Genomic DNA, 57,671 nt, shown 5'->3' with positions numbered 1-57,671 from the left:
AATATTATAGTAATTCTTATTTTTATTTAACCTACATAAACAATATAGATATCATAGAAACCAAAGAAATTACTACATATAATATCATTCCTACATTAACCCAAATAGTTTTAAATGCAGTTCCCTTTTCTAATTTAATTTCACCATCTAATAATGATATATTTTTTCTATTTTTTATTAATAATACTAATCCTACTATTACTATTGCTAATAATGCTAATCCTACACATCCAACAGCTACTATATTGCTACCGTCACCAATAACAGCTGGTAAAATAACGCCTCCCATTATATTTACAACTATATGTAGTATTATTGAATATTTTATAGTTCCTGTTTTTAATGCAACATAAGCAAAAATCATACCTAATGCTACTGCATAGAAAAATTGTGAGAAGTTTGCATGAAATAATCCAAATAATATTGCAGTTGTTATTATTGCAACTTTATCACCATATCTTCTTAGCTTATTTAACATTACACCTCTAAACATCATTTCTTCAATTATAGGAGATAATATTCCTGCAAAAATTAATGACCATATCCAATTGCTTCCTTCAAGCATATTTACTAATGGATTTGTAACTTCACTACCTTTAATTACTGCTATTAACATCATAAGAATATTAGTCAAAAAATTAACTATATATACTATACTATAAGACATAAAACATATTTTTATAACTTCAAAAACTCCAAGTGTTTTACTTTCTCTTTTTTCTTCTTCCGGTAAATTTTTAATCATAAGATAAAATACCGGAAATCCTATTAAATAAAAACTAATTGCAATTCCTGCGTAATTTATCCATGGAGCTGATAATAACTCTTGATTAACTACTCCAATAATTCCAAAAAATACAACTTGAATAATATTTACTAATATCATTGAAACAAAAATAGCAAGTCCAATTCTATTAAATACCTTTTTATTATCTACTTTTACCTTTAATTCCATATACCTCTCTCCTCTAATTTATTTTTAGAATTATGCACTTAATATTTTACCATTAAATAACATTACTGAGAACTCACCTTCTAATAATTTGTAAAATCATACAAAAAAAAAAAGAACCACATTCTTAATATTAAAAATGTGATTCTTAAGATCTGCAAGATTAATTTATTAGTCTAATTTCTTAGTATCAATCCAAGACATCATTTCTCTTAATTCTTTACCAACCTTTTCAATTGGATGTTCAGCTTCCATTCTTCTCATTGCATTAAATTGTGGTCTACCAACTTGGTTTTCCATTAGCCAATTTCTAGCGAAAGTACCATCTTGAATTTCAGTTAATACCTTCTTCATTTCTTTTTTAGTTTCATCAGTAACAATTCTATTACCAATCATATAATCTCCATATTCAGCAGTATCAGAAATAGAATATCTCATAGCAGCCATTCCACCTTGATACATTAAATCAACAATAAGTTTCATTTCATGTAAGCATTCAAAGTAAGCATTTTCTGGAGCATATCCTGCTTCAACTAAAGTTTCAAATCCAGCTTTTATTAATGCTGTACATCCTCCACAAAGAACTGCTTGTTCTCCAAATAAATCTGTTTCAGTTTCATCTTTAAATGTAGTTTCTAAAACTCCAGCTCTTGCTCCACCAATACCATTTGCATAAGCTAATGCTAATTCTTTTGCTTGTCCTGTTGCATCTTGATAAACAGCTATTAAGCAAGGAACTCCTGAACCTTCAGTATAAGTTCTTCTTACCATATGTCCTGGTCCCTTTGGAGCAACCATAAATACATCAACATCTGCTGGTGGTACTATTTGTCCATAATGAATGTTAAATCCATGAGCAAATACTAAAGCATTTCCAGCTTCTAAGTATTGTGCAACCTCTTCTTTGTATAATTTAGCTTGTTTTTCATCTGGTACAAGCATCATTACAACATCAGCGCTCTTTACAGCATTAGCAACTGTTGCTACTTCTAACCCTGCTGCTTTAACTCTATCCCAAGATTTACTTCCTTCATATAATCCTACTACTACATCTACTCCACTTTCATGAAGATTTAATGCATGTGCATGTCCTTGGCTACCGTACCCAATTACTGCAACTTTTTTACCTTTTAATAAATCTAAATTTGTGTCCTTTTCATAAAACATTTTTGCCATTTTTAATACCCCCGCTTTATTTATTATTTTTTATTTATTAAAATTTGCTACCATTATTACTATGATAGAAATTCAGATTAACATTCTATGTCTTCCTCATTTATTATTTGATGAATTGGTGCACCTGGTGCAACCATAGGAAATACTTTTTTATCACTATCTATCCTATAATCAATAATTACAGGCTTATTTATAGCTAATGCTTCTTTTAATACATTTTCTAGCTCTTCTCTTTTTTCAACTCTAAATCCAACACCACCAAAAGCTTCTGCAAGCTTAACAAAATCAGTTGCTCTATCTAGAGTGGTTTGAGAATATCTTGCTTCATAGAAAAGACTTTGCCATTGTCTAACCATTCCTAAAGCATTATTGTTCATTACAATAACTTTAATTGGAATATTATATTTAACTGCAGTAGCAAACTCATTGCAATTCATACCAAAGCTTCCATCTCCGGCAATATTAAATACAGTCTTATCTGGATTAGCAACCTTAGCTCCTATAGCAGCCCCTAATCCAAATCCCATTGTTCCAAGACCACCTGAAGATATTAATGTTCTAGGAGTTTTAAAGTTAAAATATTGAGCTGTCCACATTTGATGTTGTCCAACTTCTGTTGCTATAATAAAGTCTCCACTATCCATATCACTAAGCTTTTCAAATAAAAATCTTGGTGTTAACTCTTCTCCATTATCTTTATTATTCTTAGTTATAGATAAAAGTTTCAACTCATCTACAGTATTTAACCACTCTTTATTTTCTTTATTTTTTAATAAAGGCATTAATCTTTGTAATGCAACTTTTATATCACCTATAATGAATGAATCAACTTTTACATTTTTATTTACTTCAGCTGGATCCACATCTATTTGTATAACCTTAGCATTATTAATAAACTCTTTATCACTTATTACTCTATCACTAAATCTTGCTCCTAATGCAATTATCAAATCACATTTTGTTGCTAAAATATTAGATGCATTACTTCCATGCATTCCTATCATACCTGTATTTAATCTATGGTCAGAAGGTATTGCTCCTCTACACATTAGAGTTGTTGCTACTGGTGCATTTAATATTTCAGCGAAATTAATTAACTCTTCTGTAGCATCAGCATTAATAACTCCACCACCGGCATAAATAAGAGGTCTCGAAGATTCATTTATATATTTTGCAACCTCAGCTAAAACTTCTTCTGTTATATGCTTACTTTTAGGCTCAACTTTTATTGGTTCTAAATCCTTATACTCAGTTTTAGCTGCCGTTATATCTTTAGGTATATCTATTAAAACTGGTCCTGGCCTTCCTTCTCTAGCAATATAAAATGCCTTTCTAATTGTTTCTTGTAAATTATTTATATCTTTAACTATAAAATTATGTTTTGTTATAGGCATTGTTATACCAGTTATATCAACCTCTTGGAAACTATCTTTACCAAGTAAGTCTTTTGAAACATTTCCTGTTATAGCAACCAAAGGAACTGAATCCATATAAGCTGTTGCTATTCCAGTAACAAGATTAGTTGCACCTGGTCCTGATGTTGCTATACAAACACCAACCTTACCAGTAGACCTTGCATATCCATCTGCCGCATGAGCTGCACTTTGCTCATGGCAGGATAAATAATGTTTTATTTTATCTTTATATTTGTATAAATAATCATAAATATTTAATACTGCTCCTCCAGGGTATCCAAAAATAGTATCAACACCCTCGCTTAATAAACATTTAACAAGAATTTCAGCCCCTGTTAATAACACTAAAACCCCCCCTTTATTCAGTGACAAGTGGCAAGTTATAAGTGATAAGTTTATAGGATTTTCTATTTCTTATAATTTTCTTTATCATTAATATTGCCCTTGTCTATCTTGAACTTTATATTTGCTTTTTTGTCGTTTTTACAATTGAATTTAATATTTTAGATATCTCTCTACATTTATTTAGCATTTCGTTTCCTAAATCTTTCTCTATAAATTCTGTTTCCACTAACAATAGAATCCAATATTCTGTTTCATCAGCTTCCTTTAATGCTATATACATTTTAGATAAAAAATCTCTTTTACTTTGTCCTCTTAATCCTTCTTTAACATTTGCTCCTATACTAGTTGCTGATCTTAATAGTTGATTTAATAAAACACAATTTTTATTACTAGTTGATAATCTTTTATATAGATTAACTATATCAATGGCAAAATCGAAAGATTTATTTGCAATAATACTATTTGTCAAAATACACCTCCAAAATATAATAATATTTAAACTATTACCACATTTTATAAGTATATTCACTTCAACAATACTACTTCACTAACTTTCCACTTGTCACTTGAAACTTGTCACTACTTATACACTGCTCCTGTACTTGCTGAACTTACTAACTTAGCATATCTTGATAAATAGCCTTCTTTAACCTTTGGTTCAACTGGCTTTAAATTTTCTCTACGCTTAGCTAATTCTTCATCACTTACAACTAAATCTAAGTTTCCATTTAATATATCTATAGAAATAATATCCCCATCTTGTACTAAAGCTATATTTCCACCTTCAGCAGCTTCTGGTGATACATGTCCTATTGCTGCTCCTTTTGTTGCCCCACTAAATCTTCCATCAGTTATAAGAGCTACTGACTTATCTAATCCCATTCCACAAATAGCTGAAGTTGGTGATAACATTTCTCTCATTCCTGGTCCACCTTTCGGACCTTCATATCTAATTACTACAACATCACCTTCAACTATTTTCTTTCCTAATATAGCTTCTATAGCTTCCTCTTCAGAATCAAAAACCTTAGCTGGACCCTGATGCTTCAACATTTCTTTAAGTACTGCAGATCTTTTAACTACAGCACCATCTAGAGCTAAATTTCCTTTTAAAATTGCAATTCCACCAGTTTCACTATATGGGTTTTCAATATGTTTTATTACTGAATAATCTAAAACCTTAGCATTTTCTATATTCTCTCCAACAGTTTTTCCTGTGGCTGTAATACAATTTAAATTTAATAAATTCTTTTTATTTAACTCACTCATTACAGCTCTTATTCCACCTGCTGCATATAAATCCTCAATATGTGTATCAGAAGCAGGTGCTAATTTACAAAGATTAGGTACCTTAGCCGACATTTCATTTATAATATCTAAATTTATAGGTGATTTTGCCTCATTTGAAATAGCAGTTAAATGTAAAACACTATTTGTTGAACATCCTAGCGCCATATCTACTGTTAATGCATTTTTTATTGACTCTTCAGTAATTATATCTCTTGGTTTTATATCTTTTTCTAAAAGATTCATTACTGCCATACCAGCATACTTAGCAAGCCTAATTCTTTCTGAATAAACTGCTGGTATTGTTCCATTTCCAGGTAAAGCAATTCCTAAAACTTCACATAAACAATTCATAGAGTTTGCTGTAAACATTCCTGAACATGATCCACATGTAGGACAAGCTTTTTCTTCTAAATCAGCTAAGTCTGACTCTAGCATTAAACCACTTTCTACTGACCCAACAGCTTCAAACATTGTAGATAATGAAACCTCTTTATCTTTGAATTTACCAGCTAACATTGGACCACCACTTACAACTACTGATGGTATATTTAATCTTAAAGCTGCCATAACCATTCCTGGAACTATCTTATCGCAGTTTGGTATAAATACTAATGCATCAAATGCATGTGCCTTTGCCATACATTCAATAGAATCTGCTATAAGTTCCCTTGTAGCTAAAGAATATTTCATTCCTTCGTGTCCCATTGCAATACCATCGCATACCCCTATAGTTGGAAATACTAATGGCGTTCCTCCAGACATCAATATACCCTTTTTTACACCCTCAACAATTTTATCTAAGTTTATATGTCCTGGAATTATATCATTTTGGGATGTAACAACACCTATTAAAGGCTTATTTATTTCTTCATCAGTTAATCCTGATGCCTTAAATAACGATCTATGCGGAGCCTTTGTGACTCCTTTCTTTACTACATCACTTCTCATTTAAATCCCTCCGTAATTAGTTTTAAGTGACAAGTTTCAAGTAGCAAGTTTTCAGAGTAAATTTAGTTAATACAAAATTATATATTTTTGAAACTCCCCAGGAGTTTCCTCCTTAACTTGTCACTTATCACTTGCAACTTGTCACTCACCAACTCTTGCCACTTACTAAATTCTCTCTACAACAAGCGTTCCCATTTCCTTAGTACCAACAAGAATAGTACCTTCACTACTAATATCCCCAGTTCTATAACCTTCTTCTAAAACTTTAACTACTGCATTTTCTATATCATTTGCTTCATTTTCTAAATTAAAGCTATATCTTAACATCATAGCCGTAGAAAGAATTGTTGCCAGTGGATTTGCTATTCCTTTCCCTGCAATATCAGGTGCAGAACCATGTATTGGTTCATACATTCCTAAATTACCTTTACCTAAAGATGCTGAAGGTAACATTCCTATTGATCCAGTAATCATTGATGCTTCATCAGATAATATATCTCCAAACATATTTGAAGTAACAATAACATCAAATTGTCTAGGATCTTTAACTAATTGCATAGAAGCATTATCAATATATAAATGATTAACTTCTACTTCTGGATATTCTTTAGACATTTTTTCTACTACACTTCTCCATAATCTAGAACTTTCTAATATATTAGCCTTATCAACACTTGTTAATTTCTTATTTCTCTTCATTGCTGTATCAAAGCCTATTTTTACTATTCTTTCTATTTCTTCTATATTATATCTTTCAGTATCATATGCTGAAACAACTCCATCAACAACATCTCTGCCTCTCTCGCCGAAGTAAATTCCTCCAGTAAGTTCTCTTACAACACAAATATCAATTCCATCCCCAATAATTGTATCTTTTAATGGTGATGCTTCTTTTAATGCTTTATATAAAAGTGCAGGTCTTAAATTACAATATAAATTTAATCCACCTCTTAATCCTAATAAGGCTTGCTCTGGTCTTACTTTTGCATTAGGATCATCCCATTTAGGTCCTCCAACAGCACCTAAAAGTACTGCATCACTTTTTTTACAAACCTCTAAAGTCTTATCTGGTAATGGTGTTCCTAAACTATCTATTGCACATCCACCTGCTTGTAAAAATTCAAACTCAAAATTATGATTATATTTTTCTTCAATCTTACTTAATACTTTTATTGATTCATCTATAACCTCTGGCCCTATTCCATCCCCTGGTATAACCGCTATATTAAAATTCATAATTTATCCCCCTTAATTACCCTATAAACTAAGTACAACCTTTATTTTTTAATCTATAAAATGTACTCAATTTACTTTTTATACTTATTGCCTCATATTTTTAATTTAATAATCTATTATTTTTCTTTAGAATTTTTTATATATCCTATAAGACCATTACTATTTATTATTTTTTGCATAAATTCTGGGAATGCTTCCCCTTGATACTGCTCATTTTTAGTTAGATTTTTAATAACTCCAGTATCAAAATTTACCTCTAACTTATCTCCTGCTTCAATACTTTTAACTGCTTGGTCACATTCAAGAATTGGTAAACCAATATTAATAGCGTTTCTATAGAAAATTCTCGCAAAAGTTGATGCTATAACACAACTAACTCCACTTTCTTTAATGGCTATAGGTGCATGCTCTCTTGACGAACCACACCCAAAATTTTTATTTGCAACTATAATATCTCCTTCTTGAACTTCCTTTGCAAAATTTAAATCTATATCTTCCATACAATGTGCTGCTAATTCCTTTGGATCTGATGTATTTAAATATCTTGCTGGTATAATTACATCTGTATCTACGTTATCTCCATATTTAAAAACTCTTCCTGTTGCTTTCATATTTATTTACCCCCTTAAAGTGTTTCCGGATTTGTTATTTTTCCTGTTATTGCTGAAGCTGCTGCAACTGCTGGACTTGCTAAATAAACTTCTGATTCAACATGTCCCATTCTTCCTACAAAGTTTCTATTAGTAGTTGAAATTGCTCTTTCACCCTTAGCTAATATACCCATATGTCCACCTAAGCATGGTCCACAAGTTGGTGTTGAAACAACTGCTCCTGCCTCTATTAAATCCTTTATTATTCCTTCTTCTAATGCTTGTAAATAAATTTTTTGAGTTCCAGGGAACACTATACATCTAACTCTCTTGTTTACCTTTTTTCCCTTTAAGATATCTCTTGCAATTCTTAAATCTGAAATTCTTCCATTTGTACATGATCCTATTACAGCTTGATCTATATCTATATCCCCAACTTCATCAATAGTTCTTGTATTATCTGGTAAGTGTGGGAATGCAACTGTTGGCCTTAAAGTAGATAAATCTATTTCATAAACTTCGTCATATTTAGCATCTTCATCAGCTTCATATACTTTCCATTCCTTCTTTCCATGTTCTTTTAAATATTCAATTGTTTTTTCATCTACTGGGAATATACCATTCTTTCCTCCAGCTTCAATAGCCATATTTGCCATTGTAAATCTATCATCCATTGATAAATAACTAAGTCCATCTCCGAAAAATTCCATTGATTTATATAAAGCTCCATCTACCCCTATCATTCCAATAATATGAAGTATTACATCTTTTCCACTTACCCACTTTGATGGTTTTCCTTTTAAAATAAACTTTAATGCCGAAGGCACCTTAAACCAACACTTTCCTGTAGCCATTCCAGCAGCCATATCTGTTGAACCTATTCCAGTAGAAAAGGCTCCTAATGCACCATAAGTACATGTATGAGAATCAGCCCCAATGACTACATCACCAGCAACCACTAATCCTTTCTCTGGTAATAAACAATGCTCTATCCCCATTTCACCTATTTCAAAGAAATTTGTTATTCCCTTTTCTCTTGAAAACTCTCTAATAAATTTACACTGCTCTGCTGCCTTTATATCTTTATTAGGAGTAAAGTGATCTGGAACAATTGCTATCTTATCCTTATCGAATACTTTTTTTACCCCAAACTTTTTAAATTCCTTTACTGCAACAGGAGAAGTAATATCATTTCCTAATACTAAATCTAAATTTGCTTCTATTAATTGCCCTGCTTTTACGCTTTCTAATCCTGCATGTGCAGCTAATATTTTTTGTGTCATTGTCATTGCCATGAGTGTTTCCCCCTTTAAAAATATGCTTTTGCTTTTCTTTCAATATCTTTTATAAGCTTATACTCTATTGAATCAACTAATGCAATCCAACTTGCTTGAATTACATCTTTAGATACCCCAACTGTACTCCAACTTTCGTTGCCATCAGTACTTTCTATTAATACTCTAACTTTTGCACCTGTAGTACTTTCTGAATCTAAAACCCTAACTTTATAGTCAACTAATTTAACCTCTTTTAGCTCTGGATAAAATACCTCTAATGCTTTTCTTAGTGCTTTATCTAAAGCATTTACAGGTCCATCACCCTCAGCTGCTGTCATTTCAGTTTTTCCATCAACAGTTATATTAATTAATGCTGTTGAGCTAAATTCTCCATTATTCCATGGATTTTCTCCCATTGTTTTAAAATGATTTAACTTAAAAAACGGCCTGTACTTACCTATTGTTTTTCTTATTAATAACTCAACAGTACCTTCTGCACCTTCAAATTGATAGCCTTCATACTCTAGTTCCTTCAATCTTTTAGTAACTTTTTTAACCTCTTCTCCATCTTTCTTAACACTTGGAAAAATTTTGTGTATTTCTTGTAAAACTGTACTTTTACCACTTACCTCTGATAGTAAAAACCTTCTTTTATTGCCAACCACCTCTGGTTTTATATGCTCATAAGATTGAGTTGCTTTACAAATAGCATCTATATGCATACCTCCCTTATGTGCAAATGCAGATTTACCAATGTAAGGGGCTGAATCTTCCAATTGAATATTTGATATCTCTGAAATATATCTAGCCTTTGCTGTTAGTTCTTTTAAATAGTTCTTTGATTTTATATTAAAATCCATTTTAAGTGCTATTGTTGGAATTACAGTGCTTAAATTAGTATTTCCACAACGTTCTCCTACCCCAATAAAAGTTCCTTGAATATGTGATACGCCTGATTCTATTGATATTATTGAATTTGCCACTGCCATTCCTATATCATTGTGACAATGTATTCCTATCATATTTCCAAACTTTTTCTCAACTTCAAATGTTATTTCTTTTATTTCACTAGGCAATGTTCCACCATTAGTATCACATAAGACTAAAGTTTTTGCTCCTGCCTCTTTTGCAACCCTTAAAGTAGACATAGCATATTCACTATTTTCTTTATATCCATCAAAGAAATGTTCTGCATCAAATATTACTTCTTTATTAATTTTTTTTAAGTATTTTATAGTTTCTTCTATCATCTTTAAATTTTCTGATAAAGATGTTTTTAATATGTCAGTAACCTGAAAAGCTGATGATTTACCAAATATAGATACTACATCCGTATTTGCTTCTATTAAACTTTTTATATTTACATCATCTTCAACTTTTATATCTGGTTTTCTTGTAGCCCCAAATGCCACTAATCTAGAATTCTTTAATTTTATATCTTTTACTACTTTAAAAAATTCCATATCTTTAGGATTTGATCCTGGATTACCAGCCTCTATATAATCAATCCCCACCTCATCTAAAGCTTTGACTATTTTCAGCTTATCTTCCAAGGAAAATGATATACCTTGTCCCTGGGCACCATCCCTTAAGGTAGAATCAAAAATTTCTATATATCTATTCAAATTTAAAAAGCCCCCTTTTTTAGTTTCAAGTTTTAAGTGACAAACGGCAAGTTTTATCTTTAACTTTCAAATTATCACTTATTCCCCTTGCTCCTAACTACTAACTAATTAAATATTTCACAGTAATCTGTTATATCATTAGATCCCCTTTCTAATGCACATACTCCTGTTCTTACTAATTCTTTTATTTCATACTCTTCTAAAAGCTTTATAAGAGCGTTTATTTTACTTTCATCCCCTGTTAATTCAATAGTTAACGTTTCTGGAGAAACATCTATTATTTTACTTCTAAATATTTTTACTACTTCATTTACTGCTGCTCTTTGCTCAGCATCAGCTTTAACTTTAATAAGTACTAATTCCCTATATACCGAATTTTCAAATTTTAAATTTAATACTCTTAAAACATCTTCTAGCTTATTTAACTGTTTAGTAAATTGTTCTAAAACATCTTCACTTCCGTTTAAGGTAATAGTCATTCTTGAAATCTCTGGATTTTCTGTTCTTCCAACAGTTAAACTATCAATATTAAATCCTCTTCTTGCAAATAATCCTGAAACTCTTGTTAGTACTCCTGAAGAATTCCTAACTAAGACAGATAAAACATGTCTTTCCATTTTAATACCCCCAATGAAATAATTTGTAATTATTGAACAAAATGGTTCTAAATTAGGTTAAAAAAATCCCACCCTTAATGATAAAATCATAACGGTGGGATAAAATTCCTCATCATTAATATCACTAGGTTCCAACAAACCCTTGCATTTAACGGTGCTTACCGGTAACTCCCTACTTATTATTAACTAATGTTCAGGATACAGCTCAAGAGTGATCGTTATTTAGTTAAAGTATCCATTCGCAGCATCCATGGACTCTCTGAAACTTTTTTGCCTAAATAAGCATCTCTATCACAGCTTTTATTTTTCAAAAGAACTTCCAAAATATTCTATTGTTAATATCTTACTCTTTATTTTTATATTCTGTCAATACGCTCTTTATATTTTTAGTAAATTAATTATATTTTTCTTACTTTTTAAATATTTTTTAATATTTTATTAATATTTAATCCAACTTATTAATATATTTCTATTTTTATTTTAAAAACAATACCATATTAATAATATATAAATTTATTAATCTTAAAATTTGTATAGGAATTTTAGAGTTGTATTATAATTTCGTAAATTTTCACAAAAAAAAGTTAATGTCTATAAAAACATTAACTTTTTAATATATTAAATTTTACTTAATATTAAATCTACCAAGCTATTTGCCATTGCATTTATTTCTTCTTGATTTTCTCCCTCAAGCATAACTCTTACTAATGGTTCAGTTCCTGATGGTCTTATAAGAACTCTTCCTACACCATTAAGCTTTGACTCAACAGCATTTATAGCATCAATTATTTCTTTATCTTCTAAATAAATATTCTTCTTTTCATTTGGAACCTTAGCATTAACTAATACTTGTGGTAATTCTTTCATTACTCCAGCTAATTCACTAAAAGTTTTACCACTTTCCTTAAGTATTGCTGCAATTTGAAGTGCAGTAACTAATCCGTCCCCAGTAGTATTATGATGTAAGAATATTATGTGACCTGATTGCTCTCCACCTAATATATAATTTTCTTTAAGCATCTCTTCAAGTACATATCTATCTCCAACTTTAGTCTTAACTAAATTAATTCCTTCTCTCTTAGCAGCAATATCTAATCCTAAATTGCTCATTACTGTTACTACTAAAGTATCATCTTTTAATCTTCCTGATTCCTTTAAAGCCTTTGCACAAATCGTTAATAAGAAATCACCATTTATCATATTTCCTTTCTCGTCAACAGCTAAACATCTATCAGCATCTCCATCAAAAGCAAATCCAATATCACAATTTTTTCTTACAACATAATCCATTAACTCTTCCATGTGAGTTGACCCACAATTTTCATTTATATTGTTTCCATCTGGATTATCATTGATTACATAAACTCTAGCACCTAAAGCTCTAAATGCTTTAACTGCTGCCTTATAAGCTGCACCATTTGCACAATCTAAGGCTACTCTAAGTCCTTTTAAATCAGTTTTAATTGTGCTCATTGCATAATCTATATATTCTCTTAATGCTGTTTCCTCAGTATATGATCTTCCAACAGCTCCTCCAACAGGACTTGGAACACCCTCAAAATTACTTTCTATTACAGCTTGTATTTGATCTTCTAATTCATCAGATAACTTATATCCTCTACCATCAAAGAATTTAATTCCATTGTATTCAACTGGATTATGTGATGCTGAAATCATAACTCCTGCATCTGCATTGTATTCTCTTGTTAAATGAGCTACTGCAGGTGTTGGAACTACACCTAAAATTACAGCCTCTGCTCCAACTGAAAGAATACCTGCAACTAAAGCTGCTTCTAACATATCTCCTGATATTCTAGTATCCTTAGCAACTAATATTTTAGGTTTATGTGTCCCTTCTGTTAAAACAAATGCACCTGCTCTTCCTAAACTATAAGCTAATTCTGCTGTTAATTCTGTATTAGCTATTCCTCTAACACCATCTGTTCCGAACATTCTACTCATATATAATACCTCACTTATTTATTTCAATTTAACTCTTATAGTATATCCTTTATTCCGTTTTTTTACAATAGCATATAAGCTTGTATTTATTATGCTTTATAGCTTATTTATCTTTAGAGTTAATTCTATCTAATACTATATCATAACCACCTTGCCCATAATTAAGGCACTTATTAACTCTACTTATAGTTGCTGTGCTAGCACCTGTTGTTTCTGCTATTTCTGTATAAACGCGTTTTTCTCTAAGCATTTTTGCTACTTGAATTCTCTGAGATATAGACTTTAGCTCTGTAATAGTTGCAATATCTTCAAAAAATTTATAACATTCATCTATATTTTCTAATTCTAAAATTGCTTGAAATAGCATATCTAAATCATTTTTAAATTCTAACTCTTTTAGGCCCATATTATCACTCCTATTTAGATTACATCTTAATTTTAACACTTTAGCGTACTAAATTTAAGGTGTAATTCATATTTTTCTTTTGTTTATTCATCAAACTCTTCTAAACAACAATTTATTTTAACATATTTATCATATATACTTCTAGTTGGCAATAACCATACTTCTCCTATACCATAGTAAAAAGTATTAATACTCTGCTCAATATTATCATCTACTACATTTGAATACTTTTCAAAACCAACATTAATATTACTACTTTTTAATATAACTAAATCTTCATTAACAGTTAGTCTATCATTAAATAACTTACACCTTATTATTTCCTTTTCTGAAACTGGTAACTTTAATACCACAACTCCACTTCCATTAAGCTTTATTTCTTTATCATTATCCTTTATGGTTTTTATATCAATTTCTTCATCACATGCATAAAACATTGAATCACTAATTATTATTTCTTCATCAACTAATTCTACCAATGTAAAATCACTAAAACTAGATTTTAGTAAAATTTCTCCAGTTCCTTTAAATATTGTTTTATCTTTACTAGCTATTACTTTCTTAGAATCAAATATTAATTTTTTAATTCCCTTATATTCATGAACCAAATCACTTCTTTCAATATACCCTTTCATATAACTTAACTCATTGTTTTGTATTTTTACAGCACTTTCATTTAACAATATTCTTACTTGCTTAAGCCTTTGCCCTGTATTCTCTATTTTCTTAATAGCTAATATACTTTCTACTCTATTTACTCCACTAAGTTCATTATATTTTAAAATCTGAAATTTAGATTCATCTCCTAATTCAGATACTAAAGTCAATTTATTTTTCATTTCAATATTACTTCTCATAGTCCCTCCATACAATTAATATTTCATACCATAAATTATTTCCATATTATTGTAAAGTAAAACTATGTTATTATATTTTTCAAAATAAAAAAGTGCGTATAACGCACTTAAAAATTTAAAATTTTATTTTTAATACTCTCTAGCCTCTTCTTCTCCATTAAGGACTCTAATAGCACCTTGAGCTAAAGCTAATAATTCATCTTCACCTGGATAAATAGTTAAATCACTAATCCATTGAACCTTTTCTTTAATTGCATTAACAACTATAGGTGAATATGCTATTCCACCAGTTAAGATTATTTGATTTACTTTTCCATTAAGAACAGTAGACATTTCTCCAATAGCTTTGCATATTTGATAAATAAATGCATCAAATATTAATGAAGCATATTCATTCCCTTCTTCTCGAGCCTTTAGAACATCTCTAGCATCATTAGTATTAAGATAAGCAACATAACCGCCCTTACCAACTATTTTGCTATATATTTCTGATTGAGTATACTTTCCACTAAAGCATAACTTAACTAAATCTCCAACAGGGACTGACCCTGACCTTTCTGGTGAAAAAGGCCCATCTCCATCTAAAGTATTATTTACATCAACTACTAATCCACCTCTATGAGCAGCAACAGATACCCCTCCACCCATATGAACTACAACAAGATTTAAATCATCATATTTACTTCCATTCTCCTTTGCATATCTCTTAGCAACTGCTTTTTGATTTAATGCATGAAAAATACTTCTTCTTGGCAGTTCAGGAATACCTGAAATTCTAGCTACATCTTGTAATTCATCTACAACAACAGGATCAACTATAAATGATCTTATTCCAACTTCATTTGCAATTTCACTGGCTAATATTCCACCTAAATTAGATGCATGTTGACCTGACACTCCAACTTTTAAGTCTTCTAGTAATTTATCAGTAACTTCATAAGTACCTCCTGGAATAGGTCTAAGCATTCCACCTCTTCCTACTATTGCATCTAATGAATTTAAATCTATATTATTTTCTTTCAAAACATTCATTATAACTTCTTTCCTGAAGCCTTTTTGTTCAAAAATACTATCATACTTTGCTATTTCATCAGATGAATGTCTTAATGTTTCAACTAAAACTTCTTTTTCATCTGAATACACACCTATTTTAGTAGATGTTGACCCTGGATTAATTATTAGTAACTTATATGCCATAGTTCTCAATACCCCCTAATATTACTTTCTATTCTCTGAAACTAATGCTGCTAATGCAATAGAATTTACCTTTGTTTCAAAACTATCTGCTCTTGATGTTAAAATAACAGGAGCTGATGTTCCAACTAATATACCACCATTCTTTGTTGGTGCTGTATAAGTTAATGATTTATACATAACATTTGCAACATCTATATTAGGAAGTAATAGTATGTCAGCTTTACCTGCTACCGGACCAGTAATTCCTTTATGATGTGCTGCTTCCTCTGATAATGCATTATCTAAAGCTAAAGGCCCATCAACTATGCAGCCCTTAATTTGACCTCTATCACTCATTTTAGATAATAAAGCTGCATCTACTGTTGCTGGCATATCTGGATTTACTACCTCAACAGCACAAACTGGTGCAACTTTTGGATTTTCTATTCCACAAGACTTTGCAACCATTACAGAGTTATTTATTATTTGAACCTTTTGTTTTAAATCTGGATAAGTATTGAAAGCAGCGTCTGTTAATAGTATTAATCTATCTATTCCTTCAATTTCAAATACAGAAACATGAGACATTAGTTTTCCTGTTCTAAGTCCAACTTCTTTATTTAATACACTTCTTAAAAATGTAGCTGTATCTACTAATCCTTTCATAACCATATCTGCTGCACCACTAGAAACTAATTGTATTGCTTTTAATGTTGCTTTTTTAATATCTTCTTCATGAATTATTTCAAAATCTGTTAAATCCATATCTATTTTTGCAGCAACTTCTTTAATCTTTGATTTGTCTCCAACCAAAATAGCATCTGCTATTCCTCTATCCTTTGCTGCCTTAACAGCCTCCAAAACTGGTTCATCTTGAGCTACTGCTACAGATAATTTCTTTGTTTCTGCTACTCTTAACTTTGAAAGTAAATCATCAAAATTTTTACTCATAATACACCTCTCCTATTATACCCCTTTATTTAATAACCACATCAATTATAATACTTGAAAATATTATTATATATTGAAATATTTACCTATTATTTATTTTATCAAAGTTTTTAATAAAAACCTAAATTTTCAGAAAATTCATGTTAATTTTTTAACTACTTCTATAAAATAAAAATAAAGAAAATCAATAATTTTCTATAACTACTGATTTTCCTTAAATATATTTATTATATTTGTTTATATTTTTCTATAATTCTTTCTGCAACTTTGATTCCATCAACTGCCGCTGATACAATTCCACCTGCAAAACCGGCACCTTCTCCGCATGGATATAAACCCCTTAATGATATACTCTCTAATCTCTCATTTCTAGTTATTTTAACTGGAGCTGAAGTTCTTGTTTCTATTCCTGTTAAGACAGCATCTTCTCTTCCATACCCCTTAATTTTTCTATCAAAATTATTAACTCCATCTTTTATTCCTTCTACTACATAGGAAGGTAAACACTCTCTCATATCTGCAAATTCAAACCCTGGTTTATAACTTGGTGTTACTGCTCCTAATTTAGTTGATTTTCTATCATTAACAAAGTCACCTAATAACTGAACCGGAGCTTTATAGTTTCCTCCACCAACTTTATATGCTAAAGATTCATAATGTCTTTGGAATTCCATTCCTCTTAAAACTGAAGTTCCTTCAAAATCTTCTGGACCAACAGTTACAACTAAAGCTGAATTTGAATTTTCCTCATTTCTTGCATGATAACTCATTCCATTAGAAACTAATCTTTTATCTTCAGATGCCGCCGCAACAACAACTCCACCTGGACACATGCAGAAAGAATATACACCTCTTCCTAAGGTCCTACTTTGATATGTTAAGTTATAACTAGCTGCTTGTAATCTTGGATGGCTAGCCATTTTACCATATTGACCTACATTTATCATCTCTTGTGGATGTTCAATTCTAACTCCAATAGCAAAAGCTTTTGGCTCCATGAATATTCCAATACTATTTAACATTTCATATGTATCTCTTGAACTATGTCCTAAAGCTAAAACAAGTGCTTCACATGGTATTTCATCACCATTTACTATTATACTCTTTATTTTTCCATCATTACTTTTTATGTACTCTAGCTTAGAAGAAAAACGAACTTCTCCTCCTAAAGCAATAATTTGATTTCTTATGTTTTTAACTACATCTTTTAATATATCAGTTCCTACATGTGGTTTTGCTTCATATCTAATCTCTTCTGGAGCTCCAGCCTTAACTAATTCAGCTAAAACATAGTCACACTTTTTATCCTTTATTCTAGTAGTTAGCTTACCATCTGAAAATGATCCTGCTCCTCCTTCTCCAAATTGAACATTTGACTCTAAATTTAATTCACCTGTTCTCCAAAACTTATCCACAGTTTCAGTTCTTTTATCAACATCTTCTCCACGTTCTACAACTAATGGTTTATATCCCTTTTGTGCTAACATTAAAGCAGCAAATAATCCTGCTGGCCCCAATCCTACAACTACTGGTCTATGATTTAGTATTTCATTACCTGGTTCAACATCTGGCTCATATTTTGAATTATCTATTCTTACATCATTATCATGAACTCTATTTACTAACTTTTCCTCATCTTTATGTTGAAGTTCAATTGCATATGTAAATTTAATATTTTCCTTATTTCTTGCATCTATACTTTCTCTAACTATTTTAAAATCCTTAATTTCATCTACTGAAATTCTTAATTTTTTACTTGCTTTCTTTTTTAATAATTTTATATCATCATCTAACCCTAAGCTTAAGTTATTAATTCTTATAGTCATATAATCACCCTTAATAATATTATTTGTAGTTTTTAATATTGTATCACAAGATTAACATAGTTAATAGTTAAGGTTATCGAAGTATTAAAATACCTATACAAAAAAGGTAAAGTTAGCTTAAGCCAACTTTACCTTTTAACTATTGTTGTGGTACCTCTTCTTGGACTTCATCTCCATTTGTAGGTGCATCTTTAGATACAGTTAATTTTATTTCACTTACATTATCTATATTAACATTATCTACTCCAACTAAATTTACAGTTGGCGATTTAGAAAATTCACCTTCCTCAGTATATTCAGATACATCTAATTTCGCAGTAAAGTTTGCTTCAGTAATAGTATTTAAAACATCTTCAAATCCCGAAACTGTTATAGTTACTGTGTTACTATCAGCAATAATATTTATACCCTCTTGCTGTCCTATAATTGAGTAATCAACAGTAAATTCTTTTGTTTGTACTTTTTCTACAACAATACTTACTGTTATTGAATTCTCACCATTATGAATTAATATTCCATCTGGTATTCCTAATGCAACCTCTATATTGGTAGTATCTTTTATTTCAGAAAGGTTTATAGTTTCTGTTCCAATTTCATTAATTGAATTTAATATATTTTCGGGACCCGTTATCCCTATTTCTGTTGTAGTTGAACTTATGGATTTTAGCCTTAAACCATTTGTCAATGTTCCTGTAGTATTTATTTTAATTGGAACTGTCTTACCTTCGTTTATTTCAATAGTTGCTTCTACCCACTTTTGAGATAGCTCAACACCTATAACTTCTTTACCATTTTCATCTACTGGAGTAACCATATAATTCTTAACAATTGTTTTTACAGCATTGCTTTCTTCACCCTCTGCAACGACTTTTGTTACTTTATTTACTAATGATTCTGGACCAGATACTGTTATAGTTTCTGGAGTAAATATTGGTGTTGCTACATAATAACTTGATTTTGAAATAACATCAATTTCAGACTTTACTTCAACTTCCTTTATAGAATATGCTTCAGTCTTTATAGTTATTGTTAGTCCATTACTATTTTTTATTTTAACTGTACTAGGTGCATTTTCTATATTTACAGCAATTTTATTTTCTCCACTTTTTAGTACAAACTCACTTAAATCTACACTTATGGTAAAATCGCTTTTATCTATACTAAATAAGTCTTGACTATTACCTTCTATTTTTAAATTCACATAAAACTCTTGATTAGGAGATAATGCTAATCCTGCATTCTTTAAACTATCGATATTCTTAATTTCTACTGGCACTCTACTTAATTCATAAGACTTTATGGGATTTTCTATATTGGTTACATAAATCCATAATCCTAACGATAGCAAAAGACATACTAATTGAACAATTATTTTCTGTTTATTTTTCCAGTTATCCACGTTTTCACCTTCTTGCCAGCAGTTTTAACATTTTTTTCTTCTCTATGCTCCATTATCTTAAGTAAGATTGTTCTCAATCTATCTTTATCATAATTTCTAGTTAAACGTCCATTTATAGCTAAAGAAATAATTCCTGTTTCTTCAGATACTATAATAACAAGTGCGTCTGATATTTCAGATAATCCTATTGCTGCCCTATGTCTAGTACCTAACTTTTTATTAATTTCTTTATTATTAGTTAATGGCAAAACACATCCTGATGCCAATATTTTATCTCTTCCTATTATTGTGGCTCCATCATGAAGTGGAGTATTTACAACAAATATATTTTCAAGTAAATTTGAAGTTATTTTTGCTTCTAATATAGTTCCTGAAGCTATTATTTCTCCAAGTCCTGTTCCTTGTTCAATTGCAATTAATGCACCTGTCTTTGTTTCTGCTAAATTAGCTACTGCATTCACAATTTCACTAACATAAATATTCCTCTGTTCACTATCTTCAAAACCATGTTTATCTTCAAAAGCACTTCTTCCTAAATGCTCTAATGCTCTTCTTATCTCTGGTTGAAATATTATAACCACAGATATTATTCCAATAGTTAAAGTTTTGCTTAATATAAAATATAGCATACTCAAATTTAGTATAGAACTAATTGGAATTAATATTATTATAAATGCTATTCCCTTTAATAGCTGTTCTGCTCTTGTTTCTTTAATAAGCATATATCCTTTATAAAATATAAACGCTACTACTAAGATATCAATAATAGCAGTAATTGACATACTCTTTAGTGAATTCATTATCATTGAAATAAAATTTTGCATTTAATCCACCACCATAAATTTTCTAATTAAATTATACACTATTCTCATAATTGTTAAAATATTATAATTCCATTTTATTATTCTAAATTTTTCTATATTTCTCACTTTTATTGTTATAACCTTTTTTATTTCTATCAACAAATTTATTTAAGTATATTTTATTTTTCATAATAATATAAATTATAGAAAAAGTTTTTTCATAATATTTAATATTGTAAGTTAATTAAAGGATGTGATATGTGTGGAAAATATAAAAAAATCATTTTTTGAAAATAAAAACTTTATTATAACTCTATTAATTTGTGTATTTTTAACCGTCTCTATGATGTTATTATTGCATAAACATAATAATTCTATTTCTTCATCTACTAATAATAATGACATTTTTACTGAAGACACATCTTTAAAAGATTTTGAACCTTATATTACTGAACTATCTGAAATAAATCTTTCTTTAAAAAAATGTATTAATGGTGTAACTATAAATAGTAAATCAGCTTCTAGTATATTAAATGATGATTTAAAGCAATTAGAAGAGTTAAAAGAGAAGGTATCTGCTGTAGTAATAGCAAATAATAATACTCCTAACATAATTCCAACACTAATTTCATGCATAGAAAATACAGAGAATTTATATAGTTATTGTATTGATATTTTATCTTATACTAGTGATTTATCTACATCTGAAATTACTTCTGAAATATTAATTTTAAAATCAAATTGCGAAAAGAGTTATGAAGATTTATCCACTTATGGATTTTCCTTAACTTTACCAAAAGAAAGTGAAACTTTTTTAGACAATTTAATTGGCTACTTAAATACTCTTGAAAAATTAAATAAGGAAGAATCAATTAAAACAACTCAATACAACTCATATATTGAGAAATTAACTAAATGTAGTAATGAATTTTATGAAATATTAGATGATTTAGAACCAGCTATAAATTTAATAAGAAAAGAAAATAGATCTTTAGATGTAATTCTTAATGATATTAAAGAAAAAGAAAATACCCTTGAAACTATAAAGAAAGATTTTAACTACTCTTCAATACCAGAAGGTTGTATGTCTTATTATAATAGTCTAAATAACACTTTTACTTTATATTCAACTTATTTAAATGCTTTAAAAATTGCTGTTATTTATGAGAAATCTTCTCCTAGCTATGAGGAGAATAAGGAAACTATAAATAAAAATTATGCTAATGCCTATTCTAAATATGATGATGTAAAAACTTCCTTTGAATCATTATTAAACTCTTTTTGATAATGTTTTGTATTATTTAAAATTTTTTGGGTAAAATATATCTCGATTGGGTTATTCCAGAAGGAGGTTTTTTATGAAACTTGAAAAATTTTTATTTTGTATTATTCTAACCCTATCTCTTTCAGCACTTGACTTAAGCTTACAAAATTTATCTGCTATTAATGTAAGCGCAAGTACAAGAATAGAAAATAATTTATCAAATTTGGAAATTAACAGAAATAACTATATAAATTTATCTGATGAAGAATATGTGGAAGTTTTTAAAGATAATAATCAGATGCTTTATTTAACGCAATCAGATATTTATTTAATGTCTCAAGTTGTATATGCTGAAAGTAAGGGTGAACCCTACGAGGGAAAAGTTGCTGTTGCATCAGTTATATTAAATAGGGCTCTTAATAATGGGTTTCCTAATACTATACAAGGTGTTATATTTCAACCAAAAGCTTTTTCTTGTATAGTTGACGGTAGTATTGATGTTCAACCAACACAAGAATGTTTTGATGCTGTATATGACGCATTAAGTGGAAATGATCCTACAGGAGATGCTGTATTTTTCTACAATCCTGATATAGCTACTTGCAGTTGGATGCAGGGTGTTGAAAAACATAATATAGTCTCCATAGGACAACATTTATTCTTTACACTATAAAAAATTAGGGCTATTCTTTTTAGATAGCCCTTAAATTTTTATTTAAATGTTGGTTTAATTGATGACTTTCCATCTTCAACAACAATTTTTCCTTTAGCAATTACCATATCAATATCTAAACTATCTTTATTTACGATAACAAAATCAGCATCTCTTCCTTCTTCTATTTTCCCCTTATTATTTAACTTAAGGAATTCTGCAACATTTGAAGTAATTACTTTTATTGCATCCTCCATAGGCACATTATACTTTTTGATACTCTCTTTAACTTCTCTATAAAGGGTTTTAACAGAGCATATTCCAAGGCCAACTAGTTTTCCATCTCTATCAAATACCGGCATGCTTCCATTTCCATCTGATGAAAATGTTATATGTTTAATATCTACACCCTTCTTTAATAAGAGTGCTAATCCCTCTCCTGCTCTTAGCTCTCCTGGTTCTAAGAATCTTGGATCTGAGCTTGTTGTTAAATCAATAAATCCTCCCTTTTTAGCATATTCAATTCCTACTTCAAATAATTTATCACTTCTATTAATATGTGTAGGTAAGAGTTGAGTTGGTGGAATTTCTGTTTCTTCTATAAGTTTAAATAAATATTCTAACCTTCTAGCACCATCTCCTAAATGTACATTAACAATTCCGGCTTTTCCTGATAATAATCCTCCTACTCTGGCTTGAGCTACAGTGTTTACAAACTCTTGATATGATGATTGTGAACTTCTATGATCTGATAATGCTACTTCTCCAACACCAATAACCTTATCCACCATCATAAAATCACCTTTTATACTTTCTGTAATTGTTTTTACTGGTATCTCATAGGAACCTGTATAGCAATAGGATGTTATTCCTTCTTCTTCTAGTCCTTTTGCTTTTGCAATAAGTGATCTCATATTTCTACATACCCCATCAGTTCCTATGCATCCTACAACTGTGGTAATTCCAGCTTCTACTAAAGAAATCACTGATATTTCTGGAGTTCTTGTCCTAAATCCCCCTTCTCCCCCTCCACCAATAATATGGACATGGCAATCTAAAAATCCCGGAAATAATATTTTATCTTTTCCATCTATTACTTTTATCTCTATAAAATCATTAGGAATATTCACATTATCATATATTCCTTCAATCTTATCACTTACAATAACAACATCTTTCTTACCTAACTTTTCTGGTGCATATACATTTACATTTTTAATAACAGTAATCATTTTTAGCCTCCTTTAAATAGCTTAATTATATTAGTTTTTAAGGTCTACGTATAAAAAAATACTCCCAATATAGCTGCCATAACTATTACTAATATAGGGTGGACCTTTTTTGACAATAATATAACTCCAATTATCAAAGTTATTATTATGCTTTTTAAATCTACATATGCTTCTTTTGCTAAATCTATAAATGCATATATTATAAGTGCAATAAGAACAGGTCTCATTCCTAATAAGGCTGCTTTAACAACTTTTGACTCTTTAAACTTACTTAATAACTTATTTATTATTGTTATTAATATAAAAGATGTTGTAATTACCCCTAAAGTAGCTATTATACTTCCTATTATTCCACCTACTTTATATCCAACAAATGTTGCTGAATTTATAGCTACCGGACCTGGTGTCATCTGTGATATACCTATTATATCTGTAAACTCAGACATTGATATCCAAGTATTACTTTCTACTATTTCTTTTTGTATTAATGGTAGCATTGCATATCCACCACCAAAACTAAAAGTTCCAATTTTTAAAAATGCTATAAATAATCTAACTAATAGTTCCATTAACTCACCTTTTCCCTTAAGAATATAGCTCCATATACACCTGATATTACTACTACTAATACCGGATGAATATTAAAAAACATTAACGCTATTAGTGCTATAATTATTGTTAATATTGTTCTAAGATTCTTTGATAAGCCCCTTGATAAGCTAATTGCACCTACTAATACAAGAATTGGAACTGCTGCTGTTATTCCCTGAAATGCTGCATTAATATAATAATTATCTCTAAACTGCATAAAAAATATAGCTATTATTAATATTATGAAAAATGATGGTAGTATAACTGCAATTAATGTAGTTATTGCTCCAAGTATTCCACTTATTTTATAACCTAAAAATATAGATGTATTTACTGCTAAGGCTCCCGGTAAACTTTGTGCAACTATTAAAATATCAACAAATTCTTCTTTACTTAACCAACCTTTATTATTAACTACCTCTTCTTCAATTAATGGAATCATTGCATATCCACCACCAAAAGTGAAAGCTCCAATCTTAAATATAGATATAAATAATTCTATTAACTTTTTCATATACTCCCCTCTTCTCTTTCATTTCCATTAAAATGTATCGCTTTTTAAAACTTTATATTTTGTAGATAAGACTTTAAGCTATTACTATTAATATAACAAATTATATAATTATTGGGAACTTTTCTTATTAAGGTTGCAATACAAACAATATCTAATTGGTAATATGAGGGTAATTAGTCCTGAACATGATGTTGATTTATACTTATCGAATAGTTATGGTGTTGATTCAGAAGGAAATATAGTTAGAGGGAATTTATTAAAAAGGGATAAGGTTACTTATGAGGAATTAAAAGATAAAATTACTTTAATGGTTAATAAATTATATGAGTTATATGAAAAAATTTATGGCCAATATGAATAAAAGAGAGAATCGCATTTGCGGTTCTCTCTTTATATATTATTCTTGTTCTAATATTATCTTCTTAGCAGATAAGATTGATGTAGCACTCATTGAGAACTCATCTAATCCGTATTCAACTAATGTAGGGATAGCAGCTTCATCTCCTGCCATTTCTCCACACATTCCAACCCACTTACCGTGTTTGTGAGCACCATCTATAGTCATCTTTATTAATCTTAATACAGCTGGGTGCATTGGGTTGTAAAGGTATGATACCTTTTCGCTCATTCTATCAGCAGCTAATGTGTATTGGATTAAGTCGTTAGTTCCGATTGAGAAGAAGTCAACATACTTAGCTAATTCATCAGCCATAACTGCTGCAGCTGGAATTTCAACCATGATACCCCATTGAGTAGTTTCAGAAGTTTTAACTCCTTCAGCATGTAATTCTGCTCTACATTCTTCAACGAATTCTTTAGCAGCTTGGAATTCTTCTAAGCCTGAAATCATTGGGAACATAACGCATAGATTTCCATATACAGAAGCTCTTAGTAAAGCTCTGATTTGAACTTTGAATATATCTTTTCTATCTAAACATAATCTTATAGCTCTGTAGCCTAAGAATGGGTTCATTTCCTCTGGTAATGGTAAGTAAGGTAATACCTTATCTCCACCGATATCTAATGTTCTGATAACAACTTGCTTACCATTAGCTTTTTCTAAAACAGTTTTGTAAGCTGTAAATTGTTCTTCTTCAGTTGGAGCTTGATCTCTGTCCATGTATAAGAATTCAGTTCTGAATAAACCTACACCATCTCCACCATTAGCTAAAACTTGATCTATATCTTCTGGCTTACCGATGTTACCGCAAACTTCAACTCTCTTACCTGATTTAGTTACAGTTTTAACTTCGATAAGTTTCTTTAATTCTTCTTGTTCTGCTGCAAATTTTTCTTTTTTAGCTTGATATTCAGCAATAACTTCTTCTGATGGATTAATTATTGCAAATCCTTCAATACCATCAACAATTATTGAATCACCATTTTTAACTGTTTTAGTTATATCTCCTAAACCAACAACAGCTGGGATTTCTAATGTTCTAGCCATAATAGCTGAGTGTGAAGTTCTTCCTCCGATATCAGTTAAGAAACCAACAACTTTAGTTCTATCTAATTGAGCTGTATCTGATGGAGTTAAGTCGTAAGCAACAACAACTGTATTTGCTTCAGTTATAGCAAATCCACTTCCACCTTTTCCTGCTAAGTTAGAGATGATTCTCTTAGAAACGTCTTTAATATCAGCAGCTCTTTCTCTCATGTAAGCATCGTCCATTGATTCAAAAATCATAACGAATGTATCTGTTACATTTTGAACAGCTTTCATAGCATTTAAGCTTTCACCTTCAACTGTAGCTTCCATTGTTCCAGTAAATTCTGGGTCATCTAATAATGTTAAATGAGCTTCGAAAACAGCAGCTTCATGTTCACCTATTTCAGCAAGTGTTTTTTCTTTAATTGCTGTTAATTGTTCTTTTGATGCTTGTAAAGCAAGTGTTAATTTTTCCTTTTCTGCAGCTACGTCACTAACCTTTGCGTCAGTTATAACTATTTCTTCATGTTCTTGAATGAATACTTTACCTATTGCATAACCTTTTGATGCAGCGATACCTTTTTTCATTTCAATTTTCCTCCTACACTTAAGCATAAATTTAGTACTGTTATTAATCTTTTTATACCTTACATCACTCTAATACAATATTATGTAAATTTCGTGATAAAAATATAAACATTTAATTAGTATTTATAAATAGATTTTTTTCAGTTTTAATCTATTATTATAGAAATTTTATACGAACAAAAATTATTATAACATATTTTTAAGAACGTTATCATTAAATTTTTTTAAAATTTATATTTTTGTGGAAACTTTGATGCTAAAACTTAATTTTAAATAATAAAAGTAAGCACCCAAATATTAAACTTGGGCTTTTAATGGAAACCTTATTCCTTTTACTTACAAGTCATCAACTAAAATACTAGCTTTCGCATAGGCCGTTGATTTAGCTTCAAAGAAATCTGTTTTAACAGAATTAGCGTTAGCTAATGAATCAACCCATGCTGCTGGATTTTTATCATATCCTTCAAACAATGGCTCTAATCCAATTTCTTTCAACCTCTTATTTCCTAAGAACTTAATATATGATTCAATTAAATTCTTATTAATTCCTTGGATATTTTCTCCTATAACATAATTTCCCCAATTAATTTCATGCTCAACTCCATTCTTCATCATAAGTCTTAATTCATTAACTAATTCATCTGTAAACACATCTGCCTCTTCAATTTGAAGTTCTCTAATTAAGTTTCTAAATAACCACAGATGTGTATTTTCATCTCTATTTATATAACGTATTTCCTGGGATGATCCTGGCATTTTCCCATTTCTCTCAAGATTGTAAAAGAACATAAAACCTGAGTAAAAATAAATTCCCTCTAATATAAAGTTTGCCATAATTGTCTTTATAAGATTCTCTTTGCTTGGATTTTCCAAAAACTTATTGTATTGTTCACCAATAAACTTATTTCTTTCTAAAAGAATTTTATCATCTTTCCATTGATATAAAATTTCATTCCTTTTTTCTGGTGAACATATAGTATCAAGCATATAACTATAACTTTGTGAATGCACAGCTTCTTGGAAAGCTTGAATAGTTAAACATAAATTAACTTCACTTGCAGTTATATAATTATTTATATTGCTTAAATTAGCTGTTTGTATTGAGTCTAAAAATATTAAAAAAGATAAAATCTTATCGTACGCTGCTCTTTCATACTCATTAAGCTTATTATAATCCTTTAAATCCTGTGATAAATTTACCTCTTCTGGAATCCAAAAATTATTCATTGCCTGTCTGTACCAATCAGCAACCCAGCTATATTTCATATTGTTAAAATCATTTAAGTTAGTAGTATTACCATTTATCATTCTCTTTTTACTAACTTCTATATCACCATTTTCATTAAACAAAGGCTTTTTATTTATGTTCATTATTATTCTCCCACTATTCAAATTTGACTATACCTCTTAGGATATAGTGAAATGTTTAATCTAATTTCTATATTTTATGCTGAACAGCTTTCACATTCTTCTATCTCTAATGATTTTGATCTGACATAATAAATAGATTTAACACCACATTTACAAGCTGTTATATATAAATTCATTATCTGTCTCATAGTAAAATCTGTTGTTATATATAGATTAAATGATTGTCCTTGATCTATATGTCTTTGTCTTATTCCATTTATCTTTAAAGAAAGAATTTGATCTGTATTATATGCAGAATTATAGAACCAGAAATTTTCCCAACCTAAATTAGGAGCTGTTTTTGGTACTATGCTTCCTTTCTTTTCTTCTAGCCAGAATCTTGCTATAACTGGATCTACACCTTCTGAAGTTCCTGCTATTGTTGCAGTAGAACCATTAGGAGCAACTGCAAAAAGATATCCATTTCTTAACCCATATTCTTTAATATCCTTTTGTAACTTAATCCATTCTTCCGAATTATAATCTCTTAACTTAAAGTAATCACCATTATCCCAATCTGAACCCTTGAAACATGAATATTCACCTTTAGTTTTTGCAATATTCATACTTGCTTTAATTGCATAATAATTAATCTTTTCATAAACCTTATCGGTAAATCCTAAGTGTTTTTCATCATTCCAATGGATTTTATTATTGGCAAGCATATGATGATATCCACTAGTTCCTAATCCAATTGCTCTATATTTTTTATTAGTAACTTCAGCAAAAGGTACTGAATAATAGTTTAAATCTATAACATTATCCATAGCTCTTATTTGAGTTTCGACTACATATTCTATTTCTTCATCATTGGTTACATCTATATTTCCTAAAACAACAGATGATAAATTACAAACTACAAAATCTCCAGCTTTAATCTTTTCTACGATAATAGTGTCTCCATTTTCATCATACATAGTTGTTTCTTGAATATCCATTGGACTCATATTTTGCATTATTTCAGTACAAAGATTTGATGAGTAAATCATTCCCTTATGTTTATTAGGATTCATTTTATTTACTGTATCTCTGTAGAAAGCAAATGGAGTGCCTGTTTCAGCTGCACTTTTTATTATTAATCTAACTATATCCTTAACAGACATAACTCTTTTATCTATTCTTTCGTCATTAACACAGTCATAATACCTTTTTTCCCATTCTTCTCCATAGAAATCTTCTAATGAATATCCCTTAATAGACTTTATTTCATAAGGACACATCATATACCAATTTGCATCTATATCCTCTTCTGCTAATCTCCAGAATAAATTTGGATAACAAAGACCTGGGAATATATCATGAGCTTTCTTTCTGTCATCACCATTATTAGTTCTTAATTGTAAAAATTCTGGGACTTCTTTATGCCATGCATCTAACCATATAGCAACTGATCCATTTCTAACACCTAATTGGTCAACAGCCACTGCTGTATCATTAAATAGCTTTATCCAAGGAATAACTCCTCCTGAAGCACCCTTAAATCCTCTTATTGCTGAACCCATTGCTCTTATTTTTCCTATGTAAATTCCCATTCCACCACCGAATTTTGAAACTTCAGCAAAGTTATCTAATGATTTATATATTCCCTTTAAGCTATCTTCTACTGTATCAATAAAACATGAACTTAATTGATAAAATGGCTTTCTTGCATTTGACATTGTAGGTGTAGCCATAGTTGCTTTAAGTGAACTTAAAACATCATAAAACCTCTTTGCCCACATAACTCTATCTTCTTTCTTTTCTGGAACTGCTAAATGCATTGCTATTCCCATAAACATTTGTTGTGGAAGCTCAAGAGGTTTTCTATTGTAATCTTGAATTAAATATCTTTTTGTTAATAAATCTATTCCACTGTAAGTGAATATAAAATCTCTTTCAGGCTTTATTTCTTTTTCTAACTCCTGAATTTCTGCTTTAGAATAATTTTCTAAGATATATTTTCCATATAAATTTTTATCTGTCATTTCTTTAATAAATTCATAAAATTTACTATAAGGCTTTTCTTCTAAATCTATTCTTCTATTTCTTCTAACCTCATCATACAACCTATATACGTATAACTTAGATGCAACATATTGCCATTTAGGTTCTTGCTCTGTAGTTAGTTCCAATGCCGCTTGAATTACAGAATCCCTAATTCCTTCACTATCCATAGATTCTCTAATTATATTTTTACAGCTTTCAATAAGTTTCTCTTTTATGTATATTCCTTGTAAATCATCTATCCCATCAATTGCTTTTTGGCATATATTATCTAAATTAATCACTTTCATTCCTCCACTATATGTTGTACATACTTATATCTCTCATACAATATATTGTTAATTATAATATTGCTATTTATTCTTGTAAAATAAAGTAGAAATCAAAAAATCCCAAAAAAAATACTATTTCATTTAAATACTATCTTTTTCTTTATTTATCTATAATAACTATTTATAAATAATTATTCTCCCTTATTATTCCTTAAAATATTTTTTATATCATTATGTTACTTTTCAATAAACTACTTAACATACTTCGCTTTTTAATATATAATTTTTATGTTAACTATAGCTATATCTATACAGAGGTATTATTATGAAAGATTTGTTTAAAAATAAAAGTTTTTATGTTGATATTGTAGTAATTATAATAGGCTGTTTTATTTCTTCTCTGGGAGTAAATTTATTCTTATCTAATGCAGGATTATTAAGTGGTGGTGTAACAGGTATAGGACTTATTCTTCAATATCTATGGAATATCCCATCTGGTATTACTGTATTTATACTTAATATTCCCTTATTTTTTATAAGTTATAAATTTCTTAGTAAAAGATTTACTATCTATACTGCCATAGGAATGATTTCTTTTTCAACAGCATTAATGATAACTAAACCATTATCTTCATTAGTTAAAGTTGATGATACATTATTATATTGTATATATGGTGGTGTTTTAAGTGGAATTGGTTATGGTTTAGTATTCTTTAGAAATGGTTCTATTGGAGGAACTGATATAATAACTATGGTTGTAAGAAAAAAATATTCCAATCTTGATATAGGTAAAGTTGGATTTGGCTTTAACTTAATTATAGTAACTTTAGCAGCATTTATTTTTGGTTTACCTAAAGCTCTATATACTCTTATATCTATGTTTATTACAAGTAGTATATTAGATAAGGTTTTAAGTGGATTCACTAGTAAAAAGCTTCTTCTTGTTTTAACCGAAAAAGAAGAAGATATAATAACTTATGTAATAAAAGATATGAATCGTGGTATTACATCTCTTATGGCTGAGGGAGGATATACTCATAACCAAAAGAAGCTTTTATATGTTGCTGTAACTACATCTCAAATGATAAGCTTAAAAAATAAAATTCTTAGAATTGATCCTAAAGCATTTATTACCATTATTGATATTTCTGAGGTAAAAGGTAAGGGATTCCAAAGCATTTAAATTATTTTATAAATTCTCTCCAATTAGAATTTATAATAAAAAAAGCGGATTAAACCGCTTTTTTTTATTTATTACTATTCAAATACTCATTCTTTCCTATTTCATATAAGTTATTTCCTTCAGTATCAATAATAACAACTAAAGGCATATCCTTTACTTCTAACTTCCTTATAGCTTCAGCCCCTAAATCATCATATGCAATGACTTCACATGAAGTTATACATTTACTAATTAATGCTCCAGCTCCTCCTATTGCACCAAAATAAACTGATTTATTTCTTTTAATCGCATCTATTACTTCCTGACTTCTAGCTCCTTTGCCTATCATTCCTTTTAATCCTAAGTCTAAAAGTCTAGGAGCATAACTATCCATTCTATAGCTAGTTGTTGGTCCTGCCGATCCTATAACTTGTCCTGGCTTTTCTGGAGTAGGTCCAACATAATATATAATTTCATCTTTCAAATTTATAGGAAGCTCTTTTCCCTCATTTAATAGATTTATTAATCTACCATGAGCTGCATCTCTAGCTGTATATATAGTTCCAGTTAATAGAATACTATCTCCAGCTCTTAATTTAGTTGTAATAGATTCAGTTAAAGGTGTATTTATAGTTTTAATCATTTCATATCCCCCTTATATTTCCCTTTCCTTATGCCTTGTAGCATGACAGTTAATATTGACTGCAACAGGCAATCCCGCAATATGTGTTGGATATGTTTCTATATTTAATCCTAAAGCAGTTGTTTTACCGCCAAAGCCTTGTGGTCCTATTCCTAAATTATTTATAATCTCTAATAGTTCTTCTTCTAAATCACTATAAAATTTATCAGTGTTCCTTTTATTTAATGGTCTAATTAAGGCTTTCTTAGCTAAATAAGCTGCTTTATCAAAAGTTCCTCCAATTCCAACTCCAATAACTATCGGAGGACAAGGATTAGGACCAGCTAAATTTACAGTTTCAATTATAAAATCCTTTACCCCTTGTAATCCATCAGAAGGTTTAAGCATTTTTATTCTACTCATATTTTCAGAGCCAAATCCCTTAGGAGCAACTGTAATCTTAAGCTTATCACCTGGTACTATATCGTAATAAATAACAGATGGTGTATTATCCTTAGTATTAACTCTATCAATAGGATCCTTAACTACTGATTTTCTTAAAAATCCCTCATCATATCCTTTTCTAACCCCTTCATTAATAGCATCCTGTAATAGTCCACCAACTATATGCACTTCTTGTCCTATTTCCACAAATACACATGCCATCCCTGTATCTTGACATATTGGCATATCTTCTTTTTTAGCAATATTGGAGTTTAATATCAATTGCTCTAAAACATTTTCTGCTAATGGCCATGTTTCCTTTTTTTTAGCTCTACATAATGCATCCCTTATATCATTTGATAAATAATAGTTTGATTCTATACATAGTTCTTTTACTGTATTAATAATTTCTGATATATGTATTTCTCTCACTTATAATCCCCCTCTTTACTCTTATAATTTTAGTTTATTATTTTATTACATTTTTTACAAGATATATACTGTAAATCACCATATAATTATAAAGCCGACCTAAGCCGGCTTTATAATTTACTTTATTACTACATAAATATTTTATATATTTCCGAGGAAATTGCTATTATTCTGTACTCTTATTTATATTACCTTCAAAATACTTATCAATTCCATTTGATATTCCTTCAACTATTAAAGTTTGATGCTTATCACTTTTTAATCTAGATTCTTCATCTGGATTTGATAAGAAACCACATTCTACTAATATTGAAGCACCTTCATATTTATCTCTTAAAATTAAATATGCCTCAGCCGCTGGCTTAGCTACTCTTTTATTATTATCTTTAACAGATTCCTTTATTGAATCTTGAACTACTGTAGCTAAATTATAACTATTTTCATTTGAAGCATACCATACTTGTGCTCCATAACATTTACTTTGTGGAAACATATTCTGATGAATTGAAACAAATATATCACAATCTGTTTGTTTTTTCATTTCAACTCTTTTATTTAAATCTTCTCTCTTTTTTTCCTTAATAGTATTACCTTTTTGATAAAGCCCTTCATCTTCATCTCTTGTCATATATACCCTATATCCCTTTTCTTCAAGATTATCTCTTAATTTTAACGCTATTTGTAAATTTATATCTTTTTCAATAGTTCCTGTTTTAGATTTTGCTCCGCCATCAATTCCTCCATGCCCTGGATCAATTAAAATAACTTTATCTGAATTATCAAAAACAAAGGCGTTAACTGGAATTATATAAGTAATAATAAGTAGACATGTAATAATAGCAACAATTACTTTCTTCATGACATATCCTCCATTATTTTAATATCACTTTTATTATGTTTAAATTTTAAACTTATTATACTTTATATATTTCTTTGAGTTCATATAAATAATGAATAAAAAAAGGAGCCTTTGTTGGCTCCTTTTTTTATTCATTATTTTCAATAACTATTTCAGCTATATTTGTAGAGTGATCTCCTATTCTTTCTAAATTGCTTAGTAAGTCTAAGAATATTGCTCCTGCATAAGCATTACAAGTTCCTTCATGTAATCTCTTTATGTGTAAATCTCTATATCTCTTATGTTGTTTATCTATTTCTTCTTCAATGTTACTTATTTCATTAGCTTTATTTGCATCTCTATCAGCATAACTATCAATTGATACATCTAATGCTTTCAATGTAGTTTGATACATATTAGTCATTTCTTTAATAGCATCTTCACTATATTGTAATTTTTTATTTATCTTTTGAACCGTTAAATCTGCAAGATTTTCAGCATGATCACCTATTCTTTCTATATCATTTACTATATGGAAAGTAGATGCAACTATATTTTTTTCTTTATCTGATAATTCACACTTAGAAAGTTTCACTAAATATGTAGTTATACTTTCTTCAAGGTTATTAATTACCTCTTCATTTTGATAAACTTTTTCAACTAAGTTTTCATCATTTTTTATAAATGCATCCATAGCTAATTCCAAACTTAATTTAGCTTTATTAGCCATTCTTATAGTTTCTTTTACCACTTGTCCAGCTGCAATTACTGGAGTTTCTAATAATCTATCATCAATATATTTAGGTCCTACCTTTTCATCATCTTCCCCTGGTATTAGTGTTTCTACAACTTTACATAATACTGGAATCAAAGGTACCATTATTAATGTATTAACTACATTAAATATTGTATGTGCATTAGCTATTTGTCTCTTTACATCCCCAGTAAAATATGAAACGAACTCACCTAAAAAACCTGGTATTATTATCGGTAAGAATATTAACGTACCAACAACATTAAATATTAAATGTAACATAGCTGCTCTATGTGCTGTTTTGTTTGTACCTACTGTTGCAAGCATTGCTGTTATACAAGTACCAATGTTACAACCCATAATTATTGGCAATGCTTGATTAATATTTAATGCACCTGCAGTAGCTAAAGCTACTAATATACCTGTAGTAGCTGATGAACTTTGTAATACTGCTGTAATTAAAGCCCCTGCTATTACTCCTAAGTACCAATGTTGTCCTACTGTTGTAAGTATTTCTTGAAACATAGGTAATGTTGTTAATGGCTTCATTGCTCCACTCATTGTTCCCATACCAACAAATAATATACCAAAACCTAATATTATGTTACCTATTTCTTTTCTTTTCTTACCTTTTACGAACATTACCATCATAGCGCCAACAAAAACGAAAACTGGTGCTATTTGATCTAATTTAAATGCAACTAATTGAGCCGTAATAGTTGTCCCTATGTTAGCTCCCATAATAATTCCAGCTGCTTGTGCTAAATTCATTAATCCTGCATTAACAAATCCAACTACCATTACAGTTGTAGCACTACTACTTTGAATAACCATAGTAACTACTGCACCTACAACTACTGCTATTATAGGATTTTTAGTTACTTTTTCTAATATCTTCTTTAATCCCTCTCCTGCAGCATTTTCTAGGCCGTCACCCATCAGCTTCATTCCGTAAATAAATAGCCCTAATCCACCTAATAACTTGATTATTGTCATTATTGTATCCAAGATTTTTTCTCCTTCACTCTTGTATATTGTATAATTTTATAAAGTTTTTACATGGTTAAGTGTACAATAAAAATTAACATTTGTTAATACATTTGAACAATTTTTAACATAGATTTAATATAAATATTCACTCAAATATAATTAATATTAAGATGTATAATTTATTTATTAATGATTTTATATCTAATAAATAATAAAAAAGCTTTGGAATAAATATTCCAAAGCTTTTGATAAGCCTTTGCTTAAAAGGTCCAAACTATCTCTTAGAGAATTGTGGAGCTCTTCTTGCTTTCTTAAGACCGTATTTCTTTCTTTCTTTCATTCTTGGGTCTCTTGTTACGAAACCAGCTTTCTTTAATTCAGATTTTAAGTTTTCATCTGATTTAATTAAAGCTCTTGTTATTCCGTGTCTGATAGCTCCAGCTTGACCTGTGAATCCACCACCGTGAACGTTAACTAATACATCAAATTTATCCTTAGTTCCAGTTAAAACTAATGGTTGGTTAACGATCATTCTTAAAGTTTCTAAACCAAAGAAATTTTCGATGTCTCTGTTATTGATAACAACTTTACCGTTTCCTGGTACAAGTCTAACTCTTGCAACTGATTTTTTTCTTCTTCCAGTACCCATGTATTGAACTTTTGCCATTTTTTATTCCTCCTCCCGAGCCTGTATTAGTACTTTAATTCAAGTACTTCTGGTTGTTGAGCTGCGTGTTCGTGCTCAGCACCTTGGTATACTTTTAACTTCTTAAGCATTTTTCTTCCTAATACTCCTGTTGGAAGCATTCTTCTAACAGCTTCTTCGAAAGCGAATTCAGGTTTCTTAGCTAATACTTCTCTATATGGAGTCTCTTTTAATCCACCTGGATATAAGCTGTGCTTTCTCATCATTTTTTGATCTAACTTCTTACCAGTTAAAACAACTTTTTCAGCATTGATAACTATTACGAAATCTCCGCAGTCAACATTTGGTGTAAATGTTGGCTTATTCTTTCCTCTTAATATTGAAGCAACTTGGCTAGCAACTCTTCCTAGTGGCTTACCAGCAGCATCAACAACATACCATTTTCTTTCAACTTCTTGTGCTTTTGCAATGTATGATTTCATGTTTTTCCCTCCCTGAACTTACATTTATCGTTATACCTCATATGTATAACATTTATGTCAAGACCTCGGGGCTCGTGGCCTTTCGTACATAAATTATTCTAACAAACAAAATAAATTATAATACACGCTTACGGGCGTGTCAACAATTTTTATTAATTTTTTTTAATAATATACTTCTTTTAATAGTAATCCATTAGGTGGAACACAATCACCAGCTAACGTTCTATCTTTTTGTGCTATTATATTCGATATGGAACTTGCTGGAGTCTTTCCTCTTCCAACATTTATTAAGGTTCCAACTATTATTCTAACCATATTATATAAAAAACCATCACCGCTTACAGAAATTTTTATAATTTTTTCTGTTTTTTCTACCTTTACATCAAAAATAGTTCTTATAGTACCTTTTACTGAGCTTCCTTGTGTTTTAAATGCAGCAAAATCATGAGTTCCAATAAATTGTTGTGCACCTTCTTTCATAGCCTCTATATTTAAATCATATTTATAATGATATACTTGATTTCTCATTAATGCTGAAGGTACCTGATCATTTAATATGTAATACTCATATGTTTTACCTTTAGCACAATATCTTGCATGAAAATCATCTTCTACCTTTTCTGATTTAACAACAACTATATCATTAGGTAATTTAACATTTAGTGCCTCTCTAAACCTTTCTGGCGGCACATTACTATTTGTTTTAAAGTTGGCAATAAAACCTTTAGCATGAACTCCTGCATCTGTTCTTGAACTTCCTGTTACCTCGCACTTCTCCTTAGTAACAAGAAAGAGAGCCTCTTCTATCTCTCCTTGTATTGTCTTCATTCCTTTTTGCTTTTGCCAACCATAATAATTAGTTCCATCGTATTCTAAAGTTAATTTTATATTATTCAACTTATCACCTTTTTTAATTCAAATTACTACATTGCAAATCTAACAATAATTGTACTTGCAAATAATAATGCAAAAACTCCAAATGCAATAAAATCCTTCGAAGTGAACTTTAAAACCTTCATTCTAGTTCTACCAGCTCCCCCTCTATAACATCTTGCCTCCATAGCCATAGCAAGCTCATCAGCTCTTCTAAATGAACTAATAAACAATGGTACCAATAAAGGTATTAAGCTCTTTGCTTTTTTTACTAGACCACCAGTTTCAAAATCAGCGCCTCTAGCTTTTTGAGCTTTCATTATTTTATCGGTCTCATCTATAAGAGTAGGTATAAATCTTAACGCAATTGTCATCATCATAGCTAATTCGTGTGCAATTTCTTTTCCAATAGGTCTTAACAATCTTTCTATTCCATCTGTTAATTCTATAGGAGATGTTGTTAATGTTAAAACTGAAGTTCCCATTATAAGAAGTATTAATCTTATTGCCATAAAAAATGCAGTTCTTATTCCAACTTCATAGATCTTTATAAATCCAAGTTGAAAAATTAATCTTCCCTCTCTAAGCATAAAAATATTTAATATAGCTGTTAATGCTATTAATAAGAATACAGGCTTTAATCCTTTATAAAGATATCTTGGAGATATCTTTGCAATATAAACCACCAAAGCTAAAAAAGCAACAACAAATATATATCCTATAAATTTATCAACAATAAATAAACTTATTATAAATAAAAATGAAATTAATATCTTTGTTCTTGGATCTAGTTTATGTATAAAAGATTCACCTGGTATATATTGACCTATAGTTATATCTTTAATCATATTAAACTTCTCTCTTTCATATATTTTTTAACTAAACAAATTATATAAATTTTAAAATATCATAAAAAAACCTACTGATTGTTAAATTATTTTTTTAATAATACCCTTAAAAGCTCTTTGCTCCCTTGCTCTACAGTAAATATTTCATCCGAAACATCAAAGCCCTTTTCCCTTAAAGCTCTCATTAAATAAGTTACTTGTGGTACTGCTAGCCCTATATTTTCTAATGTATCAACCTCTTTAAATATTTCTGCTGGTTTACCCATTAAAGCTATTTTTCCCTTATTCATGACAACGATTCTTTCAGCTAACTTTCCTACATCCTCCATGCTATGGCTAACTAATACAATTGTCATTTTGTATTTTTCATGAAGAATTTTTATTTGTTCTAAAATATCATCTCTTCCCTTAGGATCTAATCCTGCTGTAGGTTCATCTAATATTAAAACCTTTGGTTCCATAGCAATAACACCAGCTATAGCAACTCTTCTCTTTTGCCCTCCACTTAAATCAAATGGTGAAACATTTTTATAGGTTTCATAATCTAATCCAACCATCTCCATAGATCTTTTAACTCTAGTACGAACCTCTTCTTGATTTAAACCTAGATTATTAGGTCCAAATGCTATATCTTTTTCTATTGTCTCTTCAAATAACTGATACTCTGGATACTGAAATACTAAACCTATTTTCTTTCTTATATCAGTAAGTTTAGTTTCTTTATTTGTAATATCAATATTATCAACTAAAATTCTTCCTGAGCTAGGTTCTAATAAACCATTTAAATGCTGTATTAAAGTTGATTTTCCAGACCCTGTATGCCCTATTAAAGCTAAAAACTCTCCATCTTCAATAAATAAGTTCACATTATCTAATGCTTTTTTCTCAAAAGGTGTTTTAGGCATATATATATGTGTTAAATTTTCTATCTTAATTGACATAATGCACTCACCATCTCATTCACGTTTAAAATTTTTGTATCTATTTCTATACCAGCTTTTCTAAGCTCATAACATATTTCCGTTACTTGTGGAACATCTAACCCTATTTTTTTCATAGTTTCAACATGTGAAAAAACATCACGTGGAATACCTTCAATAATAACCTTTCCTTTATCCATTACTACAACCCTATCTGCTTCTGCTGCTTCATCCATATAGTGAGTTATTAGTATCACAGTTATTCCATGTTTCTTATTTAATTCCTTAATATTATCAATAACTTCTTTTCTTCCTGATGGATCAAGCATAGCTGTTGGTTCATCAAAAATTATACATTTCGGTTGCATAGCTAATATTCCAGCAATTGCAATTCTTTGCTTTTGGCCTCCTGATAATAAATGAGGTGCATGTCTTTTATATTCACTCATTCCAACCTTCTCTAATGCAACATCAACTCTTTGCCTAATTTCTTGTGGTGGAACCCCTAAATTTTCTGGTCCAAAAGCCACATCCTCTTCTACTATTGTAGCTACTAATTGATTATCCGGATTTTGAAATACCATTCCAGCTGTAGATCTTATATCCCATATGTTATCTTCATTGGCTGTATCTAATCCATTAACGATAACAGTTCCTTCTGTAGGTGTTAATAATGCATTCATATGCTTTGCTACTGTTGATTTTCCCGATCCGTTATGCCCTAATATTACTAAAAACTCACCTTTATTAACTTCTAGATTTAATCCATCGATAGCTACTTTCTCTATTCCTTCTTCACCTGTAGAATATTTGAATACTACATTTTTACATTCTACCATTTTATCCATATATATCCCTCCTTTAGTAACATATTAAATTATATAACTAAGTTCTATAAATTTGATATAAATTTCCATAACTTAATTATATATAAGCACAAATTATTTACAAGTATTTCATTTAGGTTATTATTTTCTTATATTTTGCAAGAAAATAATATTTAATCACTATTTTTATGTTTTTATATACAAAAATGGGGATTAAGTTAAACTTAATCCCCAGAGTGAAATTATACTAATTCAAGTATAACAACTTCAGCTCCGTCTCCTCTTCTAGGACCTTTTTTGATCATTCTAGTGTATCCGCCGTTTCTTTCAGCGTACTTTGGAGCGATTTCATCAAATAATGTCTTAACTACTTCTTCTTCTAAAACGTAAGCTAAAACTTGTCTTCTAGCATGAAGATCTCCTCTTTTTCCAAGAGTAATCATCTTTTCAGCTATAGATCTAGCTTCTTTAGCTCTAGTTTCAGTAGTTTCAATTCTACCATGCTTTAAGAAGCTAGTAACAAGACTTCTTAACATAGCTCTTCTTTGGTCTGTAGAAAGACCTAACTTACGATAACCTGCCATGGATTTACCTCCCTACTCGTCGCTTAGTTTTAAGGCTAAACCTAATTCCTTAAGCTTTCTTTCAACTTCTTCTAAGGATTTCTTTCCTAGATTTCTTACCTTCATCATGTCATCCATTGATTTACCAGCAAGTTCTTGAACTGTGTTGATTCCAGCTCTCTTTAAGCAGTTATAAGATCTAACTGAAAGATCTAGTTCTTCAACAGTCATTTCTAGGACTTTTTCCTTTTTATCTTCTTCTTTTTCAATCATGATTTCAACATCATTAGTCGCAACGCCTAATGACATGAATAATTTGAAGTGCTCTATTAAAATCTTAGCAGATAAGCTTATAGCTTCATCTATTTTAATAGTTCCATTAGTCCAAATTTCAAGTGTTAATTTGTCATAATCAGTGATTTGACCAACTCTTGTATTGTCAACAGTGAAGTTAACTCTCTTAACTGGAGTGTATATAGAATCAATAGCTATTGCTGAAAGTGGTAATGCATCACTCTTATTTTTATTTTGAGTAACATATCCTCTTCCTCTATTAACTGTTAATTCCATATACAGTCTTCCATTTTCATCAAGAGTTGCTATGTGTAAATCTTTGTTTACAACTTCAACATTTCCATCAGTCTTAATGTCTGCACCTGTAACAACTCCTGGTCCCTTAGCATCTATATAAATAGTTTGTGGACCTTCGCCTTCCATTGTAAGAGCTAAAGATTTAATGTTAAGAATTAATTCAGTAACATCTTCTTTAACACCTTGTACAGTTGAGAATTCATGAAGTACTCCATCAATTTTAATTGATGTAGTAGCTACACCTGGAAGTGATGATAAAAGAATTCTTCTCATTGCATTTCCAAGTGTAATACCATATCCTCTTTCTAATGGCTCAACTACATATTTACCATATGTACCATCTTCATTTGATTCTATACACTCAATTATTGGCTTTTCTATTTCTAACATGTACAAACCCTCCTTGTATATAAAATGGCAACCTTATTACGAGGGCAACTGATTCCATTTAATAATCTAATATAATAAATTAATATTAAAAATATTAATTTATTATTTGCTGTATAATTCGACAATTAGAGTTTCGTTAACTGGTACGTCAATGTCTTCTCTAGCTGGCGCAGCAACTACTTTACCTTCATAGTTTTCAACGTTAGCTTCTAACCATTTTGGTAATGTCTTTGGATTTTCTACGAAAGTCTTGAACTTTTCAGTTCCTCTGCTCTTTTCGCAAACAGATATTACATCGTTAACTGATACCTTGTATGATGGAATATCAACTTTCTTACCATTTACTAAGAAATGACCATGAGTAACTAATTGTCTAGCTTCGTTTCTTGAAGCACCGTATCCTAATCTGTACGCAACGTTATCTAATCTCATTTCTAGTAACATTAATAAGTTTTCACCAGTGATTCCCTTCATGTGGTCAGCCTTTTCATAGTAAGTTCTGAATTGACCTTCTAAAACACCGTATATTCTTCTAGCTTTTTGCTTTTCTCTTAATTGTACTCCGTAGTTAGATAACTTTTTCTTAGCTGCTCCGTGTTGTCCTGGTGCATAGCTTCTTCTTACGAAAGCACATTTATCTGTATAACATCTATCTCCCTTAAGGAATAGCTTTTGACCTTCTCTTCTACATAATCTACATGTAGCTCCAGTATATCTTGCCATTCGTTACACCTCCTGTTGAATTTAAATATAATTAGACTCTTCTTCTCTTCGGTGGTCTACATCCGTTGTGTGGAATTGGAGTAACGTCTTTAATTAGAGTTACTTCTAAACCTGCAGCTTGTAATGATCTTATAGCTGCTTCTCTACCAGCACCTGGTCCTTTAACGTATACTTCTATACTCTTTAAACCGTGTTCCATAGCTGCTTTAGCTGCAGTTTCTGCTGCCATTTGAGATGCAAATGGAGTGCTCTTTCTTGAACCTCTGAAACCTAAAGCTCCAGCACTTGACCATGATAAAGCATTTCCAGCCGCATCAGTTAAAGTAACTATTGAGTTATTGAAAGTTGATTGGATGTGTGCAGCACCATGCTCAACATTCTTTCTTTCTTTTCTTCTTCTAGTAGTCTTTTTGACTTTTTGAGCCATCGAAATCCCTCCTCACTACTTCTTCTTATTTGCGATAGTCTTCTTAGGACCTTTTCTAGTTCTAGCGTTAGTCTTAGTTTTTTGTCCTCTAACTGGAAGACCTTTTCTATGTCTTATTCCTCTGTAACAACCTATTTCAACTAATCTCTTAATGTTTAAAGCAACATCTCTTCTTAAGTCACCTTCAACCATTAAGTTCTTGTTTACATAGTTTCTGATTTCATTTACTTCATCCTCAGTAAGATCCTTAATTCTAGTATCTGGGTTAATTCCAGTAGTAGCTAATATCTTTTGAGAAGTAGATAAACCAACTCCGTATATATATGTTAGACCTATTTCAACTCTTTTTTCCTTTGGTAGGTCAACTCCTGATATTCTTGCCATTGAACTTACACCTCCTGTTTATTGAAATGCAATTTTTTATTTTTGCTTTTGGTAAATTTATATTAAAATCTTAGGTCGATAGTTTAAAAAAACTATCGTCAGCCGTACCTAAAATTAATAAGCTGATTTAAACGCCTATATAATAATATTGAACTTTCAAAAAAAAGTCAACATATTAATATTTGTAAATTATTCTGCCTAATATGAAATTATATTAGCCTTGTTTTTGCTTGTGCTTAGGATTTTCACAGATTACCATTACTCTTCCTTTTCTTCTTATAATCTTGCACTTTTCGCAAATAGGCTTAACTGATGGTCTTACTTTCATCGCTAACCCTCCTTGTGTAATTTATGGTAAACTTTTTAGCTTATTTTGCTCTCCAAGTAATTCTTCCTCTTGTTAGGTCATATGGAGAAAGTTCTATAGTAACCTTATCTCCAGGTAGAATTCTTATGAAGTTCATTCTTAATTTTCCTGATATGTGAGCTAAAATTTTATGACCACTTTCTAACTCAACTTGAAACATTGCATTTGGTAAAGCCTCTAAGACTACACCTTGCATTTCTATTACATCATCTTTTGACATAAGGTAATCAACCCTCCTTAACAATGCCTTTTAGTTTTAGAAATCTTTTTATTTTTAAATCAGTACCTTTATCCTTTAATATAAGTGATGCTTTAATCTCATCATCTACATTTTCTAAAACAATAAAATGTTTTATCTTTTTCTTCTTAGGCATCTGAATTGTCTTATTACTTCCATTACTTAGAAGGTAATAATCATCATCAACTTTATCAACAATAACGTAATAATGATCTTTATCTCTTCCGCATTTTGAAAGAACAATTTTCCCAATTAAGTCATTGTTTTGCAAATTTCTTTCACCTCGATGATTACCTTAGCCATAAATCTACAAGCCACCTTTTGGTATCATGCGAATTTATAACTAAGCAACACTTATTTAATCAGTGTTAATATCTCTGGTCCATCTGGTAAAATTACAACAGTGTTTTCATAGTGAGCCGAAAGACTCTTATCTGCTGAGACTACTGTCCAATCATCACCTAAAGTAGCTACTCTATATGTTCCCATATTAACCATAGGTTCTATAGCTAAAGTCATACCAGCAACTAATTTTGGACCTCGGCCTGGTCTTCCGAAGTTAGGAATTTCCGGATCCTCATGGACACTTTTTCCTATCCCGTGACCTACGAAATCTCTTACAACTGAGAAACCTGAAGCCTCAACATAGCGTTGTATTTCATGTGAAATATCAGTTAGTCTATTTCCTACTTTAGCAAACTCCAAACCTTTAAAGAAAGATTCTTCAGTAACTTTTATAAGTTTATTTGCTTCGTCTGAAATATTACCTACAGCAAATGTTCTTGCTGCATCACCGTGGAATCCATTAATATTCGCTCCACAATCTACACTAACTATATCTCCCTCTTTTAATACATACCCTCCTGGTATTCCATGAACTACTTGCTCATTAACAGATATACATAGTGAAGCAGGAAATCCATAGAGCCCTTTAAATGAAGGTATTGCCCCATGCTTAGTTATAAATTCTTCTGCTATCCTATCTAATTCAGCAGTAGTTATCCCTGGTTTAACTTTTTTTTCAACAAGTAGTAGAGTTTCTGCTACAATTCTTCCTGCAATTCTCATTAGGTCGATTTCTTTATCATTTTTGATAATAATCATTAGTTTGCACTCCCTAATATATTACAGATACCTTCGAATACTTCATTAATAGCTTTTGTTCCATCTACTGTGGAAAGTAAGTTTTTCTCTTTATAAAAATCAATCAGTGGTTGTGTTTGTCTTTCATAGACATCTAGTCTCTCTTTTACTGTTTCTTCAACATCATCTTTTCTTTGGATAATGTTATCACCACAAACATCACAAACTCCATCAACAGCTGGTGGATTAAATTTGATATGATAACTAGCTCCACATGATAAACAAACTCTTCTTCCTGTCATTCTTTCAAGTATGAAACTGCTAGGTACTTCGATACATAAAGCTGTATCTAAGCTTTCATTTCTTGAATCTAAAAACTCTTGTAGAGCTTCAGCTTGAGCAACAGTTCTTGGGAATCCATCTAATAGATAACCATTTTTACAGTCTTCCCATGTTAGTCTATCTTTAACCATATTAATAGTTACTTCATCTGGCACTAATTGACCATTATCAATATATTGCTTAGCTTCTATTCCTAAAGGGGTTTCTTCTGAAATATTCTTTCTAAAGATATCCCCAGTAGAAATATGTGGTATAGAGTATCTATTACTAATTGATTTTGCCTGTGTTCCTTTTCCAGCCCCAGGAGGACCTAATAATACTATCTTCACGGGCATCATCTCCATTATAAAATCTATTTTAAGAATCCTTGATAGTGTCTCATAACTAATTGTGAATCTAATTGTCTAGAAAAATCTAAACCAACTCCAATTAATATTAATAATGACGTTCCACCAAATTGAATTCCACTTAAATCTGTATAATTACTAATTAATATTGGAGTAACAGCTAGTAATGCTGCAAATATTCCCCCGATTAAAGATACTTTTGTAAGTACTTTTTCAAAATACTTCTCTGTAGCTTCACCTGGTCTTACACCTGGTACAAAGCCTGCAGACTTATGAAGATTTTCTGCCATTTCATCTGGTTTAAATGTTATTTGAGTATAGAACCAAGTAAAGAATACCGTTAATACTGCATAACAAACTGGATACATCCATGTACTTTTGTTAAAAATACTATATGGATTTGTTAATATCCATTTAGACCATCCCTTAGTTGGGAAGAAATTAGCTATTGTTTCAGGGAACATCATTACAGACATTGCAAATATTATTGCAATAACTGCTGATCCAATTAAACTTAATGGTATATGAGTAGATTGACCTTTCATAACCTTAGCACCTACAGCCTTACCAGCATACTGGATTGGCACTCTTCTCTCTGCTAATGAGAAGTAAATTGTAACTGCTAATAGTGCTAACGCACCAATTAAGAATAATACTATTTCTATTATAGAAATTTCACCTGCTTCTTTTAATGTAAATAATGACATTAAAGTTGTAGGTAATTGAGATACTATATTAACGAATATTAATATTGAAACTCCATTTCCAAATCCTTTTTGAGTTATTTGGTCACCAAGCCACATACAGAAAGTAGATCCTACAACTAATGAAATTAGTACTACAGTCTTTTCAGCTGTTCCTAATCCACTTGCCGCACCTTGTGCTGCAATCATTGAGTAAATTCCTATTGCTAATACAAATCCTATTGCTATAGAAGCATATCTTGTAATAGATTGAATTTTCTTTCTACCTTCTTCCCCTTCTTTAGAAAGTTGTTCTAAAGATGGAATTGCAATTGTTAATAATTGCACTATGATTGATGCATTAATATAAGGTGAAACACTTAATGCAAATATACTAAATTTACTTAAAGCCCCTCCTGATATTAAGTTGTAAAACCCAAGTAACCCATCAGAGTTAGTCATTGAGCTTAAATAACTAGTATCAATTCCAGGAACCGGAATATGTATTCCTATCCTGAAAATTGCTACTAAAAATATCGTCCATAAAAATCTTTTTCTTAGTTCCGGAACCTTCCAGGCATTACGTAGGGTTGATAGCATATTATATCACCTCAACTTTTCCTCCAGCTGCTTCTATCTTTTCAGCCGCTGACTTAGACATCTTGCATCCTTGTACAGTTAGGCTCTTTTCTAATGTTCCGTTTCCTAATATCTTAACTCCGTCTAAAACTTTAGATATTACTCTTGTTTCAAGTAATAATTCTGGAGTTACTACTGTTCCGTTTTCGAATATGTTTAATCTATCAACATTGATAGAAACAATTTTCTTAGCGAAGATATTAGTGAATCCTCTCTTAGGAAGTCTTCTGTATAATGGCATTTGACCACCTTCAAATCCTGGTCTAACTCCACCGCCTGATCTAGCGTTTTGTCCTTTTTCACCTTTACCAGCGTTTCTTCCTAAACCTGAACCAGTACCTCTACCAACTCTCTTAGGAGCTTTCTTGCTACCAGCTGCTGGCTTTAATTCATGAAGTTTCATATCTTAGTGCACCTCCTCTTTATTATACTTCTTCTACTTTTAATAAGTAGTCAACTTTGTTGATCATACCTCTGATTTGAGGAGTATCCTCATGCTCTACAGTTTTGTTAATCTTTCTTAGACCAAGAGCATTTGCAGTAGCGATATGGTCTTTCTTTCTGCCTATTAAGCTTTTAACTAAAGTAACCTTTATCTTTGCCATTGCGTATACCTCCTAACCTAATATTTCTTCTACAGTTTTGCCTCTTAACTTAGCTATCTCTTCAGCTGTTCTTAAGCTTGCTAAACCGTTAATTGTAGCATTTACCATGTTTCTTGGATTGTTTGAACCTAAAGACTTAGCTCTAACGTCCTTTAATCCTGCTAATTCAAGTACAGCTCTTGCTGGTCCACCAGCGATAACTCCTGTACCTTCTTTAGCTGGCATGATTAAAACTTTACCAGTTCCAAACTTACCATATATTTCGTGAGGAACTGTTGTTCCAACTATAGCAACGCTAACCATGTTTTTCTTAGCGTCTTCGATACCTTTTTTAATTGCTTCTGGGATTTCGATTGACTTACCCATTCCTACGCCTACGTGTCCGTTCTCATCACCAACAACAACTAAAGCGCTGAATCTGAAGTTTCTACCACCCTTAACAACCTTAGTAACTCTGTTTATAAAAACAACCTTTTCCTTAAGGTCTAGTGTGCTAGGATCGATTCTCATTGATTTCCCTCCTTGTATGATTAGAATTTTAAGCCTGCTTCTCTAGCGCTTTCTGCTAATGTTTGAACTCTTCCGTGATATACGTATCCACCTCTGTCAAATACAACTTCAGTAATACCTTTATCTAAAGCTCTCTTAGCAACTAGTTCACCAACTAGTCTAGCAGCTTCTTTGTTTCCGCCTACTTTAACGTCAACATCTTTATCTAATGTTGAAGCAGATACTAAAGTAACAGCATTTATATCATCTATGATTTGAGCATATATATTTTTTTCACTTCTGTAAACTGAAAGTCTTGGTCTTTCAGGAGTACCAGAAATTTTCTTACGTACTCTAAGGTGACGCTTTGCTCTATTTGCCTTTTTGTCTGCCTTCTTGAACATAAGGTTCACTCCTTCCTAATTATTTCTTACCAGTTTTACCTTCTTTACGTCTGATAACTTCGCCTTCGAACTTAATTCCTTTACCCTTATATGGTTCAGGTTTTCTCCACTTTCTGATATCAGCAGCAGCAGCACCAACTAATTGCTTATCGATTCCTGATACAACTACCTTTGTAGCTGCTGGAGTTTCGAAAGTAATTCCTTCAGCTGGTTCTATTTCAACTGGGTGTGAATATCCTAAGTTCATTACAAGTTTCTTTCCTTGTAATTGAGCTCTGTAACCAACACCGATTAATTCTAGAGTCTTTTGGTATCCCTTTTCAACTCCTATGATCATGTTGTTGATTAATGCTCTAGTTAAACCGTGAAGAGCTCTGTGCTCTTTAACGTCACTAGGTCTTGTAACAACAACTTGGTTGTCTTCAACTGCTATATTCATGTCTTTGTCCATAGCCTTAACTAATTGCCCTTTAGGTCCCTTTACAGTAACAACGTTACCTTCAGCAACTGTTACTGTAACACCAGCAGGGATAGCTATTGGTAATCTACCTACTCTTGACATAACCGCACCTCCTGTATTACTTGTTAGATCTATATGTTAATCTAGTTAATTTTCAAAATTAATTACTACCAAACGTAGCAAACAACTTCTCCGCCTAAGCCTAATTTTCTAGCTTCTCTGTCTACAACTATACCTTTTGAAGTTGAAATTACAGCGATTCCTAATCCATTAAGAACTCTTGGAACTTCATCTTTCTTACAGTATACTCTTAAACCTGGCTTTGATATTCTCTTAATACCAGTTATAACTCTTTCTTTGTTAGAACCGTATTTAAGAGATAATCTCATCATTGGAACAACACCATCATTGTATTCTTCAATATTTTTGATGTATCCCTCTTGTAATAATATATTTGCAACAGCCTTCTTTACGTTTGAAGAAGGAACTTCTACTACTTCGTGTCTTACAGCATTCGCATTTCTAATACGAGTTAGTAAATCTGCGATAGGATCTGTCATAACCATTTAATTTGCCTCCTTTCAGTCGTTAGGTTTACCAGCTTGCCTTCTTACAACCAGGAATTTCACCTTTGTAAGCAAGTTCTCTAAAGCATATACGGCAAATACCAAACTTTCTTAATACTGCATGTGGTCTTCCACATATTCTGCATCTTGTATAAGCTCTTGTTTTATATTTAGGAGCTTTGCTCCACTTTTCAATAATAGCTTTACGTGCCACAGTTTTCCCTCCTTATTATTGAGCGAATGGCATTCCAAGGAATCTTAATAATTCTCTTGCTTCTTCGTCAGTCTTTGCAGTTGTAACGAAGATGATATCCATTCCTCTAACCTTATCGATCTTATCGTATTCTATTTCTGGGAATATTAATTGTTCTTTAATTCCTAAAGAATAATTTCCTCTTCCGTCAAATGCTCTATCAGAAACTCCTCTGAAGTCTCTAACTCTTGGAAGAGCTATTGACATTAGCTTATCAGCAAATTCAAACATCTTTGCTCCTCTTAATGTAACTTTACATCCTAATGCCATGTTCTCTCTTATCTTAAAGTTAGCAACTGATTTCTTTGCTCTAGTTAAGATTGGCTTTTGTCCTGAGATAAGTTGTAAGTCAGCAACCGCAGATTCTAAAACCTTTTGGTTATCCTTAGCTTCTCCAACTCCCATATTTATAACGATTTTTTCAAGCTTTGGAACTTCCATGATGTTTTTGTATCCGAACTTTTCTGTCATAGCTTGAATTACTTCATTTGTATACTTCTCTTGAAGTCTTGGTGTCATAATTAGTACCTCCTTTCAGATTTTAGAATGTTTCTCCACACTTCTTACAAACTCTAACCTTAGTACCATCTTCTAAGATTTTACTGCTAATTCTTGTAGCATTTTTGCATTTTGTGCAGTATAACATAACTTTTGAGCTGTATATAGCTCCTTCTTTTTCTATTATTCCACCTTGAGCGTTTGCTCTAGTTGGCTTTTGATGTTTCTTTACTATGTTAACTCCTTGAACAAGAACTTTTCCTGTTTTTGGGTATACCTTTAAAACTTCACCAGTTTTCCCAGCATCTTTACCAGAAATAACTACTACTGTGTCGTTCTTTTTAACGTGTAACTTCAAATTAGCCACCTCCTCTATTATAGAACTTCTGGTGCTAATGATAATATTTTGTTAAATTCTTTATCTCTTAGCTCCCTAGCAACTGGTCCGAAGATACGAGTTCCTCTTGGTTGCTTATCTTCTTTTATTATAACAGCAGCGTTCTCATCAAATTTGATGTATGAACCGTCAGCTCTTCTTAATCCTCTTACTGATCTAACAATAACAGCTTTTACAACGTCACCTTTTTTAACAACTCCGCCTGGTGTTGCACTTTTAACGCTAGCTACTATTATATCTCCAATGTTACCGAACTTTCTCTTTGATCCGCCTAAAACTCTGATACACATAATTTCTTTAGCACCTGAGTTATCTGCTACCTTTAATAAGGTTTGTTGTTGTATCATTGAAATTTACCCTCCTTTCAGTCTTTAAAAGCTTATTTAGCTCTTTCAACTATTTCAACAAGTCTCCATCTCTTATCTTTAGATAATGGTCTAGTTTCCATTATTAATACTCTATCATTCATGTTAGCTTCATTATTTTCATCATGAGCCTTGAATTTAGTAGTTCTGTTCATAGTTTTTCCGTATAGTGGATGTCTTACCTTAGTTTCAACAGCAACTACGATAGTCTTATCCATTTTATCAGAAACAACTCTACCGATTTTCTTCTTTCTTAATCCTCTTTCCATTAGGGGCTACCTCCTTCCAGATTTACTGTTCAAATGCCCTGATCTCTTCTTCTCTAATGATGGTTTTGATTTGGGCTATAGATTTCTTTACTTCTCTTATTCTCATAGGATTTTCTAATTGTCCTGTAGCTAATTGGAATCTTAAGTTGAATAATTCAGCTTTTAATTCTCCTAGCTTAGCAACTAAATCTTGAGGATTATTTGCTCTTAAATCTTTTAATTCTCTAGCCTTCATTATTCTTCACCACCCATTTCCTCAAAATCTCTTCTTGTAACGAATTTACACTTTACAGGAAGTTTGTGTGATGCAAGTCTCATTGCTTCTCTTGCAACTTCTTCGTTAACTCCTGATAATTCGAATAATACTCTACCAGGTTTAACTACAGCTACCCAGTATTCTGGTGAACCTTTACCAGAACCCATTCTTGTTTCAGCTGGTTTTTCAGTAACTGGCTTATCTGGGAATACTTTTATCCAAAGTTTTCCTCCTCTTCTAATGTATCTGTTAATTGCTATTCTGGCAGATTCTATTTGGTTACTTGTTATCCATCCACAAGTTTGTGCTTGGATACCAAAATCTCCGTATGCAAGGAAATTACCTCTAGTAGCTTTTCCTTTCATTCTACCACGTTGTACCTTACGATGCTTAACTCTTTTAGGCATTAACATGATTATATTCCTCCTTTCTTACGCGTTAACTTCTTCCTTCTTTTCAACTTTTTTAGTTGGAAGAACTTCTCCATTATAAACCCAAACTTTAACTCCGATTTTACCGTATGTTGTATCTGCTTCAGCAAATCCATAATCGATATCAGCTCTTAATGTTTGTAGTGGAATTGTTCCTTCATGATATTGTTCAGTTCTAGCGATTTCAGCTCCGCCTAATCTTCCTGAACAAGCTGTTTTAACACCCTTAGCTCCTAATTTCATAGCTCTTTGGATGCTTTGTTTCATAGCTCTTCTGAAAGAAACTCTTTTTTCTAATTGAGCAGCAATGTTTTCAGCAACTAATTGAGCGTTTGCTTCAGCATTCTTAACTTCAACTATGTTTATTAAAATATTCTTTCCGTTTACTAATTTAGCAACCTTAGCTTTTAAAGCTTCGATTCCTGCACCACCTTTACCGATAACAACACCTGGTTTAGCAGTATATATATTTAACTTAACTCTTTTAGCTGATCTTTCGATTTCAATCTTAGCGATACCAGCTGAGAAAAGTTCTTTCTTTACGAATTCTCTTATTTTGTTATCTTCGATTAAGTTATCTGCAAATGTTCTCTTATCAGCATACCATTTTGCATCCCAACCTTTGATAACTCCAACTCTAAGTCCGTGAGGATGTACTTTTTGACCCACTTGTTTTTCCCTCCTTCTTACTAAGCTCTTTCTTTAACTACTACTGTTATATGACTTGTTCTCTTATTGATTCTGAACGCTTTTCCGTGGTCCATTGGTCTGAATCTCTTTAAAGTTGGACCAGCACCTACGAATGTTTCAGCAACATATAAGTTTTCAACATTTAAGTCATGATTGTTCTCTGCATTTGCAACAGCTGATTTTAAAACTTTGTTTATAACAACTGCAGCATCTTTTGGAGTGTATTGTAATATAGCGAAAGCCTCGTTAACGTTTTTTCCTCTTATTAAATCAAGAACAACTCCTACTTTCATTGGAGACATTCTAACATATTTAGCTATAGCTCTAGCTTCCATTGGTGTTCCTCCTTTCCCAGATTACTTTCTTTTTCTTGATGCTTTTTCGTCGTAATCGTGTCCTCTGTATGTTCTAGTAAGAGCAAATTCTCCTAATTTGTGTCCTACCATATCCTCGCTCACATATACTGGAACGTGTTTTCTACCATCATGAACAGCGATTGTATGACCAATCATTTGTGGGAAAATTGTTGATGATCTTGACCAAGTCTTAACAACCTTATTTTCACCATTAGCATTCATTTCTTCTATCTTCTTTAAAAGTCCTTCGTGTACGAAAGGTCCCTTTTTTATTGATCTACTCACTATAATTTGCCTCCCTTCATAATCTCTAGGCCCAGTAAGCCTGAAGAGAATTAATTTCTCTTCAATTACTTACTATTTCTTCTCTTTATTATGAATCTATCAGAATACTTCTTATTCTTTCTAGTCTTGTATCCAAGTGCTGGTTTACCCCATGGAGTAACTGGACTTGGTCTACCGATTGGTGATCTACCTTCACCACCACCGTGAGGGTGATCGCAAGGGTTCATTACAGAACCTCTAACTGTAGGTCTCCATCCCATGTGTCTCTTTCTACCAGCTTTACCAATGTTGATGATATCGTTAGTAGTGTTAGAAACTGTACCGATTGTAGCTCTACATTCGATTCTTACATATCTCATTTCACCTGAAGGTAATCTTAATGTTGCATAGTTACCTTCTTTAGCCATTAATTGAGCAGAAGTACCTGCTGATCTAACCATTTGGCCACCTTTACCAGCTTGTAATTCTATATTGTGAACAACTGTACCAACTGGCATATCTTTTAATGCTTTTGCATTACCAACTTTGATATCAGCTTCTGGTCCAGATACGATTGTATCTCCAACCTTTAATCCTACTGGTGCAAGAATATATCTCTTTTCACCATCAGCATATACTACTAAAGCAATGTATGCTGTTCTGTTTGGATCGTATTCTATTGTAGCAACTTTTGCTGGAATACCATCCTTATTTCTCTTGAAATCTATTATTCTGTATTTTCTCTTAGCTCCACCACCGTGGTGTCTTACAGTTATTTTACCTTGAGCATTTCTACCACCAGTTTTCTTTAAAGAAACAAGAAGTGATTTCTCTGGGCTGTTTGTAGTTATTTCTTCAAAACTAGCCATTGTCATTTCTCTTCTTGATGGTGTAGTAGGTCTAAACTTTTTAACTGCCATGCTAATTCCCTCCTTCTTTAAGCTTATCTGGTATTTTTACCAATACTTCGCTTTGATATTATTGCATTCCTTCGAAGAATTCAATACCTTTGCTATCTTGAGCTAATGTGATTATAGCTTTCTTTTGGTCAGCTCTCTTACCAACATGTACGCCCATTCTCTTAGTTTTTCCCATAGTTCTTATTGTTTGAACTTTTTCAACTTTAACGCCGAAAACTTCTTCAACCGCTTTCTTTATTTGAACTTTGTTAGCGCTCATATGAACTATGAAAGTGTACTTCTTTTCTGCCATTGCAGCCATTGACTTTTCAGTTATAACTGGTTTTCTGATTATATCGTGGCTTGTTAACTTCATTATGCGTACACCTCCTCAATCTTTGATACAGCATCCTTAGTCATGATTACTTTTGAGTATTTTAATAAATCATAAACGTTGATGTTGTTAACTGGAAGTACTGCTACTCCTTCTATGTTTCTAGCTGATTTGTAAACTGTTTCGTTTGCTTCAGCAGTAACGATTAATGTCTTTTTAGCATTGAAAGCATTTAACATTTTAACAATTTCCTTAGTCTTAGGAGCTTCTAATGTTAAGCTATCTAATACTACCATTTCATCATTTTGAACTTTGCTAGTTAATGCTGATAACATAGCAACTCTTCTCATTGATTTTGGTATTGACATTCTGTAATCTCTTGGCTTTGGTGCGAATACAACTCCACCTTTGATCCATTGTGGTGCTCTGATTGATCCTTGTCTAGCTCTACCAGTTCCCTTTTGTCTCCAAGGCTTAATTCCGCCTCCTCTAACCTCAGCTCTAGTCTTAGCTGATTGAGTTCCTTGTCTCTTGTTAGCTAATAATGCAACAACTACTTGGTGCATAGCATCTGCATTCACTTCAACAGCGAATACTTTATCATTTAATTGAATATCTTCAATCTTATTTCCTTCTTTGTTAAATAATCCTACTGTAGGCATTCTGTCTCCTCCTTTCTAAAGAAATTAAGCTTTAACAGCGTTTCTTATTACAACTGTGCTCTTGTTAGCACCTGGGATACCACCCTTAACTAATATTAAGTTCTTTTCAGCTATTACTTTAACAACTTCTAAGTTTAATACTGTAGTGTTAACAGCTCCCATGTGTCCTGGCATGTTTTTGTTCTTGAATGTTCTTGATGGATCAGAAGAAGCTCCCATTGAACCTACTGCTCTGTGGAACTTAGAACCGTGTGACATTGGCCCTCTGTTTGCATTCCATCTCTTAATAACACCTTGGAATCCCTTACCTTTAGAAACTCCTGAAACGTCAATTTTATCTCCAGCTGCAAATAAATCAGCTTTGATTTCTTGACCTACTTCGTAAGCGCTGCAATCTTCTAATCTGAACTCTTTTAATGTTCTTCTTAAAGATACTCCAGCTTTAGCAAAGTGTCCTTTTCTTGGCTTATTAACTAATTTTTCTCTTATTTCACCGAAACCAACTTGTATTGCTTCATAACCATCCTTTTCGATAGTCTTCTTTTGAACAACAACACATGGTCCAGCTTCTACTACAGTTACAGGAACTACCTTTCCATTTTCATCGAAAATTTGAGTCATCCCTATTTTCTTACCGATTATAGCTTTTTTCATGTATTTACACCTCCCAAACGTATTAGCGGATTGCTTTTGCAATCATAACCGTTCAAACTGTTTATTTAATAGTTAAGCTATTATAGCTTTATTTCGATATCTACACCAGCAGGTAAGTTTAATCTCATTAATGCATCAACTGTTTTTGGTGATGGATTAACTATGTCGATTAATCTCTTGTGTGTTCTGATTTCGAATTGTTCTCTTGAATCTTTGTACTTATGAACAGCTCTTAATATAGTAACAACATCTTTTTCAGTAGGTAGTGGTACTGGACCTGCAACCTTAGCTCCTGTTGATTTAGCTGTTTCAACGATTTTTTCAGCAGATTGATCTAATATAGTGTGATCAAAAGCCTTTAATCTGATTCTTATTTTTTGTTTTGACATTCTGGTTTCCCTCCTTTTCATGTACGCTTTACTTCTAACGCACAACAGCAATAGTTATGTAAACTGTTCCTGGTGTTTCCTACCTAAGAATACAAATTACTATTCCTGCCGTCGGATTCTAGATCCTGACTTGCTCCTCAAGAATAACCCGGAAGTCCGGCAACCTCTTGATTCATCGCGTTATGCTACACAACTTCTTTATTATACTATCTTTATAAATCTTTATCAAGACTTTTTTTTCATCTTTTTTTAACGATTTTTTAAAAATTTTTTTAAGTTTTTAGAAGTAATCCTGTCGTTCAACTGTTATAATTTTATATCGAATTTAACTTTTTTTCAATAGTATATTTAATGAAATTTTAGTTTCTCTTACCTTATATTATATATGTTTAACCAATTTATTCTAATATAAACATTTTATATATATTTTTTGAGTTTCTATTTAGATTTTTACTTATATTGTTTATAAAATTTTATCTTATATTCAAGAAATGTTGTTAATATAGTTATAATATAATTAAACAATCATTTTAATATAAAATCTTCACTTTAATTAATAATTTATTCTTACTATTTAAATATTTAGTAAATTATATACCTTTCATTTATATAATAAGTAACTATATATAGCTTATAACAAAAAACATATTTCTTTTATAGTCGCTTAATCACTAATATTTTTTTATTAAATCATTTTTTCTAAAAATTATTTGGATTCTCATATATATTATAAACTTTAAAATATAATTCTCATTAACTTAAAGTATTATACTCACTTATATACTCAAATTAGAAATATATATATTTTCATCCTAATTAAAAAAACATACTAAAAAAGAAAGAGTAAAGGCGTCCCCTTACTCTTTCTCTTTTTGTGATCACAATTTTTTAAGCGCTTTAATTTAAAATTTATATTTAAAAAGATTTTAAAACTTAATTGGAAAAGTTTAAAACTATTCGATTATAGAAGTAACAACTCCTGAACCTACAGTTCTTCCACCTTCTCTGATAGCGAATCTTAAACCTTCA

The 57,671-nt window shown here is 31.0% G+C and carries 70 protein-coding genes and 1 pseudogene; 4 read left to right on the top strand and 67 right to left on the bottom strand.

Going from position 1 to position 57,671, the window contains the following annotated elements:
* Positions 1–31 precede the first annotated feature (31 nt).
* The 18 genes from Q0G30_RS06505 to cdaA all read right to left on the bottom strand — a co-directional run bounded on the left by Q0G30_RS06505 (position 32) and on the right by cdaA (position 20,872).
* Positions 32–955 carry a type II CAAX endopeptidase family protein gene (locus Q0G30_RS06505; protein ID WP_294388007.1) on the bottom strand — a complete coding sequence of 308 codons (924 nt, stop codon included), beginning with the start codon at positions 953–955 and terminating at the stop codon, positions 32–34.
* Positions 956–1,123: 168 nt separating this feature from the next.
* Positions 1,124–2,128, bottom strand: coding sequence for a ketol-acid reductoisomerase (gene ilvC / locus Q0G30_RS06500; RefSeq protein WP_195468587.1), 1,005 nt, complete (start codon positions 2,126–2,128; stop codon positions 1,124–1,126).
* Positions 2,129–2,205: 77 nt separating this feature from the next.
* On the bottom strand, positions 2,206–3,888 hold the full coding sequence (gene ilvB, locus Q0G30_RS06495) for a biosynthetic-type acetolactate synthase large subunit (protein WP_294387999.1): 1,683 nt from the start codon (positions 3,886–3,888) through the stop codon (positions 2,206–2,208).
* 115 nt (positions 3,889–4,003) lie between these two features.
* Complete coding sequence (locus Q0G30_RS06490; protein WP_294387996.1) at positions 4,004–4,357, bottom strand: four helix bundle protein; 354 nt, start codon at positions 4,355–4,357, stop codon at positions 4,004–4,006.
* A gap of 110 nt (positions 4,358–4,467) precedes the next feature.
* Positions 4,468–6,126 (bottom strand): dihydroxy-acid dehydratase, encoded by a 1,659-nt coding sequence (gene ilvD, locus Q0G30_RS06485; protein ID WP_294387993.1) that lies wholly within the window; start codon positions 6,124–6,126, stop codon positions 4,468–4,470.
* Positions 6,127–6,291: 165 nt separating this feature from the next.
* Positions 6,292–7,362: a 3-isopropylmalate dehydrogenase gene (gene leuB / locus Q0G30_RS06480; protein ID WP_294387990.1), complete on the bottom strand. Its 1,071-nt coding sequence runs from the start codon at positions 7,360–7,362 to the stop codon at positions 6,292–6,294.
* Positions 7,363–7,478: 116 nt separating this feature from the next.
* On the bottom strand, positions 7,479–7,973 hold the full coding sequence (leuD, locus tag Q0G30_RS06475) for a 3-isopropylmalate dehydratase small subunit (RefSeq protein WP_294387988.1): 495 nt from the start codon (positions 7,971–7,973) through the stop codon (positions 7,479–7,481).
* Positions 7,974–7,987: 14 nt separating this feature from the next.
* Positions 7,988–9,247: a 3-isopropylmalate dehydratase large subunit gene (gene leuC, locus Q0G30_RS06470; RefSeq protein WP_294387986.1), complete on the bottom strand. Its 1,260-nt coding sequence runs from the start codon at positions 9,245–9,247 to the stop codon at positions 7,988–7,990.
* A 14-nt stretch (positions 9,248–9,261) separates the two neighbouring features.
* Positions 9,262–10,854, bottom strand: a complete 1,593-nt coding sequence (cimA, locus tag Q0G30_RS06465) for a citramalate synthase (RefSeq protein ID WP_294387983.1) — start codon at positions 10,852–10,854, stop codon at positions 9,262–9,264.
* A 104-nt stretch (positions 10,855–10,958) separates the two neighbouring features.
* Complete coding sequence (ilvN, locus tag Q0G30_RS06460) at positions 10,959–11,471, bottom strand: acetolactate synthase small subunit (protein WP_294387979.1); 513 nt, start codon at positions 11,469–11,471, stop codon at positions 10,959–10,961.
* Positions 11,472–12,089: 618 nt separating this feature from the next.
* The gene (gene glmM, locus Q0G30_RS06455; protein WP_294387977.1) at positions 12,090–13,433 is read right to left on the bottom strand and encodes a phosphoglucosamine mutase; all 1,344 of its coding nucleotides are present in this window, start codon (positions 13,431–13,433) and stop codon (positions 12,090–12,092) included.
* 103 nt (positions 13,434–13,536) lie between these two features.
* Entirely contained in the window at positions 13,537–13,839 is a 303-nt protein-coding gene (locus tag Q0G30_RS06450; protein WP_294387974.1) for a YerC/YecD family TrpR-related protein, read from the bottom strand.
* Between the two features lie 83 nt (positions 13,840–13,922).
* Positions 13,923–14,696 (bottom strand): AIM24 family protein, encoded by a 774-nt coding sequence (locus tag Q0G30_RS06445; protein WP_294387972.1) that lies wholly within the window; start codon positions 14,694–14,696, stop codon positions 13,923–13,925.
* 129 nt (positions 14,697–14,825) lie between these two features.
* Complete coding sequence (gene buk / locus Q0G30_RS06440; protein ID WP_294387970.1) at positions 14,826–15,893, bottom strand: butyrate kinase; 1,068 nt, start codon at positions 15,891–15,893, stop codon at positions 14,826–14,828.
* Between the two features lie 21 nt (positions 15,894–15,914).
* Complete coding sequence (gene ptb / locus Q0G30_RS06435; RefSeq protein ID WP_294387967.1) at positions 15,915–16,823, bottom strand: phosphate butyryltransferase; 909 nt, start codon at positions 16,821–16,823, stop codon at positions 15,915–15,917.
* A gap of 227 nt (positions 16,824–17,050) precedes the next feature.
* Positions 17,051–18,649: an FAD-dependent protein gene (locus Q0G30_RS06430; RefSeq protein WP_294387964.1), complete on the bottom strand. Its 1,599-nt coding sequence runs from the start codon at positions 18,647–18,649 to the stop codon at positions 17,051–17,053.
* Between the two features lie 139 nt (positions 18,650–18,788).
* Complete coding sequence (locus Q0G30_RS06425; RefSeq protein ID WP_294387962.1) at positions 18,789–20,048, bottom strand: CdaR family protein; 1,260 nt, start codon at positions 20,046–20,048, stop codon at positions 18,789–18,791.
* The gene (gene cdaA / locus Q0G30_RS06420) at positions 20,018–20,872 is read right to left on the bottom strand and encodes a diadenylate cyclase CdaA (protein WP_294387960.1); all 855 of its coding nucleotides are present in this window, start codon (positions 20,870–20,872) and stop codon (positions 20,018–20,020) included. The genes Q0G30_RS06425 and cdaA overlap by 31 nt, the downstream gene beginning before the upstream one ends.
* Before the next feature lie 241 nt (positions 20,873–21,113).
* Here cdaA and Q0G30_RS06415 point away from each other — a divergent pair, with 241 nt between their 5' ends.
* Together Q0G30_RS06415 and Q0G30_RS06410 are read left to right on the top strand one after the other, a co-directional pair.
* On the top strand, positions 21,114–22,136 hold the full coding sequence (locus Q0G30_RS06415; RefSeq protein ID WP_294387959.1) for a hypothetical protein: 1,023 nt from the start codon (positions 21,114–21,116) through the stop codon (positions 22,134–22,136).
* A 73-nt stretch (positions 22,137–22,209) separates the two neighbouring features.
* A complete protein-coding gene (locus Q0G30_RS06410) occupies positions 22,210–22,788 on the top strand; it encodes a cell wall hydrolase (RefSeq protein WP_294387956.1) in 579 nt (192 codons plus the stop codon).
* Between the two features lie 38 nt (positions 22,789–22,826).
* Here Q0G30_RS06410 and iadA read toward each other — a convergent pair whose 3' ends face one another.
* From iadA to Q0G30_RS06395, 3 genes are read right to left on the bottom strand one after another with little or no spacing between them, the layout of a single operon-like run.
* Positions 22,827–23,999: a beta-aspartyl-peptidase gene (gene iadA / locus Q0G30_RS06405; RefSeq protein WP_294387953.1), complete on the bottom strand. Its 1,173-nt coding sequence runs from the start codon at positions 23,997–23,999 to the stop codon at positions 22,827–22,829.
* A gap of 44 nt (positions 24,000–24,043) precedes the next feature.
* Positions 24,044–24,568, bottom strand: a complete 525-nt coding sequence (locus Q0G30_RS06400) for a chromate transporter (protein WP_294387951.1) — start codon at positions 24,566–24,568, stop codon at positions 24,044–24,046.
* The gene (locus tag Q0G30_RS06395) at positions 24,568–25,104 is read right to left on the bottom strand and encodes a chromate transporter (protein WP_195963617.1); all 537 of its coding nucleotides are present in this window, start codon (positions 25,102–25,104) and stop codon (positions 24,568–24,570) included. Before Q0G30_RS06395 ends, Q0G30_RS06400 begins: the two co-directional genes overlap by 1 nt.
* 163 nt (positions 25,105–25,267) lie before the next feature.
* On the opposite strand from Q0G30_RS06395, the gene Q0G30_RS06390 reads away from it, so the two are divergent.
* Entirely contained in the window at positions 25,268–25,465 is a 198-nt protein-coding gene (locus Q0G30_RS06390; protein WP_294387947.1) for a hypothetical protein, read from the top strand.
* A gap of 36 nt (positions 25,466–25,501) precedes the next feature.
* Here Q0G30_RS06390 and ptsP read toward each other — a convergent pair whose 3' ends face one another.
* The 3 genes from ptsP to Q0G30_RS06375 form a co-directional block, all read right to left on the bottom strand.
* Positions 25,502–27,121, bottom strand: a complete 1,620-nt coding sequence (gene ptsP, locus Q0G30_RS06385) for a phosphoenolpyruvate--protein phosphotransferase (protein WP_294387945.1) — start codon at positions 27,119–27,121, stop codon at positions 25,502–25,504.
* Positions 27,122–27,457: 336 nt separating this feature from the next.
* Positions 27,458–28,492, bottom strand: coding sequence for a ribonucleotide-diphosphate reductase subunit beta (locus Q0G30_RS06380; protein WP_294387943.1), 1,035 nt, complete (start codon positions 28,490–28,492; stop codon positions 27,458–27,460).
* Between the two features lie 74 nt (positions 28,493–28,566).
* Positions 28,567–30,804 (bottom strand): ribonucleoside-diphosphate reductase subunit alpha, encoded by a 2,238-nt coding sequence (locus Q0G30_RS06375; protein ID WP_294387941.1) that lies wholly within the window; start codon positions 30,802–30,804, stop codon positions 28,567–28,569.
* Positions 30,805–31,111: 307 nt separating this feature from the next.
* Between Q0G30_RS06375 and Q0G30_RS06370 the strand changes: the two genes are divergently transcribed.
* Positions 31,112–31,969 (top strand): YitT family protein, encoded by an 858-nt coding sequence (locus tag Q0G30_RS06370; protein WP_294387939.1) that lies wholly within the window; start codon positions 31,112–31,114, stop codon positions 31,967–31,969.
* Between the two features lie 64 nt (positions 31,970–32,033).
* Here the strand turns inward: Q0G30_RS06370 and Q0G30_RS06365 are convergent, their stop codons facing one another.
* From Q0G30_RS06365 to Q0G30_RS06155, 43 genes and pseudogenes are all read right to left on the bottom strand, one after another.
* Positions 32,034–32,591 carry a Fe-S-containing hydro-lyase gene (locus Q0G30_RS06365; protein WP_294387936.1) on the bottom strand — a complete coding sequence of 186 codons (558 nt, stop codon included), beginning with the start codon at positions 32,589–32,591 and terminating at the stop codon, positions 32,034–32,036.
* A 12-nt stretch (positions 32,592–32,603) separates the two neighbouring features.
* On the bottom strand, positions 32,604–33,446 hold the full coding sequence (locus Q0G30_RS06360) for a fumarate hydratase (protein WP_294387934.1): 843 nt from the start codon (positions 33,444–33,446) through the stop codon (positions 32,604–32,606).
* A 166-nt stretch (positions 33,447–33,612) separates the two neighbouring features.
* A complete protein-coding gene (gene cwlD / locus Q0G30_RS06355; RefSeq protein WP_294387931.1) occupies positions 33,613–34,305 on the bottom strand; it encodes an N-acetylmuramoyl-L-alanine amidase CwlD in 693 nt (230 codons plus the stop codon).
* Positions 34,306–34,432: 127 nt separating this feature from the next.
* On the bottom strand, positions 34,433–36,034 hold the full coding sequence (locus Q0G30_RS06350) for a Na/Pi cotransporter family protein (RefSeq protein ID WP_294388013.1): 1,602 nt from the start codon (positions 36,032–36,034) through the stop codon (positions 34,433–34,435).
* A gap of 268 nt (positions 36,035–36,302) precedes the next feature.
* On the bottom strand, positions 36,303–36,695 hold the full coding sequence (gene rpsI, locus Q0G30_RS06345; RefSeq protein ID WP_294387928.1) for a 30S ribosomal protein S9: 393 nt from the start codon (positions 36,693–36,695) through the stop codon (positions 36,303–36,305).
* Positions 36,696–36,721: 26 nt separating this feature from the next.
* Positions 36,722–37,156 carry a 50S ribosomal protein L13 gene (gene rplM / locus Q0G30_RS06340; protein ID WP_042401459.1) on the bottom strand — a complete coding sequence of 145 codons (435 nt, stop codon included), beginning with the start codon at positions 37,154–37,156 and terminating at the stop codon, positions 36,722–36,724.
* Between the two features lie 162 nt (positions 37,157–37,318).
* A complete protein-coding gene (gene truA / locus Q0G30_RS06335) occupies positions 37,319–38,053 on the bottom strand; it encodes a tRNA pseudouridine(38-40) synthase TruA (protein WP_294387925.1) in 735 nt (244 codons plus the stop codon).
* A 26-nt stretch (positions 38,054–38,079) separates the two neighbouring features.
* Complete coding sequence (locus Q0G30_RS06330) at positions 38,080–38,877, bottom strand: energy-coupling factor transporter transmembrane component T (protein ID WP_294387922.1); 798 nt, start codon at positions 38,875–38,877, stop codon at positions 38,080–38,082.
* 86 nt (positions 38,878–38,963) lie between these two features.
* Entirely contained in the window at positions 38,964–39,818 is an 855-nt protein-coding gene (locus Q0G30_RS06325) for an energy-coupling factor transporter ATPase (RefSeq protein ID WP_294387919.1), read from the bottom strand.
* Entirely contained in the window at positions 39,803–40,645 is an 843-nt protein-coding gene (locus tag Q0G30_RS06320) for an energy-coupling factor transporter ATPase (protein WP_294387916.1), read from the bottom strand. The genes Q0G30_RS06325 and Q0G30_RS06320 overlap by 16 nt, the downstream gene beginning before the upstream one ends.
* A 221-nt stretch (positions 40,646–40,866) precedes the next feature.
* A complete protein-coding gene (gene rplQ, locus Q0G30_RS06315) occupies positions 40,867–41,208 on the bottom strand; it encodes a 50S ribosomal protein L17 (protein ID WP_294387914.1) in 342 nt (113 codons plus the stop codon).
* Between the two features lie 12 nt (positions 41,209–41,220).
* A complete protein-coding gene (locus tag Q0G30_RS06310) occupies positions 41,221–42,168 on the bottom strand; it encodes a DNA-directed RNA polymerase subunit alpha (RefSeq protein WP_294387912.1) in 948 nt (315 codons plus the stop codon).
* A 102-nt stretch (positions 42,169–42,270) separates the two neighbouring features.
* Positions 42,271–42,891, bottom strand: coding sequence for a 30S ribosomal protein S4 (rpsD, locus tag Q0G30_RS06305; protein WP_291675693.1), 621 nt, complete (start codon positions 42,889–42,891; stop codon positions 42,271–42,273).
* 31 nt (positions 42,892–42,922) lie between these two features.
* The gene (rpsK, locus tag Q0G30_RS06300) at positions 42,923–43,318 is read right to left on the bottom strand and encodes a 30S ribosomal protein S11 (protein WP_005212098.1); all 396 of its coding nucleotides are present in this window, start codon (positions 43,316–43,318) and stop codon (positions 42,923–42,925) included.
* 15 nt (positions 43,319–43,333) lie between these two features.
* Positions 43,334–43,702: a 30S ribosomal protein S13 gene (gene rpsM / locus Q0G30_RS06295; RefSeq protein WP_005212096.1), complete on the bottom strand. Its 369-nt coding sequence runs from the start codon at positions 43,700–43,702 to the stop codon at positions 43,334–43,336.
* A 214-nt stretch (positions 43,703–43,916) separates the two neighbouring features.
* Positions 43,917–44,030 (bottom strand): 50S ribosomal protein L36, encoded by a 114-nt coding sequence (gene rpmJ / locus Q0G30_RS06290; RefSeq protein WP_003448032.1) that lies wholly within the window; start codon positions 44,028–44,030, stop codon positions 43,917–43,919.
* A 40-nt stretch (positions 44,031–44,070) separates the two neighbouring features.
* On the bottom strand, positions 44,071–44,289 hold the full coding sequence (infA, locus tag Q0G30_RS06285) for a translation initiation factor IF-1 (protein ID WP_005212092.1): 219 nt from the start codon (positions 44,287–44,289) through the stop codon (positions 44,071–44,073).
* 7 nt (positions 44,290–44,296) lie between these two features.
* Positions 44,297–44,578 (bottom strand): KOW domain-containing RNA-binding protein, encoded by a 282-nt coding sequence (locus Q0G30_RS06280; RefSeq protein ID WP_294387908.1) that lies wholly within the window; start codon positions 44,576–44,578, stop codon positions 44,297–44,299.
* An 83-nt stretch (positions 44,579–44,661) separates the two neighbouring features.
* Positions 44,662–45,411 carry a type I methionyl aminopeptidase gene (gene map, locus Q0G30_RS06275; protein ID WP_294387906.1) on the bottom strand — a complete coding sequence of 250 codons (750 nt, stop codon included), beginning with the start codon at positions 45,409–45,411 and terminating at the stop codon, positions 44,662–44,664.
* Positions 45,411–46,061 carry an adenylate kinase gene (locus Q0G30_RS06270; protein ID WP_294387904.1) on the bottom strand — a complete coding sequence of 217 codons (651 nt, stop codon included), beginning with the start codon at positions 46,059–46,061 and terminating at the stop codon, positions 45,411–45,413. The genes map and Q0G30_RS06270 overlap by 1 nt, the downstream gene beginning before the upstream one ends.
* 23 nt (positions 46,062–46,084) lie before the next feature.
* The gene (secY, locus tag Q0G30_RS06265) at positions 46,085–47,362 is read right to left on the bottom strand and encodes a preprotein translocase subunit SecY (protein ID WP_294387902.1); all 1,278 of its coding nucleotides are present in this window, start codon (positions 47,360–47,362) and stop codon (positions 46,085–46,087) included.
* A 1-nt stretch (position 47,363) separates the two neighbouring features.
* A complete protein-coding gene (gene rplO, locus Q0G30_RS06260) occupies positions 47,364–47,804 on the bottom strand; it encodes a 50S ribosomal protein L15 (protein ID WP_195468550.1) in 441 nt (146 codons plus the stop codon).
* Between the two features lie 22 nt (positions 47,805–47,826).
* On the bottom strand, positions 47,827–48,006 hold the full coding sequence (gene rpmD / locus Q0G30_RS06255; RefSeq protein ID WP_005212077.1) for a 50S ribosomal protein L30: 180 nt from the start codon (positions 48,004–48,006) through the stop codon (positions 47,827–47,829).
* A gap of 12 nt (positions 48,007–48,018) precedes the next feature.
* Entirely contained in the window at positions 48,019–48,516 is a 498-nt protein-coding gene (gene rpsE, locus Q0G30_RS06250; protein WP_195468549.1) for a 30S ribosomal protein S5, read from the bottom strand.
* 20 nt (positions 48,517–48,536) lie between these two features.
* The gene (gene rplR, locus Q0G30_RS06245; RefSeq protein ID WP_294387899.1) at positions 48,537–48,899 is read right to left on the bottom strand and encodes a 50S ribosomal protein L18; all 363 of its coding nucleotides are present in this window, start codon (positions 48,897–48,899) and stop codon (positions 48,537–48,539) included.
* Positions 48,900–48,918: 19 nt separating this feature from the next.
* Positions 48,919–49,461, bottom strand: a complete 543-nt coding sequence (gene rplF, locus Q0G30_RS06240; protein WP_195468547.1) for a 50S ribosomal protein L6 — start codon at positions 49,459–49,461, stop codon at positions 48,919–48,921.
* 65 nt (positions 49,462–49,526) lie between these two features.
* Positions 49,527–49,925, bottom strand: coding sequence for a 30S ribosomal protein S8 (gene rpsH / locus Q0G30_RS06235; protein WP_005212071.1), 399 nt, complete (start codon positions 49,923–49,925; stop codon positions 49,527–49,529).
* 28 nt (positions 49,926–49,953) lie between these two features.
* The gene (locus tag Q0G30_RS06230; RefSeq protein ID WP_005212070.1) at positions 49,954–50,139 is read right to left on the bottom strand and encodes a type Z 30S ribosomal protein S14; all 186 of its coding nucleotides are present in this window, start codon (positions 50,137–50,139) and stop codon (positions 49,954–49,956) included.
* A gap of 15 nt (positions 50,140–50,154) precedes the next feature.
* Positions 50,155–50,697, bottom strand: coding sequence for a 50S ribosomal protein L5 (gene rplE / locus Q0G30_RS06225; protein WP_133016285.1), 543 nt, complete (start codon positions 50,695–50,697; stop codon positions 50,155–50,157).
* 22 nt (positions 50,698–50,719) lie between these two features.
* Complete coding sequence (gene rplX, locus Q0G30_RS06220; RefSeq protein ID WP_195468546.1) at positions 50,720–51,034, bottom strand: 50S ribosomal protein L24; 315 nt, start codon at positions 51,032–51,034, stop codon at positions 50,720–50,722.
* A gap of 17 nt (positions 51,035–51,051) precedes the next feature.
* On the bottom strand, positions 51,052–51,420 hold the full coding sequence (gene rplN / locus Q0G30_RS06215) for a 50S ribosomal protein L14 (RefSeq protein WP_005212064.1): 369 nt from the start codon (positions 51,418–51,420) through the stop codon (positions 51,052–51,054).
* A gap of 32 nt (positions 51,421–51,452) precedes the next feature.
* The gene (rpsQ, locus tag Q0G30_RS06210) at positions 51,453–51,707 is read right to left on the bottom strand and encodes a 30S ribosomal protein S17 (protein WP_005212062.1); all 255 of its coding nucleotides are present in this window, start codon (positions 51,705–51,707) and stop codon (positions 51,453–51,455) included.
* A 22-nt stretch (positions 51,708–51,729) separates the two neighbouring features.
* Complete coding sequence (gene rpmC / locus Q0G30_RS06205; protein ID WP_005212060.1) at positions 51,730–51,942, bottom strand: 50S ribosomal protein L29; 213 nt, start codon at positions 51,940–51,942, stop codon at positions 51,730–51,732.
* Complete coding sequence (gene rplP / locus Q0G30_RS06200) at positions 51,942–52,376, bottom strand: 50S ribosomal protein L16 (protein ID WP_040419026.1); 435 nt, start codon at positions 52,374–52,376, stop codon at positions 51,942–51,944. The genes rpmC and rplP overlap by 1 nt, the downstream gene beginning before the upstream one ends.
* An 18-nt stretch (positions 52,377–52,394) precedes the next feature.
* Complete coding sequence (rpsC, locus tag Q0G30_RS06195; protein ID WP_042401527.1) at positions 52,395–53,063, bottom strand: 30S ribosomal protein S3; 669 nt, start codon at positions 53,061–53,063, stop codon at positions 52,395–52,397.
* A 20-nt stretch (positions 53,064–53,083) separates the two neighbouring features.
* Positions 53,084–53,419: a 50S ribosomal protein L22 gene (gene rplV / locus Q0G30_RS06190; protein ID WP_005212053.1), complete on the bottom strand. Its 336-nt coding sequence runs from the start codon at positions 53,417–53,419 to the stop codon at positions 53,084–53,086.
* 21 nt (positions 53,420–53,440) lie between these two features.
* Positions 53,441–53,725 (bottom strand): 30S ribosomal protein S19, encoded by a 285-nt coding sequence (gene rpsS / locus Q0G30_RS06185; RefSeq protein ID WP_005212052.1) that lies wholly within the window; start codon positions 53,723–53,725, stop codon positions 53,441–53,443.
* Between the two features lie 65 nt (positions 53,726–53,790).
* On the bottom strand, positions 53,791–54,624 hold the full coding sequence (gene rplB / locus Q0G30_RS06180; protein WP_294387894.1) for a 50S ribosomal protein L2: 834 nt from the start codon (positions 54,622–54,624) through the stop codon (positions 53,791–53,793).
* A gap of 58 nt (positions 54,625–54,682) precedes the next feature.
* Positions 54,683–54,979, bottom strand: a complete 297-nt coding sequence (rplW, locus tag Q0G30_RS06175) for a 50S ribosomal protein L23 (protein ID WP_133016289.1) — start codon at positions 54,977–54,979, stop codon at positions 54,683–54,685.
* Positions 54,979–55,599: a 50S ribosomal protein L4 gene (gene rplD, locus Q0G30_RS06170; RefSeq protein ID WP_133016290.1), complete on the bottom strand. Its 621-nt coding sequence runs from the start codon at positions 55,597–55,599 to the stop codon at positions 54,979–54,981. The genes rplW and rplD overlap by 1 nt, the downstream gene beginning before the upstream one ends.
* Before the next feature lie 24 nt (positions 55,600–55,623).
* On the bottom strand, positions 55,624–56,253 hold the full coding sequence (gene rplC, locus Q0G30_RS06165) for a 50S ribosomal protein L3 (RefSeq protein ID WP_195986993.1): 630 nt from the start codon (positions 56,251–56,253) through the stop codon (positions 55,624–55,626).
* Positions 56,254–56,333: 80 nt separating this feature from the next.
* On the bottom strand, positions 56,334–56,642 hold the full coding sequence (gene rpsJ, locus Q0G30_RS06160) for a 30S ribosomal protein S10 (RefSeq protein WP_021876938.1): 309 nt from the start codon (positions 56,640–56,642) through the stop codon (positions 56,334–56,336).
* Positions 56,643–57,595: 953 nt separating this feature from the next.
* Positions 57,596–57,671, bottom strand: a pseudogene (locus tag Q0G30_RS06155) (elongation factor Tu); the annotation flags it as partial.

Origin of the sequence: uncultured Clostridium sp. (assembly GCF_934754925.1) — a bacterium.
Taxonomy (GTDB): Bacteria; Bacillota; Clostridia; order Clostridiales; family Clostridiaceae; genus Clostridium.
The sequence above is the reverse complement of the archived record's forward strand: the minus strand, read 5'-3'. Positions and strand labels throughout refer to the sequence as shown.

What these genes read in the sequence shown, in the direction of transcription:
- Q0G30_RS06505 (WP_294388007.1), bottom strand. Translation starts at nt 955, where the DNA reads ATGGAATTAAAGGTAAAAGTAGATAATAAAAAGGTATTTAATAGAATT.
- ilvC (WP_195468587.1), bottom strand. Translation starts at nt 2,128, where the DNA reads ATGGCAAAAATGTTTTATGAAAAGGACACAAATTTAGATTTATTAAAA.
- ilvD (WP_294387993.1), bottom strand. Translation starts at nt 6,126, where the DNA reads ATGAGAAGTGATGTAGTAAAGAAAGGAGTCACAAAGGCTCCGCATAGA.
- leuB (WP_294387990.1), bottom strand. Translation starts at nt 7,362, where the DNA reads ATGAATTTTAATATAGCGGTTATACCAGGGGATGGAATAGGGCCAGAG.
- leuD (WP_294387988.1), bottom strand. Translation starts at nt 7,973, where the DNA reads ATGAAAGCAACAGGAAGAGTTTTTAAATATGGAGATAACGTAGATACA.
- leuC (WP_294387986.1), bottom strand. Translation starts at nt 9,247, where the DNA reads ATGGCAATGACAATGACACAAAAAATATTAGCTGCACATGCAGGATTA.
- ilvN (WP_294387979.1), bottom strand. Translation starts at nt 11,471, where the DNA reads ATGGAAAGACATGTTTTATCTGTCTTAGTTAGGAATTCTTCAGGAGTA.
- glmM (WP_294387977.1), bottom strand. Translation starts at nt 13,433, where the DNA reads ATGAGTAGAATGTTCGGAACAGATGGTGTTAGAGGAATAGCTAATACA.
- Q0G30_RS06450 (WP_294387974.1), bottom strand. Translation starts at nt 13,839, where the DNA reads ATGGGCCTAAAAGAGTTAGAATTTAAAAATGATTTAGATATGCTATTT.
- Q0G30_RS06445 (WP_294387972.1), bottom strand. Translation starts at nt 14,696, where the DNA reads ATGAGAAGTAATATTGAAATGAAAAATAAATTGACTTTAGTATCTGAA.
- buk (WP_294387970.1), bottom strand. Translation starts at nt 15,893, where the DNA reads ATGGCATATAAGTTACTAATAATTAATCCAGGGTCAACATCTACTAAA.
- ptb (WP_294387967.1), bottom strand. Translation starts at nt 16,823, where the DNA reads ATGAGTAAAAATTTTGATGATTTACTTTCAAAGTTAAGAGTAGCAGAA.
- Q0G30_RS06430 (WP_294387964.1), bottom strand. Translation starts at nt 18,649, where the DNA reads ATGACTATAAGAATTAATAACTTAAGCTTAGGGTTAGATGATGATATA.
- cdaA (WP_294387960.1), bottom strand. Translation starts at nt 20,872, where the DNA reads ATGCAAAATTTTATTTCAATGATAATGAATTCACTAAAGAGTATGTCA.
- Q0G30_RS06410 (WP_294387956.1), top strand. Translation starts at nt 22,210, where the DNA reads ATGAAACTTGAAAAATTTTTATTTTGTATTATTCTAACCCTATCTCTT.
- iadA (WP_294387953.1), bottom strand. Translation starts at nt 23,999, where the DNA reads ATGATTACTGTTATTAAAAATGTAAATGTATATGCACCAGAAAAGTTA.
- Q0G30_RS06400 (WP_294387951.1), bottom strand. Translation starts at nt 24,568, where the DNA reads ATGGAACTATTAGTTAGATTATTTATAGCATTTTTAAAAATTGGAACT.
- Q0G30_RS06395 (WP_195963617.1), bottom strand. Translation starts at nt 25,104, where the DNA reads ATGAAAAAGTTAATAGAATTATTTATATCTATATTTAAGATTGGAGCT.
- Q0G30_RS06390 (WP_294387947.1), top strand. Translation starts at nt 25,268, where the DNA reads ATGAGGGTAATTAGTCCTGAACATGATGTTGATTTATACTTATCGAAT.
- ptsP (WP_294387945.1), bottom strand. Translation starts at nt 27,121, where the DNA reads ATGAAAAAAGGTATCGCTGCATCAAAAGGTTATGCAATAGGTAAAGTA.
- Q0G30_RS06380 (WP_294387943.1), bottom strand. Translation starts at nt 28,492, where the DNA reads ATGAACATAAATAAAAAGCCTTTGTTTAATGAAAATGGTGATATAGAA.
- Q0G30_RS06375 (WP_294387941.1), bottom strand. Translation starts at nt 30,804, where the DNA reads ATGAAAGTGATTAATTTAGATAATATATGCCAAAAAGCAATTGATGGG.
- Q0G30_RS06370 (WP_294387939.1), top strand. Translation starts at nt 31,112, where the DNA reads ATGAAAGATTTGTTTAAAAATAAAAGTTTTTATGTTGATATTGTAGTA.
- Q0G30_RS06365 (WP_294387936.1), bottom strand. Translation starts at nt 32,591, where the DNA reads ATGATTAAAACTATAAATACACCTTTAACTGAATCTATTACAACTAAA.
- cwlD (WP_294387931.1), bottom strand. Translation starts at nt 34,305, where the DNA reads ATGAAGAAAGTAATTGTTGCTATTATTACATGTCTACTTATTATTACT.
- Q0G30_RS06350 (WP_294388013.1), bottom strand. Translation starts at nt 36,034, where the DNA reads ATGACAATAATCAAGTTATTAGGTGGATTAGGGCTATTTATTTACGGA.
- rpsI (WP_294387928.1), bottom strand. Translation starts at nt 36,695, where the DNA reads ATGGCAAAAGTTCAATACATGGGTACTGGAAGAAGAAAAAAATCAGTT.
- rplM (WP_042401459.1), bottom strand. Translation starts at nt 37,156, where the DNA reads ATGAAATCATACATTGCAAAAGCACAAGAAGTTGAAAGAAAATGGTAT.
- Q0G30_RS06330 (WP_294387922.1), bottom strand. Translation starts at nt 38,877, where the DNA reads ATGATTAAAGATATAACTATAGGTCAATATATACCAGGTGAATCTTTT.
- Q0G30_RS06325 (WP_294387919.1), bottom strand. Translation starts at nt 39,818, where the DNA reads ATGTCAATTAAGATAGAAAATTTAACACATATATATATGCCTAAAACA.
- Q0G30_RS06320 (WP_294387916.1), bottom strand. Translation starts at nt 40,645, where the DNA reads ATGGATAAAATGGTAGAATGTAAAAATGTAGTATTCAAATATTCTACA.
- rplQ (WP_294387914.1), bottom strand. Translation starts at nt 41,208, where the DNA reads ATGGCAGGTTATCGTAAGTTAGGTCTTTCTACAGACCAAAGAAGAGCT.
- Q0G30_RS06310 (WP_294387912.1), bottom strand. Translation starts at nt 42,168, where the DNA reads ATGTTAGAAATAGAAAAGCCAATAATTGAGTGTATAGAATCAAATGAA.
- rpsD (WP_291675693.1), bottom strand. Translation starts at nt 42,891, where the DNA reads ATGGCAAGATATACTGGAGCTACATGTAGATTATGTAGAAGAGAAGGT.
- rpsK (WP_005212098.1), bottom strand. Translation starts at nt 43,318, where the DNA reads ATGGCTCAAAAAGTCAAAAAGACTACTAGAAGAAGAAAAGAAAGAAAG.
- rpsM (WP_005212096.1), bottom strand. Translation starts at nt 43,702, where the DNA reads ATGGCAAGAATATCAGGAGTTGACCTACCAAAGGAAAAAAGAGTTGAA.
- rpmJ (WP_003448032.1), bottom strand. Translation starts at nt 44,030, where the DNA reads ATGAAAGTAAGACCATCAGTTAAGCCTATTTGCGAAAAGTGCAAGATT.
- infA (WP_005212092.1), bottom strand. Translation starts at nt 44,289, where the DNA reads ATGTCAAAAGATGATGTAATAGAAATGCAAGGTGTAGTCTTAGAGGCT.
- map (WP_294387906.1), bottom strand. Translation starts at nt 45,411, where the DNA reads ATGATTATTATCAAAAATGATAAAGAAATCGACCTAATGAGAATTGCA.
- secY (WP_294387902.1), bottom strand. Translation starts at nt 47,362, where the DNA reads ATGCTATCAACCCTACGTAATGCCTGGAAGGTTCCGGAACTAAGAAAA.
- rplO (WP_195468550.1), bottom strand. Translation starts at nt 47,804, where the DNA reads ATGAAACTTCATGAATTAAAGCCAGCAGCTGGTAGCAAGAAAGCTCCT.
- rpmD (WP_005212077.1), bottom strand. Translation starts at nt 48,006, where the DNA reads ATGGCAAAGATAAAGGTTACTTTAGTTAAAAGCTTAATAGGCAGAAAG.
- rpsE (WP_195468549.1), bottom strand. Translation starts at nt 48,516, where the DNA reads ATGAGAATCGATCCTAGCACACTAGACCTTAAGGAAAAGGTTGTTTTT.
- rplR (WP_294387899.1), bottom strand. Translation starts at nt 48,899, where the DNA reads ATGTTCAAGAAGGCAGACAAAAAGGCAAATAGAGCAAAGCGTCACCTT.
- rplF (WP_195468547.1), bottom strand. Translation starts at nt 49,461, where the DNA reads ATGTCAAGAGTAGGTAGATTACCAATAGCTATCCCTGCTGGTGTTACA.
- rpsH (WP_005212071.1), bottom strand. Translation starts at nt 49,925, where the DNA reads ATGGTTATGACAGATCCTATCGCAGATTTACTAACTCGTATTAGAAAT.
- rplE (WP_133016285.1), bottom strand. Translation starts at nt 50,697, where the DNA reads ATGACACCAAGACTTCAAGAGAAGTATACAAATGAAGTAATTCAAGCT.
- rplN (WP_005212064.1), bottom strand. Translation starts at nt 51,420, where the DNA reads ATGATACAACAACAAACCTTATTAAAGGTAGCAGATAACTCAGGTGCT.
- rpsQ (WP_005212062.1), bottom strand. Translation starts at nt 51,707, where the DNA reads ATGGAAAGAGGATTAAGAAAGAAGAAAATCGGTAGAGTTGTTTCTGAT.
- rpmC (WP_005212060.1), bottom strand. Translation starts at nt 51,942, where the DNA reads ATGAAGGCTAGAGAATTAAAAGATTTAAGAGCAAATAATCCTCAAGAT.
- rplP (WP_040419026.1), bottom strand. Translation starts at nt 52,376, where the DNA reads ATGTTAATGCCTAAAAGAGTTAAGCATCGTAAGGTACAACGTGGTAGA.
- rplV (WP_005212053.1), bottom strand. Translation starts at nt 53,419, where the DNA reads ATGGAAGCTAGAGCTATAGCTAAATATGTTAGAATGTCTCCAATGAAA.
- rplB (WP_294387894.1), bottom strand. Translation starts at nt 54,624, where the DNA reads ATGGCAGTTAAAAAGTTTAGACCTACTACACCATCAAGAAGAGAAATG.
- rplW (WP_133016289.1), bottom strand. Translation starts at nt 54,979, where the DNA reads ATGAAGTTAACAAGCCACGATATAATCAGAAAACCAGTTATAACTGAA.
- rplD (WP_133016290.1), bottom strand. Translation starts at nt 55,599, where the DNA reads ATGCCTACAGTAGGATTATTTAACAAAGAAGGAAATAAGATTGAAGAT.
- rplC (WP_195986993.1), bottom strand. Translation starts at nt 56,253, where the DNA reads ATGAAAAAAGCTATAATCGGTAAGAAAATAGGGATGACTCAAATTTTC.
- rpsJ (WP_021876938.1), bottom strand. Translation starts at nt 56,642, where the DNA reads ATGTCAAAACAAAAAATAAGAATCAGATTAAAGGCTTTTGATCACACT.